The following is a 40,894-nucleotide window of genomic DNA, read 5'->3' as shown; positions in this document are numbered from 1 at the left end:
CTCAATCAGGCCAATTGGTCGGCAAACTCTGAAGGAGTTCAAGCTCCATAGCCCGGGGTAAGAAACCGTGAGGTTTAGCCACCCCGGGTTGGCAAGTACGCGTAACCGGCGGTCGCGGGATGTCATTGTTTGAAATAACAACCTTTTTTCGACCGCAAAGGAGGGAGGTGTTGATAAAAGCGCAACAACAGCAACAACAGTAACAATAATAACCAACAACCGTCAAAGCTCGCAACTAGCGCAACCTGAAATTTTGAAACCCTTAAATCAATTAACAATGAATAATGTGTAATGAATAATTAAGAGGTGAAAGGTTCAGGTCCGCAGTCTTTCGTCTTTCTTAAAACTTAATACTTCTTCCAACAACCATAACAACAGTAACTACAGAAACTATCAAAATATACAAGGGCTTTCACCTGGCCGGGAGAAGCCGGAAGAAGAAATGCATGCCTGTTGGTTCAGTAGTTTTTTAGGGGTTAAATGCAGGCATGCGCTATAAAGGTAAAGGTTCTAGTGAGTCTTTTTCCGGGAATGATGCTTTCGACACGCATCCATTCATCTCTTCCGGTTGGGTGAGACCCTCTTTTGATGTTTCTGTGAAAGGCAGATGACAATTGGTGTACTGTGTTGTAATATAGGCATTTATTTCACTTGTGCGGGGGATTTGCAGGAGGTATTAAGATTCTCTGAAAAATATTTCTATTTTTAAAGCTTCACTCATTTCAATCTTGAAATTCGGGGCTTTAGCAATGGTGCAGAAACTAAGGAATAAAGACTACTTTCTATGGAAACGATTCAAGGATGGAGATGATGAAGCTTTTTACTGGCTTTATGATCAGAATATCGACGCGCTATATTCCTTTGGTATCAGTGTTTCGAAAGACAAAGAATTTGTCAAAGATTGCATTCACGATTTGTTCCTCGATATCTACAAGTACAGACATCAACTTTCCGATACCGATTCCATCCGGTTTTATCTTTTCCGTTCGTTGAAGCGAAAAATTCACAAAAAAGGAAAGAAGAAGCTCCTTTCTGTCATGTACAATGAGGATGTTATTTTGACGCGGGAGCAATTTGTTATTGGGGCCGAGAAAAAAATCGTCGAGCAGGAGACAAAGGATGAGAATCATTTGATACTGGAGAAGGCTATGGAGAAACTGACCCAACATCAGAAAGAGGCTCTTTTCCTTAAATTCGATCAAAATTTTTCGTACCCTGAAATTGCCGAGCTGTTGGGTATATCGGTCGAATCGGTACGGACAAATGTTTACCGTGCCTTAAAAACCCTTCGGGAATGTATTCAGAAGGAGAATCCTTCCTTTTATCTCATCCTTTTTGGAAGAATATTCTCTTCTTAAGGCATTGTAGTATAGTTGTTTGTGCTTTTTGTGTGTAAAAAAGTTACATTTTTGTGTCTATGTTTTTGAGATTTCCTCCTTTGTTTAAGTAAAGGACGAATATAAATGAAGGAAAAATCAAAAATAAAGGCCGAAGACATCCTGATGCAGGATGGCGAGCCTTCCGATGTGCTTTACGGTAAAAACGCAGATGAAAGCGAGGACGAAGTGCGTGAGCGGCAGCTGGCCCGGCGAATATATTATTACCTGATCAATCATTCAAAAACATCGTTGCCCAATGATGAAAAGAGTGTTTTAAAAAGTCAGATAGTTGATTCAGTCAACCAGTATCGAAGGTCCAGGCGGGTGCGGGTTTGGTCGGCTGTAGCGGCTATACTGATTATCGGCTTTGTCGGTGTGCTGTGGTACAGTCAGGTACATGAAACACCTGCCGTTGTCAAATTTGCTGAAAATACTTCGGTTGCCCTGCCGGTAGGAGATACCCGTCTGATTTTGCAGAACGGCCAGGAGATTCGCATCGATAAAAAACAGTCGAAAATCCAGTATGGCCAAAATGGTAAGGATATCAGTATCGATGCCAGTCAGAAGGTCAAGCAATCGTTGGAGTCGAAGAAAATTGTGTACAACACCGTTGTTGTCCCGTACGGAAAAAGAACGGAAATCACCTTGTCGGATGGCACCAATGTTTGGTTGAACTCCGGCACTCGCTTAGTGTATCCGGCTGTTTTTGCCAAAAACAAAAGAGAGGTTTACATCGACGGAGAAGCTGTTTTTGAAGTGAAACACTCCGATGTCAAGCCATTTTTGGTGAATTCCCGTGATTTCACTGTCAGGGTGATGGGGACAGTATTTAATGTCAGTGCTTATTCCGATGACCAGTATTCGAGTGCTGTTCTGGAGCGCGGAAAGATTGAACTCAGCTACAAGGGGAATTCCCTTCTGCACAAGGAAAAGACTCAACTTTCTCCAGGCGATATGGCGATATACAATCCAGGTAAAAAAGAAATATCCGAAAAGCGTGTGAACCCTGCCGATTACTTGTCATGGCGGATGGGATATTATGTATTTAGAAGTGAAAGGCTTGATAATATACTGAAGAAGCTGGCCCGTTATTACGATGTGGAAATTAAGCTACAAAATACGGAGCTGGGAGAGCAAACATTCTCAGGTAGTTTGGATTTGAAAAAGACACCTGAAGACGTGTTGAAGGTAATCCAAAAAACGACTTCGCTAACCTTTTCATGTACAAAAGATGAGATAATTATTAACTAAAAACTATATCGTATGACTTGACGAAATCAGAAAGCAAAAAGTTTGCGGATGCGCCAACACCCGCAAACTAGCAACTAACATCGCGTAAGTAGATTAGCAATATTAATTTAATTCAAGGAGGTTAAATCTATGAAAAAAACACAAAACTGTGCGCATTTTCCTCATTTATGTGTGCACACATTTCGAGTTATGAAACTAACGATATTCATTCTTCTGCTTGGAGTAGGAAATATTTATGCATCGAGTTCGTATGCACAAAATACGAGACTATCGCTCCATCTGGAAAACAGTACAGTGGGTCAGGTGTTTGACCAGATTCAACAACAAAGTGAGTTTATTATTTTCTATAAGGATAATCAAATTAATATCAACCGAAAGGTTAATGTTAACACGGAAAATAGCTCAGTCGATAAAATACTGAACCAGGTTCTTGCCGGAACCGATTTAACCTATCATATCTTCGACCGGCAGATTGTCATTGGTCCGCGGGATGAGGTGAAGCCGAAGAACGGAAATGAAGAGATGCAATCGCCGCAGCCCGAAACCAAAACAAAAACAATCACCGGGAAAGTAAACGATGTAAAAGGCAGGCCAATTCCGGGAGTTACCATTATCGTAAAAGGAACGACGCACGGAACCATTACGGATGCGGACGGAAACTTTAGTTTGACAAATGTGTCGGTCGGTTCTATGTTGACTTTTTCTTTCGTTGGAATGAAGTCGGTCGACGTAGCCCTGAACGGAAAAACGTCGCTGGATGTAGTGATGAAGGAAGAAGCTGTAGGGCTGAATGAGGTAGTTGCCGTTGGATATGGAGTACAGAAAAAAGTGGATGTAACAGGATCTCTTTCCACTGTAGATGGTGATAATATTGTGAAAAAGCCGGTTGCGCAGGTGTCGAATGCGCTGCAGGGAGTTGCACCGGGTATTACCGTCACACAAAGTAGCGGACAGCCGGGTGCTGATGCCGGTACGATCCATATTCGCGGAATTGGAACTGTGAATACCGATAATAACACACCTGACAAGAATGCCCCCTTGGTATTGGTCGATGGAATGGAATACAATATCAATGATGTCGATCCCAACGATATTGCTTCCATATCGGTATTGAAGGATGCTGCTGCTTCATCTATTTACGGTGTACGCGCTGCAAATGGTGTGATTTTAATTACAACCAAAAGGGGAAAAGACAATCAGATTAAAGTTTCCTATAACGGATATGTTGGGGTACAGAAGCCAACCAAGTTGCCGAATTTCGTCGGGGCACAGGACTACATGAAATTGGTCAACCAATTAAGTTTGAATTCTGGTGGAAGTGCCAAGTTTACTGATGCAGATATTGCCGCTTACAACGATCCGAATCGAAATAAGGATCAATATCCGGATGTGTACTGGATGGATGAAATTTTACAAGGCTCCGGTATTCAACAACAGCACAGTATCGCCATTAGTGGCGGTAGTGATAAGGCGAAATTCCGTTTTTCGACCAACTATTTAGATCAAAAAGGGCTAGTAAAAAAGGCGAATTTCAAACGAGTAACGGTTCGCTTGAATTCGGATGTGACCATCAGCGATAAATTGAAATTTAATGCGGATGTGTCGGGGAATTTTTCTGACCGCAGCGAGCCGCAGGGAAATACTGGAAATACAGGTGACGGTATTTGGTTCCAGTTTAGCCAGGCTATCATGTCCAATCCAACACTTCCGGTTAAATATTCTGACGGAACCTGGGGGGTGGCCAGAGGTGATGGCAACCCCGTTCGCCTTCAATCCGACGGAGGTTCTTATAAATACAACGATGATGTATTTAGTGGCAATTTCCGGCTGAGTTACGAGATATTGAAAGGTCTGGAGCTTTCCGGTAATGCGATGGTAAATTATAATGTTACCAACAATACCTATAATGACAAAGCGCTGACGTACGTTAATTTCTTCACCAAAAATGAAATCGTAAAAGGTTCAGACCAGATTAGCAAAAAGAACTATGGAGACTTTTACTATAATTTGCAGTCGCTACTACGGTACAATGTTTCAGTTGGAAAAAGCAATGTAGGATTGCTAGGTGGTATCTCCAAAATAGACGATAACACCAATTATCTGTACGGATACCGTAATAACGGCTCATTAAATGTACTCTCCGAACTGGCTGGTGGCGACCCGGCTTCGCAAAAAAATAACGGTTATTCATATGGCTATGGCCTGCTTTCCTATTTTGGGCGGGTGAATTATTCATATAATGATAAATATTTGTTTGAGGCCAATATACGTCGTGATGGTTCGTCCCGGTTTTCGAAGTCAAACCGGTGGGGAACATTTCCGTCTTTTTCAGCTGGTTGGCAATTGTTGAAGGAGCCTTTCATGGATGGTATTAATTTCATGAGTGAGCTTAAACTTCGCGCATCGTGGGGACAATTAGGAAACCAGGAATTAGGTAATTATCCGTACCAATCAGTGATGGTTCTGGGATATGATTACCCGTTTGGCGGTAGCTTGAATCCCGGGGCTAGGATAGAGACAGCTGCCAATAGCAACATTAGCTGGGAAACAACAGAGATGAGCGATATTGGTTTGGATGCCATGTTCATGAAGGGTAAAATGAACTTCTCCTTTGACTACTATGTGAAGAATACCAACGATATTCTGCTGCAACTTCCTATTCCCGAAACGGTCGGTCAGTATGCTCCATATCAGAATGCAGGAAGTGTGCAAAACAAGGGTTGGGAATTCTCTCTCGGATACAAAGGCGCCATACAGCAGAAGTTCAAATACAATGTGCAGTTCAATATTTCTGATGTAAAGAATAAGATTACCGACCTGAAAAATGCCGATTGGGAAAGTTCGAACAATGACAATGTGATCCAGGCGTATCATGTTGGTGAGCCTATCGGAGCATTCTACGGATATGTTTGTGATGGTATTTTCCAAAGCCAGGATCAAATTGATAACCATGCTACCCAGCCCGGTAATGTTGCTCCCGGAGATTTGATTTATCGGGACCTGAGCCACGATGGAAAGATTGATGCTTCTGATCGTACCGTTATTGGAAGTAATATTCCGCGGTACACTTATGGATTGAACATCAATGCTGTGTACAAGAATTTCGATCTTTCTGCCTTTTTCCAGGGAGTCGGAAAAGTTGATGTGACAACGGTTCAATCCAACAGAGCACCCATCAGTCAGGACGGTAATTTCAAAAAGTTGCATCTCGACAGCTGGACACCGGACAACACGAGCGCTTCATTTCCAAGGTTAACGTCCTATTCTCACAACTATGTTTCTTCCTCATTCTGGATTAAAAATGGAGCATACTTAAGACTAAAGAATCTGCAGGTTGGCTACTCTCTTCCGAAATCATTCGACCGAACCGTAGGTATTGACAGATGCCGTTTTTATGTGTCAGGCCAGAATTTGGTTACCTGGTCGAAGCTGAATAAGTATGGCATCGACCCGGAGAATCCTGATGACAGTCGCTACTACCCTCAGGTAAAGGTATTTTCTTTAGGCGTTAATGTGGACTTTTAAAATTGACAATCATGAAATTGAATATATATAAATACAGCTTCATTCTACTGAGCCTCTTTTTATTGGTTGCCTGTGATGAAAGTTTTCTGAACAAACAACCAACCGATTCACTGACCACCGACACCTACTGGGTCAACTCCGATAATGCCGTGCAGGCTGTTACGGGCTGTTACCGCTTCCTGGGAGGTGACGATTGGTGGAGGACTTTTCTGACCTGTGCAACCGATGATAGCTATGCCTGGTCTAACTGGCCATGTGATATCATGTATGCCGGAAACGGAAGTGCAACAACTACATTGGGGACTTTCAATCACTTTTGGTCTTTCATGTATAAAAGTATTGCCAATACTAATAACGTTCTGGCCAACATCGGTAAAGTCCCGGATATGAATGCCGACTTGAGAAATCAACTGATTGGCGAAGCCACTTTTATTCGTGCCTGGTCATATCAGCAATTGGTAGGTCTCTATGGTGACGTTCCGTGGATTACATCACCGCAAACCAACCCCGATCAATATGACGTCAGCCGAACCAGTGCCAGCGTTGTGATGGATTCAATCTCTGCACAACTCGCGAAGATTGCGGACTATTTGCCGGTTTCCTATTCCAGCGATCAGTTCGGACGGGCTACAAAAGGTGCAGCACTGGCATTGAAAGCGAGAATCGATTTGTATAATGGTAATTATTCTGCTGCTGCTACTACTGCTAAGGAGGTGATGGACATGAATGTGTATACGGTTGACCCGGATTACATGAGTCTGTTTAACGGAACCAACGAACATAGTTCGGAAATCATCCTTTCGGCCCAGTATACCGACAATTACAAGAGTGCTTTGGCCACATGGATTGGAGGCCCGACAATCGGAGGTTGGTCGGAAATCGTTCCCTTACAGTCATTAGTAGATGCCTACGAATGTACCGACGGAAAAACGATCGATCAATCATCACTGTATGATCCTCAGCATCCGTTTGAAAATCGTGATCCCCGGTTAAAGATGACCATCGTGGTACCGGGCGGTGTCCTGAACGGCGATACCATTGATATTACGGATCCGAATTCAGCTGATGGACTGGGTAAGAACAATGCATCGTACACGGGCTATTATTATAAAAAATATATTCCGGCGACGGTTGACGGAGGTTGGAGCGGAAACTCAACCAACGATATAATCATTCTTCGTTATCCGGAAGTACTGCTTACTTATGCCGAAGCGAAGATTGAGATGAATGACATCGATCAATCGGTTTATGATGCTATCGACCAGGTTCGGGGACGCGCAGATGTTAATTTGCCGCCGATTCCGACCGGCCAGTCACAGACGGCCATGCGACAAATCGTTCGGCAGGAGCGCAGAGTTGAATTTGCGGAAGAAGAACAGCGTTTGTTTGATATTCGCCGTTGGAAAATTGCCGAAAATGTGATGCCTGGTGATGTGTATGGAATTTTGAACTACTGGAACAGTGCTCGTAGTGACTACCAGAAACACGTATTGGTAGAGAACCGGCAGTTCAATCCGCAACGCGATTATCTCTGGCCGATTCCGCAAAGCGAAGTCGATTTGAATAAAAATCTGACGCAGAATCCCAACTGGTAATTTTTCTTTTAGCATAACAACTGGTTCATCTCTGTCGCAAAACGGAGATGAGCCAATTGTTTTCACCGAAATGATTTAACGTGAATAAGATGAGAAGACAATCTTCAAAAGAAAAGAACAAGCCCCTTTTCATATTTAGCCAACTAGCCGTTTCATTATTACTGTTGGCATTGTTTTCCTGTCAACAGGAAAAAGTAGCGCCACCCAAGCCGGTGCTTCCGGTACCAACTGAAAGACAACTTAAATGGCAGGAAATGGAGGTGAATGCTTTCATCCATTTTTCAATCAACACCTTTACCGATAAGGAGTGGGGATATGGAAACGAATCACCGAAGTTATTCAATCCGGTTAGCTTCAATCCCGATCAGTGGATGAAGGTGTTGAAAGAGGCAGGCTTTAAAGGAGTTATTTTGACGTGTAAACATCATGACGGTTTCTGTTTGTGGCCTTCGAAGTATACCGACAGAAGTGTTAAGAATAGTCCGTTTATGGGGGGACATGGCGATGTCGTTAAAGCCGTTTCGGATGCCTGTAAAAAATACGGATTGAAATTCGGTGTTTACTTGTCGCCTTGGGACAGGAGCAGAGCCGATTACGGGAAACCCTCATATATTCAATACTACAGAAATCAGATCACGGAACTGTTTACCAATTATGGTCCGATATACGAGATGTGGTTCGACGGGGCTAACGGCGGTACGGGATATTATGGCGGAGCCAATGAGAAACGGGAAATTGACCGGGCGACCTATTATCACTGGCCCACTACGTTGAAGATGATTCGGGCCATCCAACCAAATGTCCTTTTCTTTAGTGATGCCGGCCCGGATATTCGGTGGTGCGGAAATGAACAGGGATTCATGGATACGACGAACTGGAATACCATCACGACAGATACCTTGTATGCCGGGAAAGCGGGTATAAGTAAATTGTTGGAAACCGGTTCTCCGGATGGAACCAGTTGGGTTCCGGGGGAAGTGGATACATCGATTCGTCCCGGTTGGTTCTATCATTCGAAAGAAGATTCGCTGGTAAAAACACCTGAGCAACTGTTTCATATTTACCTGACATCGGTGGGGAGGGGTTCTAACCTGTTGTTGAACGTGCCGCCCGACAGAGACGGTTTGCTCAATAAAAATGATGTTCAATCGCTTTTGGGCTGGAAGAAATTGATTGATCAAACGTTTGCCACCGACCTGGCTTTAAACTGCAACGTGAAAGCATCAGAGATGCGGGGCAACTCATCGGAATATGCCGGCAAAAATGTGGTCGACGGAAATAAGGATTCTTACTGGGCTACCGATGACGGAATAAAAACGGGAATGCTGACACTTGATTTAGGAGAACCCAAAACAATCGGTTATGTCGCATTGCAGGAATACATTAAATTAGGCCAACGGGTTAAATCGTTTACCGTTTCAGCCTGGATTGACGGACAATGGAAGCAAATAGCTGAGGGAACAACCATCGGGTACAAGCGGATATTGAAATTCAAACCGGTAACGACAGACAAGGTGAAAGTTACTATCCTCGACTCGAAAGCTTGTCCGGTCATCTCCAGGGTAAGTCTTTACTAATATTACTCAGGTACCGGAACAGATAATTCTTATGAAAATGAAAAATATAAGTCTTACAGGTCTCATTGTACTTCTCTTGATATTCAGCAATTTGGGTCGCGCCAGTGCTCAGGATGCCACAGTGACTATTCGTGGAGGGGAATTTATGCAGAACGGCCAGGTACTGAAGATTCATTCCGGAGAGATGCATTATTCCAGAATTCCGAAGCCCTACTGGCAACACCGGTTACAGATGCTGAAAGCGATGGGAATGAACACCGTTGCGACCTATGTTTTCTGGAATTACCATGAAACATCGCCGGGCGTGTGGGATTTTAAGACCGGGAATCACGATCTGGCAGGATTTATCAAACTGGCAGGTGAAGAAGGCTTGAATGTCATTCTTCGTCCCGGCCCGTATATCTGTGGCGAATGGGAGAACGGAGGTTTTCCCTGGTGGTTGCAGAATAATCCCGAATTGCATCTGCGTACCAATAATAAAGCGTTCCTCGATTCGTGTAAAACCTATTTTACGCATTTGCATGCGGAATTAAATGGCTTATTTGCCGACCAGGGAGGGCCCATTATTTTAGTGCAAACCGAGAATGAGTTTGGTTCCTATGTGGCACAGCAAAAAGAGGTATCCGCAGCCGAGCATGAAGCCTATAAGATGGCCATCTTTCATTTGTTGAAAGAGAGTGGTTTTCCTGCACCGTATTTTACGGCTGATGGTGACTGGTTGTTCGAAGGCGGTGCCATTCCGGGTGTTTTACCGGCCGCCAACGGGGAAAATGATGTCGCTAATCTCAAAAAGACAGTTAACAAATTTCACGACGGTAAAGGTCCGTACATGGTCGCAGAGTTTTATCCCGGTTGGTTGGACCACTGGGGCGAACCGTTTGTCCGTGTTCCCACAAAAAAGATTGTCGAGCAGACAAAGAAATACCTGGATGCCGGCGTGAGCTTTAACTTTTACATGGTTCACGGGGGAACAAACTTTGGATTTACCTCCGGGGCCAACTACAATGATAAGCATGACATTCAGCCGGATCTGACCAGTTATGACTATGATGCCCCGATTAGTGAAACGGGTTGGGCGACTCCCAAATACATGGCTATCAGGCAAACCATGCAGCAATATTTGCATCACGCTTTGCCTCCGGTACCAGAAAGAATACCGGTAATGAAGTATGCTTCCCAGCCATTAAAGGCACACATGGATGCTCTGAACTGGTTGACACAACAACAACCGGTTGTTGCCAATCAGCCCAAAACCTTCGAGGAATTGGGACAAGGTTACGGCTATGTTCTTTACCGAAAGAAATTCTCAGATGCTGTATCAGGGACATTAAAGGTGGATGGATTGCGTGATTTTGCGGTGGTTTATGTGAACGGGAAGAAAGTAGGAGAGTTGAATCGCGTATTCAATAAATATGCGCTGCCTGTTCAGATTCCAGCTAATGGAACACTGGATTTATTGGTCGAAAACCTTGGTCGAATTAACTACGGGGCCGAATTGATTCATAATAAGAAAGGAATTATTTCACCGGTCAGTTTAAACGGCTCGGAGGTAGCCGGACATTGGGAAATGTTTAAAATGCCACTGAACACTGCTCCGAGTGTAGGAAACGAGCAGGTTGAAACAGGAAGGCCGGTTTTTTACCAAACGACATTCAAAGTGGATAAACCGGCAGATACGTTCCTTGATATGTCCGACTGGGGGAAAGGTGTGGTATTTGTAAACGGTCATAATTTGGGACGCTATTGGCATATTGGTCCACAGCATACTCTTTATGTTCCCGGATGTTGGTTGAAAAAGGGAGCCAATCAAATTGTCATATTTGAACAATTGGGCAAGAAGCCTCATTCAACTATTTCATTCACCGATAAGCCCATTTTAGGCGAGAAGCAGTGATGGGAATTCTGCCCCAATAGGGGTGTGTAGTTAAAAAAATAAAATATAAACAGATGAAGTTGATGATAAGGATGGTCTGGCTATTCGTAGTGGTAGCGGCGTTGAACGGATGTAGCACGAAAGAAGCTCCACAGCCGGAAATAAACATTGTTCCCAAACCTGCCAAGATGGTTCAGGAGAAAGGTGTTTTTGAGCTAAATGCAGAGACGCCGATCGTGGTGAATGAAGACAGTGCAGAAATAAAGCAAATAGCGGGATTTCTTCAGGCACACCTCAGTGATTTCTACGGGTTAAAGAATAAAGTGGAGGTAGGAGATCTTCCGGTTGACAAAACTGTTTTTATTAGCCTGGATAAAAATCTGAATTTGGGCAAAGAGGCCTATACACTTTCCATCAATCCAAAGAGAATTGTTCTGAAAGCGTCGGCACCGAACGGCCTGTTTTATGGTGTTCAGACGCTCATTCAGCTTTTGCCACACTCAAAAAAGCAGCTAGCTCAGGTAACGTTCCCGGCGTTACAGATTGAAGACTCGCCCCGTTTTTCATGGCGGGGGATGCACCTGGACGTTTCCCGTCATTTTATGCCGGTTTCATTTATCAAAAAGTACATCGATTATATAGCGATGAATAAGATGAATGTGTTTCACTGGCATCTTACCGACGATCAGGGGTGGCGAATTGAAATCAAGAAGTATCCGAAACTGACACAGGTAGGAGCGTGGCGGAAAGAAACGTTGATTGGACATCCAGGGAAAGATAGTAAGTATGACGGAAAGCGTTACGGAGGCTTCTATACGCAGGACCAGATTAAAGAGATTGTAGCTTACGCGAAGGCACGCTATGTAACGGTAGTTCCGGAAATAGAAATGCCCGGTCATGCCATGGCTGCACTTGCCGCCTATCCTGAATTGGGATGTACCGGAGGTCCTTACCAGGTGGGTACCCGATGGGGTGTATACGATGATGTTTACTGTGCCGGCAAGGAAAAGACATTCAAATTTCTGGAAGATGTGCTAACCGAAGTAATGGCGTTGTTTCCCAGTCAATACATTCATATCGGTGGCGATGAATGTCCGAAAACACGTTGGAAGGCATGTCCTTATGACCAGGCTCGTATGAAAAAACTGGGATTGAAGAATGAGGAAGAGCTGCAAAGCTATTTCGTGCAACGTATTGAGAAATTCCTGAATGCCCACGGACGGAAGATGATTGGCTGGGATGAAATTTTAGAAGGAGGTCTGGCACCCAATGCGGTGATTATGTCGTGGAGAGGCGAAAAGGGCGGAATTGCCGCAGCTCAGGCACACCACAGTGTGATTATGACCCCCGGCGGGTATTGTTACTTCGACCACTATCAGGGAAAGCCTGAATCAGAACCGATTGCTTTTGGAGGTTTTACACCGCTGAAGAAGGTATACAGCTATGAGCCGGTACCTAAAGAATTGGCTCCGGATGAGTACAAATACATCCTGGGTTCGCAGGGAAATGTGTGGACCGAGTACATGAAGACGCCTGCTAAAGTTGAGTACATGATATTTCCTCGTATGGCAGCATTGGCTGAAGTCCTTTGGTCGCCGAAAGCGAGCCGTAACTACGATGATTTCCTGAAGCGAATGCGCTCTGAGGTTAAGCTTTATGATGCCTATGGAATCAATTATTGTAAAGATGCGTTCAAATAACGCAGGTTATTCATTCAGAATTGAAAAATTATTCTTTCGCATAGAGTGATTACGATGGTATCGTAAACCAAACAGTCCCGTCAGGTTATTAATCTGGCGGGTTTTTTGTTGAAATGGCGAAGTGTTTGTCAATTTCATACAAAAAATCCGAAAAACAGACCGCTCTGTCCCTCGGATTTCTCTATCAATAGAATCACTGATTGTATCATTTACTCACAACCCGAAGCACCATGGGCTTCCACCAGCAGCTTTTCGGTGACAGCCGCGAGTTGTGTTTCCGGTTTGGCTAAATAAGCGTTGTTTTCAATGGTGACACTCTTGGTTGAAGAGACGCAGGCGCTGGTAATAATTTGGTACAATACATCGCTGCAATCGGTACCGTTGATTGGATATCGAACAAGTAAAATGCAAGGGTTTGACCTGACAGGAAGAGGCTTGAAGAAGAAATGCATGCCTGTTGGTTCAATATTTTTTTAGGGGTTAAATGCAGGCATGCGCTATAAAGGTTCGAGTGAGTCTTTTTCCGGGAATGATGCTTTCGACACGCATCCATTCATTGCTTTCGGTTGGGGGGAGCCCTTTAAATGGTTGAAAAGCTTTAGGGAAAAGTCGTATTTCAGAAAAAATTGCCAAAGAAAGAGGGCCGGAAGGTTAGGAATACGTTCACTATTGAGGAGAAAGGGTTTCAATAACAAAAGATTCGAACAATATGTGGCCCTCTTTCAGATAAAAGGCAATAGTAATCTGCCAGCTTATGGAGCATCGAAATAAAGGCTGGCAGTACCAGGAATACATAGCGCACACTGGGGAAAATTATTGTCGGATGAGAGGTGATTATCTATTCGGTTCGACAAAGAATTGTTTTAGGAAATGCCCCTTATTTTATCGAATCACAAAATTTCTCTTGAAATGGTACGCCCAAAAAAGAGGGGAGATTAGGCCAATTATAGAGTATTGTAGGTTTTTCTCTTTTAGCTATAAAAGGCAGAAAACACAGACAAATAATTGGGATAGATTGATCAGTTGTCTTTTTGCTTTCGAAACTGCCGCACAATCGTCGTCTCTTTTTATTTTCGATATGGGTTATGGATTTATTTTGCTCTATTATGTTTATTTCAATTTCCTGAGATCACATATCTTACAAAAATTGGTATTATGACTTTAAGATAGTAACATTGTATGCAATTTCATGTGTGAAACCAAATTAACGTGATAAGCAAAGGAAAATATTGTTTTCAACGGTTCGTGAATGACAGGTCGCAGACGTCGTTTACGAATTTTTTTGATTGCTATTTTACCCGGTTGACTTCCTTTGCTATAACCATTCTCAAATCAGAAATATTAGCCGAAGAAGTAGTTTTGGATGTCTTTCTCAGGCTGTGGGAAAAGAGAAATAGTCTGGAGCACATCAACAACATAGAGACGTATTTATACATCTCGGTAAGGAATAAATCCATCAGCATTCTAAAATCGGAGCGTGGTTTTTCTTTCAATATGCTGGACGATCTTTCGGTACAGCTGATGACTTATGAGCCCTCAGCTGAGAATGAACTTATCGAGAGCGAGATGTTTGCGAGGTTGAATGAAGCAGTGAACCAGCTTCCTTCTAAATGCAAGATGATCTTTAAATTGCTCAGGGAAGACGGGCTTAACCGGAATGAAGCGGCCCACATCCTGAATATCTCCGTCAAGACGGTGGACAATCAGATTGCTATTGCCGTTCAAAAAATTGCACAGAAGCTAAATATTGATCTCTCCAATCCAAAGAATTCCAGGGGACTTACTTCTTTTTTGTTTTCGTTATAGGCTGATAAATAGCTTGTTCGGTTGCTTTCTTTCTTTCGTGCCTGAAATATTTTAAAATTTCTTTGGGGAAAATTAGCGAAAGTGGTGTCCTTATATCAAACACTAACCATTTGGGATGAAGGATATTTCAGAAATTATTGCCCGTTACCTGCTGAACATTGCTGACAAAGATGAGTTGGATGATCTGTCCCGATGGGAAAGAAAGTCTGAGGATAACTCAAGATTTCTGGGTAGCCTCAGAACTTTTTGGAGTCATCCGTTAGAAGAGAAGTCATCGGGTCTTTTGACGCATGCAAGAGAAAGGTTGCTGACCCGGATCACTCCGGCCGTGGTAACAAAAGGAAAGCGTTCACTATTTTTCAGTTTCTCAAAGATTGCTGCTGTAATCATTTTGCTCATATCAATTGCCGGCGTTTCATCGTATTTCATTTCGAAATCCAATCTCTTCTATAAGAGCAACTGGGTAGAAGTATCCACGCAAGCCGGTCAGCAAAGCAAAGTTACCTTGCCTGACAGCAGTATCGTATGGCTGAATGCCGAGACCGAAGTGAGGTACCATCCTGATCGTAGGGAACGGAAGGTCTACCTGAATGGGGAGGCTTATTTCGAAGTAAAGCACTCCAGCGATTATCCCTTTGTTGTCGAAACGGGTGATGCCAAAGTTCGGGTCCTGGGTACCAAATTTAATGTATCCCATTATCCGGGGGCCGAGTTTGACAAGGTATCCTTATTGTCGGGCAGAATCGAAATGTTGTTGACCGGAAGAAAATCACCGATTGAATTGAAACCTGGAGAAAAAGTGGTCTACCGGCCCACCACTCATGTGATGACGAAAATGAAAGCCAATGTGCAGAATGAGATTTTATGGCGACAAGGAATCCTGGTTTTCGACAATGACTCTTTTAATGAGTTGATCCAAAAATTGGAACGATATTATGCGGTGACCTTTGTTTATGACAAGGAAGCCTTTAACAGTATTCACTATACCGGTACCATTAATAACCTAACGATCGGGAAAGTGCTTGAATTTATTAATCTAACAATTCCTATTGCTTATGACATAAATAACAAAACAATCCGACTTGCGCTGAAAACACAGCGCTAAACAGAAAAAGATAAAGGTGATGCCCGCGCCAACGAACTATCACCTTTACGCAATTGATTTAAATGAATAAATCCATCCAAAACTATGAAAAAAAAACGAGTTCCTGACTGCCTGGCCAAATTCAGGTGGACACAATTATTGCGAGTTATGAAACTAACGACCTTCTTAATCTTTGTCCTGGTCCTCAATGTCTTTTCTGCATCGTCATACTCCCAGAATTCGAAAATTTCAGTGAACGTGGTGAACGGGACGTTGGGGGAGATTTTCAATCAAATTGAAGAGCAATCAGACTATCGCTTTTTCTATCAGAATGAACAGATACGCGAGGTTGGCAGAAATTCGGTGAATCTCTCCGGCGATAGTGTTCCGGATGTTGTGAGTGAAGTGCTGGGGGGTACCAGTTTGACTTATAAACTAGCCGGAAAGAATATTATCATATATCCGAAGACCGAAACGTCCGATAATGACATTGCACAACAGCAGCATACTATATCGGGGAAAGTAACGGATACTTCCGGAGAACCGCTACCGGGTGTTACCATCGTGGTAAAAGGTACGACCAATGGTACGGTGACTGGTCCGGACGGATATTATACGATAGGCAATGTTCCGGAGAATGCTGTTCTGATTTTCTCCTTCATTGGAATGAAAACCCAGGAAATCCAGGTAAAAGATCAGACGACGATTAACCTGGTGATGGAAGGCGAAACGGTCGGTTTACAGGAAGTGGTAGCCATTGGGTATGGTGTACAAAAGAAAAAGCTGGTAACCGGTGCTACCTCGCAGATCAGCAGTAAAAATATTGAACAGAGCAAGACGGTTTCCGTCGTCGATGCCATGAAATCTTTTACTTCAGGGGTCCAGATAGTAAAAAAGTCAGGACAGCCCGGTGAAAGTTACAATATCAATATTCGCGGTATGGGAACCATTGGTAACGCAACGCCTTTATTCATCGTTGATGGAACTCCGGTATCGAATATCGATTTTATCAATCCATCCGACATCCAGTCTATCGATGTTCTGAAGGATGCGGCTTCTTCTGCCATTTACGGTTCCCGTGCGGCAAACGGTGTTATCCTTATAACGACGAAGAAAGGCAGATTTGAGACAAAACCAACCATTACATATGACGGATATTACGGGCTTCAGAACCTGTATAAAACGGTGCCTTTGTTGAATGCCCCGGAATATGCAGCCATGATGAATGAGGCGCGGATCAATGATAAGCTGATGCCTTATGATTATGCCAGTATTATTCCCAACTGGAGTGATATTGAGAGTGGAAAAAGTAAAGGAACCAACTGGCTGGACGCCATCACGGTTAAAGATGCCCCGATACAGAACCACTCACTGGGATTTAACGGAGGCACGAAGAGTTCATCTTATTCCATCGGTTTCTCCTACACTTCGCAGGATGGAATCTTGGGTAAGCCGGTAGCATCTTCTTACGACAGATACAACGTCAGGGTAAATACGGAGCATATCATCTATCAGCATAACAACCGGGATATTCTGAAGATCGGTGAAAACATTGTCTATAGTTATTATGAAAAGTCCGGTATTGCCATCGGCGGTATGTACAACAATGCCATCCGGAATATGCTATCTACTACTCCCCTGATGCCTTTGTACGATGACAAAGGAAATTACCACTACGCCATCGACGCATGGGATGTCAGAGTTGCTAACCCAGTAGGAGTGATGGATTATAACAGTCGGAATATCTCCAAAAATCACCGGTTGCTGGCGAGTGCTTTCGCAGAACTGCAACCTATAAAGGATTTAACCATCAAAAGTAGTTTTGGTTATTCTCTTTCGGGCTCAAGCTATAGAAGCTACGTCCCGGCTTATCGATTGAGTGAGCGTGCTTTTAACAATGAAAGCGATATTTATCACAGCATGTCTCTGGGCTCCGGTTACACGTTTGAAAATACCGCGAATTATGTTTTCACTATAAAAGGGGAGCATAAGTTTAACATATTGGCAGGAAACACTATACAAAAGGATGGTATCGGTGAATCTATCACCGGTCAGAATGTGAACAGTATATTCGATGATCTGGAGCATGCTTACCTAATCAATGCGGAGAAGATAGATGCCAAAAATACACAGCTATCCAGTTATCCCTGGGGAGAGAACATGTTGCTCTCCTATTTCGGAAGGTTGAACTATAATTTTCGCGAGAAGTATCTGTTGACCCTGGTTGCCCGGGCTGACGGTTCTTCAAAATTTGCCCGGGGCAAACGCTGGGGATATTTCCCATCTGTAGCAGCCGGCTGGATTGCATCCAGTGAACCTTTTATGAAAGGAACAGAAAAGTGGCTGGATTTTCTAAAAGTCAGGGCCAGTTGGGGACAAAACGGAAATCAGAACATTGATTCTTTCCAGTATTTGTCATCCATCGCTTTCGATGCAAGCTATTACACACTGGATAAAACAAACCGCCTGGTTGGCGCTTACCCGAGTATCATGCCGAACCCGGATATCACCTGGGAGACCTCTGAGCAGACAGATGTCGGGTTAGATTCCCGGTTCTTTGGAAGTAAGCTGTCATTCAGTTTCGACTGGTACAAGAAAACCACGAAAGATTGGCTGGTCAGGGCTCCTGCGCTGGCAAGCTATGGAACTACAGCTCCCTATATCAATGGCGGTGACGTGGAAAATACCGGGGTCGAATTTTCACTACAGTGGAACGATCAGATAGGTGAGCTCCATTATCGTGTCGGCGCGAATTTATCCCACAACAGGAACCGAATTACCCGAATTGCTAACTCGGAAAAAATTATTCACGGTCCCACCAATATTTTGGCCGATCTAACTAGTGAGATTTTCCGGGCTGAAGAGGGAATGCCAATCGGCTATTTCTGGGGATACAAAACGGATGGGATTTTTCAAAACGAACAGGAAGTGCTGGATTACAAAAATTCTAAAGGAGAGTTGATTCAGCCGGATGCAACACCGGGGGACGTCCGTTTTGTCAATATGAATGATGATAATATCATCGATGACAAAGATAAAGTTGAGATTGGCGATCCTAACCCCGATTTTATATTTGGCATGAGTATCGGTGCCGATTACAAGGGATTTGATATTTCGGTAAATGCCAATGGGGTAGCTGGTAATCAAATTATTCGTTCCTACCGGGATTTCGGGATTTATCCCCGTCATAATTATACCACCGAGATTTTTGGACGATGGCATGGAGAAGGAACATCGAGCCGGCTGCCGAAACTTTCAACACTGTCGTCGATTAATGCTACCAACATTTCAGATTTATATATTGAAAATGGCGATTACCTGAGAATTTCAGATGTCTCTTTTGGGTATGATTTCAAGACCCTGTATCGTCAGTTACCTTTCCAAAAACTACGTGCCTACATCGCTGTGCAGAACCTGTATACGTTTACCAACTATTCAGGTATGGATCCGGAAGTGGGGTACAACGGTGGAGTGAGTTTTGGCTCCGGTATCGATTTAGGCTACTACCCAAGCCCGAGAACGGTCATGTTTGGTTTCAACATTGTACTTTAAAAAATTCAGACTATGAAAAAGATATTCTATTTGTTGGGTGTCATCCTGATTTTCAGCCAGTGCTCCAATAATTTTCTGGATACGGAGCCACTCACTATGAAAGTGAATACCAGTTTTTATAAAACCCCTGATGATGTTCAGGAAGCACTATACGGAATTTACAGCCTGATGAATCCGGGAACGAACCTGTTCAAACATAGCTTCTTCGTTTCTGAATTGATGTCAGATGACCGTTTTGGTGGCGGTGGTACAGTGGATCCGGAACTTCAGGCGATAGCGGATTTTAAAAACTATTCGTATGATATGTATTTGTTTCCCTGGCAACAGGATTATAAGGGAGTCTACCGGTCCAATATGCTACTGGAGAGTATCTCGCAGGTAGCAGATTGGGACTCGGAAACACAACAAGCCCGGTTAGAAGGAGAAGCTTTGTTTATGAGAGCATTTTTCTACTTTGATTTGGCCCGGATGTTCGGTACCGTTCCTCTCGTACTGAAAACAGAACCAGAGAACCTGCCCAAAGCCGTACCGGAAGAGTTATATGCCCAGATTGCACTGGATTTGAAACAGGCAATCGAAAAACTTCCGGATACTCCTTACTCGGTTGATGATATTGGACGGGCAACCAAATGGGCTGCCGAAGGGTATATGGCACGTGTGTTCCTGTTTTATACCGGCGTTTATGGTAAGACTGAATTGCCGTTACCCGAGGGTGGTAAGGTTACCAAAGCTGAAGTAATTGGTTATATCGACGATTGCGTAGCCAACAGTGGTCGTAAGTTGACTAGTGATTTTCGTAACCAATGGCCTTATGCCTATGCCGGCGATGTGTATCCCTATGCGAAAGATAATGACCTTTCCTGGGTAGGTGAGGAAGGAGGAAACACCGAAGCGATGTTCTCCATTCGGTTCTCTATTCAGTCAGCTACTTGTAACCGTTTTAACCTGTTTTTCGGATTGAGAATGCAAAATACCTATCCGTTTGGATATGGATGGGGATGTGGTCCGGTTAATCCTCAGTTATGGGATTCATGGAGTGACGATGATGTCCGGAAAATTGGTTCAATATGTAATGTGAATGATGAAAATATCGGGTATGTCTCATCACCGGATCAGGTAGAGGAAACATTTCTCTGGCAGAAGAAATACATGCCGGTGAATATTGAGGTTGACGGAGCCAGTAAAAGTATGTTCACGCAGATTTATGCACCTGATCAAAAACAGGATAACATGACCTGTAATACTCAGGAAGTAGTCCTTCTGCGGTTGGCGGATGTCATGCTGATGGGGGCTGAAGTGGGATCAACCAAAGCCCAGGAGTATCTCGATGATGTTAGGGACCGCGTTCATTTGCCAAGTGTTCCCGTAACGTTGGACAATATCAAGATGGAAAGACGTCATGAACTGGCATTTGAAGGAGTAAGGTACTACGATTTGCTTAGGTGGCATGATGCTGAAAAAGCATTTAGTGCCGTTTCAAATATCCCGGTTATTACCGGAGGTAAACAAACCACGTATTCGGTAGCATTTAATCCTGAGACGAAAGGGTTTCTACCGATACCTGAATCCCAGATTTTGTTGTCGGAAGGCGTTCTCGAACAAAACCCTGGCTGGTAGTAAAGCAATACAAACCTAAGAATTCAAAAAGAGATGAAAAAAATATTCATATTTCTGTTTGTCACAATGCTGATTGCATCATGTGATCCCATTGAGGACAGGGATTCTCTTCCTGTCCTGAAAAGCGCGGATGAGGTAGCTCAGGAAATTGATCTGAAAGTGGAGAGTGTAACTCCGGGAAGCAACGAGATTGCTGTTTCTGTCAAAGATGGTAGTATCGTTCTTTGGAAGGCAGATGGTCTGAGTTCTTTCGAAACAACAGACACGCTCAAATTAACGTCCCTTGGCAAAAAAGATATCATTTGCGATGTAGTAACAGACGGTGGTACTGTCAGTATCCAAAGAGAAGTAGAGGTGACCGTTTTGGAGGGGTTAGTCCCGGAACCATTGTCTTACCTGGTGGGCTCTTTTGGAGACGGGGTGACCTGGGTATACGCCACCGATTATGGAGACGGAACCCAACATTGGTATTTGTCCAGTCCTACCAATTGGGAAGAACTCTGGTGGTCTCCAGTTGCTGATGGAACCAACCCGGCAGATGGCGGATTTGAAGATGAGTTGTTCTTCAGCCGTGCCGACGATGTCAATACCCTGAAGATAACAACGTCTCCCGGGGCAGAACCGAAAAGCAGCGAATTTGAGTTTGATGCCGACAACATGACCATCACCCTGAAGGATATGGATCTGTGTGACTACGATTATGTATTTGTACCTGATGTCCGGACTTACGAGATAAAATTGCTGAATGAGAATGAACTCGTGCTGTTCCAGGATTGTGCCGGAAGTGCTAAGAATCTGGGTTGGGTGTGGCGATTTAAGAAAAAAGGATACCGGTACTAAAACCGAAAACCATGTCTGTAATTGGAATTGACCTCGGGGGAACGAAACTGATCAGTGCTATTTTTTCTGAAGATGGAGAGATACTGGATGTAAGAAAGGTATTGCTTCATGGGAAAAAAGGCAATGAGGTCAGTGAATTGATGCAATCACAGTTAAAGTCGTTGCTGACAATTGGCGATTCGTCCGCGGATCAGGTGAGAGCCGTTGGCATCTCGGTTCCCGGAATCTACAATGCCGGTTCCGGAACGGTCTGGGTGCCCAATATCGATGGATGGGATAACTACCCTCTATTGAGTGAGTTGTCCGAAACGATAGGAGGAAGGAAAATCGATATAGAAGTTGCCGGAGATCGGGCTTGTTATATCCTCGGGGAAACCTGGAAAGGGAAAGCCCGGGGATGTCAAAATGCCATTTTTCTAGCCGTTGGAACAGGAATCGGCGCCGGCATAATGATCGATGGTGAAGTTGTCAAGGGTCCCGGCGGTATCGCCGGGGCCGTTGGTTGGCTTGCACTCAACAAACCATACGAGGATAAATACATTCCCTGCGGGTGTTTTGAATATTATGCATCAGGAGATGGACTGACCCGGTATGCGAATGAGTTGTTGTCTTTGCAGCCTGACTATTCGGGAATGTTCCGGACCCGGGAGGTAAATGCTTATAACCTGTTCTGTGCATATGATGACAGCGATGAAATTGCGGTTCAGGTAATCGACAATGCCATCGAATACTGGGGGATGGCTGTAGCGAATCTGGTGAGTATCCTAAATCCTGAGGTGGTTATCTTCGGTGGAGGGGTATTTGGCGAGGCAGTACGATTTCTTGACAAAATTTATCAGGAGGCCGTAAAATGGGGACAGCCCATTGCTATGAAACAGGTTCGGTTGGAAGCTTCCTGGAACGCTGAAATGGCTGGTCTTTATGGCGCGGCTAAACTGGCAATAGGTTACGATGACAATTTAAGCGAATAACCATGGATACACGAAAACTTCAATTCTTTGTCACCGGCTTGGTAATGATGTTGTTTGGCATTACAATGGTGGTGGTCGGAACCATCAACGACTTTCTGACTTCTACTTATCAGGTTGACAGAATTTTTATTGGGTTCTGTGCTTCCATGTTGACCACGGGTATCCTGTTTGGTTCCTTTACTTTTGGAGCGATTGTCGATTTTTATGGTTATAAGCCCATCATGATTCTGGGAATCCTCTTCGTTATTATCGGAATAGAGGGAATTATTTATGCTCCGTATGTATCGGTTATTCCTTACCTTTTTTTGTTAATAGGAGTCGGCGGGGGAGTTATCAATGGAGTCACTAATCTAATCGTGGCCATTCTTTATCCCGAAAATGCCGGTGCCTGGATCAGTTTATTGGGAGTCTTTTACGGGGTTGGAGCGTTTGGATTTCCATTGTTGACATCCATTCTGTTGGATTCGGGTTTAGATTACCAGGCCATCTTGTTCATTACCGGTCTGGTGCTGGTAATTCCCTTAGTGTTCGTACTATTCGTGAAGTTTCCGGCTCCTAAACGGGAAAAGCCGGTGAAAATGCGGGAATACCTCGGCTTCTTTACTAAACCGGCGATTATTATTATTGGTTTGGTTCTCTTTTTTCAGAGTGCCGTTGAAGCGATCCTTCCGACCTGGGCTCCTACGTTCCTGAAAGATACATTTCATGTGGATTATTCAAGGGCACTTTATGCAATAACCGTTAGCTGTGTCAGTATTGCACTGACCCGACTCTTTTTAAGTCAACTCTTAAAAAAAGTGTCATCCTTTAAGGTGTTGTTATTCAGTTTGATTGTTGCCATGGTTGGAATTCTGATTATGGGATTGGGACCCAAATTCTGGGTGTCCCTGTCTGGGATTGCGCTCATCGGTGTGGGGCTGGCAGCATCTTTTCCGGTTATGCTGGACTATGCAGCTGATGTATTTCCCGGTTATACCGGAATCGTTTTCAGTATTGTAATCGGAATAGCCCTGGTTGGGAACATATTACTGAATTTGCTGACTGGTTATATCTTGCAGTTGTTGGGGATGAGCATGTTAAGTGTGTTGCTCATACTGTTTGTTTCAATCATCATAGCATTACTGTATGCTGTGAAATATAAAATAATTAAACAATAGATTTATGATAGCTAAAGAATGGTTGAATAACGCGCACGGCGTTATGAACAAAATTGAGGAAACTCAAATGGAAAATATCAGGAAAGCGGCGATGATCATGGCTGACTCCATTGAGAAAGAACGGTGGGTTCATACTTTCGGTTGTGGTCATGCTACCTTGCCAATACAGGATATTTATCCGCGAATTGGTGGGTTTGTAGGCTTTCATCCGATGCTGGAATTGCCGCTGACATTTTTTACGAACATTACCAACGGAATGAGTGTGCAGAATTTCGTATTTCTGGAGAAAGTAGAGGGATACGGAACCGAGATCATGAAAGGTTATAGGTTTCATAAGGACGACTGTTTTTGGATTTTTTCCCACACAGGCATTAACCCGGTAAATATCGACATTGCATTGAAGGTTAAAGAGATGGGAAACAAACTTATTGTTTTCGGGTCGGCTGCTGAGGCCGAGGGTAAGAAATCAAGACACTCCAGTGGCAAGACGTTATTTGATCTGGCTGATGTTCTTGTCGATTCCTGTGTACCTGCACAAGATGCTTCTGTACCGTTGAAGAATCACTTTGATAAAGTGGGACCGGTCTCTACGATGGCTTTTGTCACCGCGACCTGGATGACGGTACTGACAGCGGCAGAGATTCTGGCAGACAGGGGAGTGAAGCTGTATATCCATCCATCACATAATGTGCCTGGAGACACAACTGCTCAAGAGCGCCTTCAGTCTTGCCTGACTGAATATAAGAAAAGAATTAATGGAGTTTAGACTAGTAGTTTGGTTCGTTAGATTCAGTGGAATGAGGAGGCATGACTAATTTCGCAGGTTGTGCTGTTCCTCATTCCCTTAATGATAACCGGTTAAAAATATTGGTGATGAAATATTGTTTATTCGCAGTGTTTGTTGTCCTGATGACATCCTGCCACTCCCGGGAGGAAAGTGTATGGATCAGGATTAATCAGGTAGGATATATGCCCGATGCAGTTAAGAATGCCGTCTATGTAAGTAATTCAGATGGAGGTATAACAGAATTCTCAATTTTCTCGGCTGACGGAGATGAGAAAGTTTACGAATCGGAGCAGGTCACTGAATTTCCGGAGTGGGGACCTTTTCAAAAAAGCTACAGACTCAATTTTTCCGATTGGAAAGAACCTGGTCAGTACTATATTCAGGTCGGAGAGGTGAAATCTCCTGTTTTTCAAATAGGGAATGACGTATACGCCCATATGGCGGATTACATTCTTCAGTATATGAGACAACAGCAGTGCGGGTATAATCCGTTTTACAAGGATTCCTGTCACGTGAAAGACGGATTCATCATTTATAACCCGGACAAAAAAATCGATTCGACGCACATCGATGTGATCGGCGGATGGCATGATGCTACCGACTATCTGCAATATGTGACTACTTCGGCAAATGCCACCTATCAAATGCTTTTTGCCTATCAACAAAATCCTTCAGTTTACGGAGATCACTACCAGGCAAACGGGGATCCGGGGAGCAATGGTATTCCTGATATATTGGATCAGGCCAAGTGGGGACTTGATTGGCTGGATAAGATGAACCCCTCCGAAGGGCAGATGTACAATCAGATTGCTGATGACCGTGATCACATAGGCTTTAAGTTGCCGGATAAAGACACGGCTGACTATGGCAGAGGAAAAGGTGGAGAGAGACCTGTTTATTTTTGCACAGGTAAACCCCAGGGATCGACTGCTCACCAAAACAATGCAACGGGTATTGCTTCCACGGCCGGGAAATATGCTTCGGCTTTTGCTCTTGGAAGTAAGCTCCTAAAAAAATATTATCCTGAATTTTCGGAGAGAATCTTCAAAAAAGCGTCGGAAGCTTATGATTTTGGTAAGAAAAATCCTGGAGTATGCCAGACGGCGTGTTATGTGTCTCCCTACTTTTACGAGGAGGGTAACTGGGTCGATGATATGGAGCTGGCGGCTGCACAACTTTATCTTCTGACCAAAAATGAAATCTATCTGAAGGACGCCATAGGCTATGGGAAACAGGAGCCGGTTACTCCTTGGATGGGCGCCGATACCGCCAGGCATTATCAATGGTATCCGTTCATCAACTTGGGACACTATTATTTGGCTTACGGGACAGGGGACAAGGAAGCCTCCTCCTTGTTTGACCATTACTATCAACAGGGAATACAACGTGTTTTTAACAAAGGAAAAAATAATCCCTTTTTTATTGGAATACCTTTTATCTGGTGTTCCAATAATTTGGTCGTAGCCATGGCCACACAGTCTAATTTGTACCGCAAAGCGACCGGGGATGAGCAATATCAGGAAATGGAACAGTCATTAATTGATTGGCTGTTTGGCTGTAATCCCTGGGGTACCAGTATGATCATCGGAATTCCCGGAAACGGCGATTTCCCGACTCAGACTCATTCCGGAGCAGTCGTTCTGTTAAACCGGCAACCGCTTGGAGGATTGGTGGATGGCCCGATATACCGCTCCATTTTTGAACAGCATATTGGTTCAGGTTTATCAGGAGAAGATCCCTATCGGGCATTCCAGTCTTCTGTAGCGGTGTATCATGATGACACAGGAGATTATTCTACCAATGAACCGACAATGGATGGCACAGCCAGTCTGAGCTATCTGCTTTCGGCTCTCGAATCGGAAGGAAAGAAAGAGAACCGGGACTGATTTTTTGTTGGGGAATATGCCGGGAGTTGTCTATTCCTCTTTACATTCGTTTTAGTAAACAAAAAAAACTGAAAGGAAAAGTTCGGAATGACACAACTCCTTTTAGACTTTGAGATTGAAGTGTCAGTTCAAGAAAAGGCTATTTATGATGAAGAACTATATCATTAAAAACGGAAGAATCATACTGAAAGACAGTATTCTGAACGGTTTCGATATTGTTGTCGAGAACAACACCATTACCGATATCTCGCAAGACGTGGCAGTTGCTGGAAATTTCACGATCATTGATGCTAAGCAGGCATACGTTTCTCCAGGTTTTGTTGAAGTACACATCCATGGGTGTGGAACTTATGGTTTCGATATCCTGGATGCGGGTGACTTGGAAAGGGCTGCCGGGTTTCTGAAACAAAACGGAATCAATACGTTTGTGCCGACCTTCCAATACAACCGGGAGGTTGTGAATGACGTGGTGCGGAAAATTCAGCAGTCAGACTTGCTGGCCGATATACCTGGTATTTACATTGAGGGGCCCTTTATCAGCAAGGAGAAAAAAGGGGGCATTTCAGCAGATTATATCTTCGATTTCAACCGTGAGGGGTTGGAACAAATCGTCGGTGAGGCAGGAGGATTATTGAAACTGATGACCATCGCACCGGAGAAGGAAGGGAGCCGGGAGATGACTGCCTACTTGAATGAACATGGTATCGTTCCCTGTTATGGCCATTCGGATTGTGAATTAAAGGATGTAGATATACCGGGAAAGTATAAAACGAATATTACTCATCTTTTCAATGCCATGTCCGGAGTGTCTCATAAACGGAGCGGTCTGGCCATGCTGCCATTCATCAACCACGACACTTTCTTTGAATTGAACGGCGACGGAATTCACTTAAATGATGAGACCATCCGGATGTGTTATTCCAGCCTGAACAAGGAGAAGCTTGTCATGATTTCTGATGCGGTGGTATCCGCAGGGTTGGAATATGGCGAATATACTTCCTATAACAGGGAAATCGTATCAAATGAATACGGTGTCAGGTATAAAGATGACAATGTTTTAATGGGCTCCAATCTTTTGGTCAACCAAATCTTAAAACGGTTTGTGGAACAGACAGGAGCTCCGGTGTGCGAGGCTGTTAGGTTTGTATCTTATAATCCCTGCCAGCTTTTGGGAATTGACCACCGAAGAGGAAGTATTGAAATAGGTAAGGACGATGATTTGATTCTTCTAGATCAGGAACTGAATGTAATTGAAAATTTAAAGAAGTAATATGGCGGATGAATCCAAAACAATAACCGGTAATAAGACATCCCGCATTTTATCGGTTGATATCATGAGAGGACTGACGCTCTTTCTCATGTTGTTTGTGAATGACCTGTATGAGCCGGGAGTTCCTTCCTGGTTGGTGCATACCCCTGCCGATTATGATGGTATGGGATTGGCTGACTGGGTTTTTCCTGGATTCCTGTTTATGGTGGGCATTTCTATTCCGTTTGCTATTACTTCCCGTCTGTCTAAAGGAAAAAACAGGCAGGAAATATTTACCCATATTTTGGTACGTACCTTTAGCCTGTTGTTAATTGGTGTGCTGATGTTGAATATGGGGTCGGTAAATTCCACTCTGACAGGGATGAATCATTACTGGTGGTCGATACTGGTTTTTGTTTTCATTTTCCTGATATGGAACAGGTATCCTGATTTACCCCAACATAAAAAGTTATATGCCGGTTTGAAGCTGTTGGGAGTTGTCGGGCTGGTTGTCATGGTGATCATTTTCCGATCCGGAGAACCCGGACACATTGGTTGGCTCAGGACCGGCTGGTGGGGGATTCTTGGATTGATTGGATGGGGTTATTTTGCAGCAGGCACTTCTTTCCTTCTGGTCGGCGAACGACTTTGGGCAAACACCCTGATATTCCTCTTCTTCTTCGTTCTGAACGTATTGTCTCAGGTAGGAGTCCTGGAATTTCTTAATCCGGTCAAACCGCTGCTGGGCATTCTCATTCAGGGAAATGTACCGTTTATTGTTATGGCAGGATTATTAACCGGTATGTTGATGAAGAAATACGGAACTCACTACAGAAAACTGCTGCCTGTGATTATTTCAGCCGGCCTGTTGTTTCTTGTTACAGGCTTCGTGTTAAGAAACAGGTTCATTATTTCTAAAATATATGCTACTCCCAGTTGGGGTATGCTTTGCAATGGGATTAGTTTACTCGTTTTCTCGGCTTTGTACTACCTGGTGGATGTACAGAAAAAAAGTCGTTGGGGTAGTATATTTCTTCCGGCCGGTCAAAATTCCCTGACTACGTATCTGGCACCGGATATCCTTTATTTTCTGGTCGGTGGTCTGGGATTTCATATTTTCTTCTATAAACAGGATTACAGTGCGTTGCTGGCTGTTGGTGGATCATTATTATGGGCTTTGTCCATGGTCGGATTTACTGCGTTGCTTTCGAAAATTAACATCCGGTTGAAATTGTAGGCTGGTTTATTCACCTAGGTTATGTGAATCTTAATAGAATCCTTATTAATTGTCAGAATTAGATGTTGATTGGGTTTAAAAGGAAAAGTTGATTTTGACCCCAATAGCGATATGCTGATTGGACGTCGAACAAATAAAATACAAGGGCTTTCACCTGGCCGGGTGAGGCCCTCTTTTGATGAACGCTAACCGAGCTTCCAACCCTGACGTTTACTTAATGATGGCATATTGAGTCAACACGTATCTTCATTGGAAAATCTGTTTTACTGGTAAAAGAGGAAGCAACGCAGAAGGACCAGTAAGACAGATAATGCTTAGCTTTACAAAAAAAATGTTGCTCAAGGCTGCCCTCCTGTTGTCGATGATGATTCAAATTGGTGCTGCTGTGATTGCCATCGGTTTAATTCGCCGCACCCGTTATAACGTATCCTGGATATTAATTTCAGCGGGATTCGTATTAATGGCACTTCGGCGATTGTTTGATTTCTCGACCCTTTTCTGGGAAAATCACCTGTTTTCCGGAGCCGATGTGAACAGTTGGATGGGAATTCTGATATCGTTGCTAATGTTTATCGGAGTCATATTCATTAGGCAAATATTCAATCTTCAGCAGCGGATTGATGAACTACGAAAAGTGAGCGAAATGCGGGTGTTGTCGGCGGTTATCGAGGGAGAGGAAAGGGCCCGGCAGAACTTTGCCCGTGACCTGCACGACGGTCTGGGGCCGCTGTTGTCGTCGATTAAAATGACAGCCAGTGCCATTGATACAACGAAGCTGGATGAAGCCAACCGGCGGATTGTGGAACGTACCTGTCAGACTTCGGATGATGCCATTGTTTCGCTGAAGGAAATATCCAATCATTTGAGTCCGCACTTGCTGAAGAATTATGGTTTGACAAAGGCCCTGGAGACTTTTGCAGCCAGCCTTTTGGAAGGAACTTCCATTGAGTTTGTTATGGATTCGGCAATTCGGGAAAAACGATATGCCTATAAAATTGAAATTACCCTTTACCGGATTGTATCGGAGTTGCTGAATAATAGTATGAAACATGCTGCTCCCGGAAAGATTACACTCAAAATTCAGGAAGAGAGGGGTAAGCTGTTGTTGTCTTATCAGGACGATGGAATCGGGTATGATCCTAAAGAGTTGGCGACTGAGCCGGATTCCGATAAAATGGGACTCGACAATATCGGTTCACGCATAAAATCGCTCAACGGTGAAATGGATATTCATTCTCGTTCCGGAGAGGGATTTAACCTGACTTTACAAATACCGGTAATATGAAAAAGCTGAAGATATACCTGGTTGATGATCATGCCCTGTTTCGCGAGGGACTGCGCTTTCTGTTATCGGATATGGCGGCGGTCGGAACGATATATGAAGCAGAGAACGGCGAACAGTTTATTCGCATGTTGCCGGAGCATCCGGCTGATTTGGTGTTGCTGGATATTGAAATGCCGGAGATGGGAGGAATTGAGGCGGCGCAAAAGGCATTGGCCATTCAACCGGATTTGAAGATCATTGCATTATCGATGTATTCGGATGAGAATTACTATTTAAGCATGATTGATGCCGGGGCCCAGGGGTTCCTGCTGAAGAATTCGAGCTTCGATGAAGTAAAGCGAGCCATCACTGAGGTGGCCGCTGGAAAGACGTATTTCACAGCAGAGATATTACAGTCCATCTTGCAAAGCATGAAAAGCAGGAAGGATGAATCGAAAGACAATGAACTGACCGAGCGGGAATCTGAGATTCTGCGTCAGATTTGCAATGGATTGTCGAATAATGAAATTGCTGAATTGCTGTCCATCAGCAAACGAACAGTGGATAAACACCGGGAAAATTTACTGCAGAAAACACAGTCGCGGAATACAGCCAGTCTGGTCATTTACGCAATCAAACATGGTTATTATAATGTTTGAATACGTATAAAGACGTAGTTCCGGAAATACGTATTTGTACTGTTCCAGGAGCTCAGCGGGCGTGGTAATTTTGACATCGATTACCAAACCCGCAAAGCATGTACAGGAATAGTAACACCGGCTGTTTGAAAAATATCTGCCGGTTATCTGTCAAAAGTTCCCTTTTCCTTCTCTTTATTGTATTGCCCCGAACTTTAGTGTGGGGCCAGTTGCGCATCGACGCACAGTACCGGAACCGTTTCGAAGTGAGAGATGGTTACCGGCAGCTGACGTCTGACGGAGTGACCCCGGCGGTTTTTATTTCACAACGAACCCGGCTGTCTGTCCACTATGTAAACGACGGTTTAAAAGTGACGTTCACCCCTCAGGATGTCCGTGTGTGGGGCGACGAACAACTTGCCAGTTCCACCGGGGTGTACGGTGATGTGGCATCGCTTGAGCTGTTTGAAGCTTTCGTTGAAGTTCGAACCGGAAGTGCAGCGTGGCTTTCCATCGGTCGCCAGCCGTTGGTTTACGATAACCAACGCATTTTGGCTGCCCGCAACTGGAACCAAAACGGACTGGCCTACGACGCCATGGTCTTGAAATGGCAATCCAATAGCTGGAAGGTTCATGTGGGAACGAGCTGGAATTCAACCGGCGAAAATATCTCCGATAATTATTATCCTTCCGACCGGATAAAATCATTGAGTTTTCTCTGGCTACAACATGCTGTGTCAGAAGGTTGGCAGATGTCGTTTTCTCATGTAGCCTCCGGTGTTTCCCGGTCGGATACGGATAATCACCTTTATTTTCGACAGATAACCGGGCTTTATTCAACCTGGGGAAAAGAGAATTGGCAAGCGAAGGGCAATCTCTATTACCAGTTCGGAAAAAACCGGACCGGGACGAATGTAAGCGCCTTGTTGCTGGATGCAGAGGTTACTTACCGAATCGCTCAATTGGTCCCGGGAGTCGGTTTGAGCTATTTATCAGGGAACAGCCAAACCGGGAACGAACAAAAAACGGATCACCTGTTTGATGTTTTGTACGGAGCCCGCCACCGTTTTTTCGGAGGAATGGACTATTACCGGAATTTCATCACACAAACGCAGCAGGGCGGCCTCGTCGATTATCATTTTGTCATCAATGGAAAACTTACAGCCAAAACCCGGTTGACTAATACGTTCCACTATTTTCGGCTGGCCCGGACCAATCCGGGTACTCCAACGCACAAGAACCTGGGGTGCGAAAACGATCTGGTAATAAAACATCAACTGACTGAGTGGGGTGTTTTGGAAGGGGGGTATCTGTTCTACTGTCCGTCTCAATCTATCAAGACCTTGCAGGGAATTTCCAATGGCCGGTTTTCGCAGTTTTTTTACCTGCAGCTAACCATTACTCCGACACTTTTTCAAAACCAACAATCCAATATATAAGCATAATGAAAGCAGAAAAACTGAGTGTACTACTGGTTGTAATTGTTTTGCTGTCGGCTTGTTCTTCCGGTAGGAAAAAGGAGCAAACGATTAGCTTGTCAGGTGCTTTTGCTTTATACCCACTGGTGGTTAAATGGAGCGAAGAATACCAGAAGGAGCATCCCGGTATCCGGTTCAATATCTCGGCCGGAGGTGCCGGGAAGGGGATGGCCGATGCTCTTTCAGGAACGGTTGATCTGGGCATGTTCTCGCGGGCGATTTCGCCGGAAGAGAAAGCAAAAGGGGTTTGGTGGGTAGCGGTAACCAAGGATGCCGTTATACCTACCGTGAATGTTGCGAACCCCGCTTTGCCGGTTCTTCAAAAGCGGGGACTTACCCATGATGAACTTCGTCAGATTTATGTGACCGGCGAAATTACCCGCTGGAATCAGCTACCCGGTATTTCTGTCGATGAAGCCATTAATGTGTATACCCGTTCGGATGCCTGTGGGGCGGCCGGTACCTGGGCGGCTTACCTGGGCGGCCGGCAGGAAAACCTGAAAGGAATTGGGGTGTTTGGCGATCCGGGCCTGGCAGACGCGGTGGTAAAAGACGAAAAAGGGGTGGGGTACAACAATACCATTTACCTGTACGACGTAAAAACGGGTCGTAAGAATCCCGGTATTGAGGTTATTCCGATTGACGTGAACGGGAATGGGACAATCGATGCCAATGAAAATTTCTACGATATGTTCGGTCAGATTTTAAATGCTATCGGCGATGGAGCGTATCCTTCGCCGCCGGCAAGAGACCTTTACCTGGTAGCGAAGGGTAAGCCTCAAAAGCAGGCGACGCTGGACTTTATGAAATGGGTAGTGACCAAAGGACAGGTTTTCGTGTCGGAAGCCGGGTATGTGCCATTGCCGAAAGAAGTGCTGGATGAGCAGGTGACAAAACTTCAGCCGTAAACTACGGATTTGAGCAGGGGGAAAGAAAAGCACAGGTGAATGAAAAAGGAAGAATGCCATGAACAGAATCAGGCGGATAACTGACATATTGGTTAATGTATGGATGCGTGCCGGGCTCTATTTGCTGCTGGCCATCCCCGTATTGATTGGTGTGGGGCTTTATTGGAAGGCAGCGCCGATAATTGGCGGGCATTCTTTGAGCGATCTGTTATTCTCGCGGCAATGGTTCCCCATGAAAGGGGAATTCGGATTCATGCCATTTATCTACAGTTCAGCTTATGTCACGGTTTTGGCGTTTATTCTCTCAGCTCCGTTATGCCTGTTTGCTGCTATTTATCTGACCCAGTTCGGGAAACATCGTTTGTTGCAGGTGATGCTGCCGGTGATTGATATTTTGGCAGGCATTCCTTCGGTCGTATACGGAGTATGGGGGGTATTGGTGATTGTTCCCGCTGTTGCGAAATATGTAGTTCCGTTGTTTGGCGTGGTCAGTTCGGGGTATTCTCTTCTTGCGGGGGGAGTTGTACTGGCGGTGATGTGCATTCCGTATATGTTGAATATGCTCATCGAAGTTTTTCAGACCATCCCGGTAGGAATGAAAGAAGCATCGTTGTCGCTGGGAGCAACGCACTGGGAGATGGTGAAGCATGTGATCATCAGGAAAGGTTTCCCGGGAATTCTCTCTGCATTTGGTCTTGGGATAGCCAAAGCTTTTGGCGAAACCATTGCCGTGTTGATGGTGGTCGGCAACACCCTCGATATTTCAGTTTCACCGTTTAGTCCGGGGTATCCGTTACCTGCATTAATTGCCAATAATTATGGAGAAATGATGTCGATCCCGGATTATGATTCAGCCTTGATGTTTGCCGCGCTGCTGCTGTTTGTGATTATTCTGGTCATCAACCTGTTCTTCAGATATTTTATTCACAAAACGGAAAAGATATGAGAACGTGGAAAGTGTGGGAGCAACGGCTTGTCAAGGGAATTTCTTTTCTGGCGGCTTACTCCGTTATCTTCATTCTGTTGTTTCTTCTCTTTGTGGTATTTAGCAAAGGGCTCAAAGCACTTTCGTGGGGAACCGTTTTCAGTTTGCCGAAGGGAGGATACTATTTCGGTGGCGAAGGAGGGATTCTGAATGCGATTGTTGGCTCGTTTTATCTTTCGGTAGGGGCCACTGTACTGGCTGTCATTATCGGCGTGCCCGCGGCGCTGTTCATTAATGTGCAACTTATCCGGCTGAAAAGGACGCAAAATACCATTCGATACCTGCTCGATGCCTTGTGGGGGATTCCTTCCATCGTGTACGGCGCTTTTGGCTTTGCATTGATGTTGCTGTTGGGGTTACATGCTTCGCTGCTTGCCGGAATTATCACCGTTGCCCTGCTAATCACGCCTATCCTGGTTCGGGCTTTCGACGAAGTACTGAAAACCATTCCGGTAGAACTGCAGGAAGCATCCTTTTCACTGGGCTCTACCAAAACGGAAACAGCGCTGCGGGTCATCTTCAAGCAAGGACTGGCCGGATTTATCACGGCTTTGCTGCTGGCTTTCGGCCGGGGAATCGGCGACGCTGCTTCGGTGCTTTTCACAGCCGGTTATACCGACAATATTCCGGTTACACTCGATGAGCCGGTTGCGACGTTGCCGCTTTCCATCTTCTTCCAGCTTAGTTCCCCGATTGAGGAGGTCAGGGAAAGAGCCTATGCTGCAGCAGTGGTGCTGACTTTTTTTATCCTGCTGATTAGCGTTTCTGCCCGATTTTTATCGAAACGGTATGCTAAAAACATCATCAAATAGAAAGGCCATGATTACCTATCCTGTATTCAGTTATCAAAAAGCAAAGAAGCCACAAAGAATGGTCAACCACCAGGAGAAACAAACGCCTATCATCGAGGTGAAGGGACTAAATGTCCGAACCCGGGAAGGGGAAATACTGAAGAATATCAACTTACAAATTCCCCGGAACAAAATCGTGGTACTGCTGGGGCCTTCGGGATGCGGAAAGACGACTTTACTGAAAAGCCTGAACCGGTTAACCGATTTGCACAAGGAGTTGCAGGTAAGCGGTGAGGTGCTGATTGACGGAGTCGATATTCTGAAAGTTTCCCGTGACTTGCCGATTATGCGACAAAAGATGGGCCTACTGTCGCAACGACCGTTTCCCTTGCCGGTTTCCATCTATCGGAATGTGGCTTACGGATTAAAACTGAAGGGGATTCGTAGTAAGGATTTGATTGCACACAGCGTAGAAAGCAACCTGAAACGTGTCGGGTTGTGGGATGAGGTGAAGAACCGGCTTAATAGTCCGGCCAACAGTTTATCAATCGGGCAGCAGCAGCGTCTGTGCCTGGCCCGTGGACTGGCGGTTAAACCTGCCATCATTTTGGCTGACGAACCGACCTCGGCACTGGACCCAATTTCGACCAAAATTATCGAGAATCTGTTCAAAGAACTGAAAGAGCATTACACCATTATTTTGGTAACGCATGTGCTTCGTCAGGCGGTTCGTTTGGCCGATCATGTCGTGTTCATGTACTACGGCGATATCATTGAGCAAGGGCATCCCGATGATATCTTGAAGCGTCCTCAAACCGAAGTATTAAAGAAGTATCTGGTTGATGGGAACTAGCTGATGACTAAATTCCTCAAAAAAACTAATTATCAACTTCGAAAAAAAATCCGAAAAACAGCTTGCTCTGTCATTCGGATTTTCCATCGAAAGATTCGATAATGACCTATTAATCACACCCCGAAGCACCACGGGCTTCCACCAGCAGTTTTTCGGTAACAGCGGTTAGTTGCGCTTTCAGCTTGGCCAGGTCAGCATCGTTTTGAATGTTCACGCTTTTGGTTGAAGAGACGCAGGCGCTGGTAATGATTTGATCCAATACATCACCGCAGTCGGTGCCGTTACACTGGTATTTGGAATTGTCATAGGTCCAGTAGCAACTCTGGTCGGTACAGCACGCCGTAGCGTCAATGGCTGTGTCGTCAGGACAGGTGGCTCCGGGATTGCTGCAATACTCGTTTGAGTCTGAGGTGCTGCAGGCAGTGAAAGCCAGTGTTCCGAATAAAGCAATTGCGAATAGTTTAGTTTTCATATGATTGTTGATTTGGTATTACAATTGAAATTCTTTTTCCAGTATCTTCTTAAAATTTTCGTACGAATAGTACCCTTTATAGGCCCGGTTGTTCATCACAAACGTTGGTGTCCCGGTTAGTTTGTTGGCCCGGAACTCGCTCACGTTGCCCCGCAAATAGGCGTAATTGTCGTTATCCAAAATGCATTCGGCAATGACCGGGTTATGCTCCATGATGGTATCCAGCAGGTCGTCGAACTGTGTGGTAAATACCACTCCCGGATTGACGACCATCAGCTCATGAAACTTATCGTAAATGCCGTAGCGACTGATGCAACTGGCAGCTTGCAGCGCGTTTAACATCTGCGGACGCTCGCCAAAATCGAGCCATTTCACCACCAGTTTCAATTTACCAGTGTCCAGGTAGTTCTTCTTTAATTCCGGGTAGGTCCGGGCGAAAAAATACCGGCAATAGGTACATTCGTAACTGGCATACAAAAAAACGGTTGCCGGAGCAGCTTTATTGCCAAAAACCACATCTTCCGGTTTTTCACTAACAGTATTTTTCAATGTAACTGGTTTTGGCTCTCTGTTGTTGTGGCAAGCCACTAACATCAATAAGCTTAAACCCAAAATCAGGTATTTACGAAATATATTGTTCATCAGTCTATTCTTCCGTATTGTATGTTACTAAAGCCGGGTGAAACCGCATGTTCACCATTTGCTCCTGCAGGTTCACTTTGGCTACCATATTGGTTCGGTTCTTCCTGTTATCGAACCCGGCTTTCTCTTTGCCATTCTCGTATTTCGAAACCAGGTAGATCGAGGTCCGGCCTTTCGCTATGTCGTCCGGGTCGTCCTCGAAACCGCTATCCTGGGTTTGCTTTCGCAGACGGGCTTTCGATTTACTGGAAAGCACTTCCCCCAGGAACATCCGAATATGATAAGCGTAATCTTCGCCAAAACTATACATTCCTAAAAACATGGCATCGAATGAACTGCTGCGAATTTCCGTTTTTGGAATATATAAATCGTTTTTAAACAGGAATATGCTACTGTTTAACGTACTAAAGTACAGCTTGTCCATATTTTTTAAGCCCACTCCCGGTATTTTCTCTACTTCCATCACCGGCTTCACGTTCAGTAAAGCACCTTTCTCAATAGTCAAATCGCCTTTCAGCATGAGCGAATGGTAGACCGGTTCGAATTTTTTATCCAGCACAATCTCCCCATCCATTTGGGTCGAAATGATTCCTTTCACATGGTCCGAGGTAAAATCTTCAATCTGGATATAATCGCGAAGTCCGTCGGCCATTTGGGAAACATTCATCCGGTCGACATTGGTCTTGAAGTACATATCCGTTTGGCCCTCCGGGTTTAATTCAATTTTTAAAGAAGTCAACGCTTTGCCGCTATAGGCATCCATGGCCATGCTGTCGAGAACATAGTAGTTTTCCTTTACCAGGAATTTGGTATCGACGTTGGTGAGCAGGTTTGTTCCGTATTTCAGTTGGTTGGCATGAAAGGTACCATTTACCTTGTAAGTAAACTTCATGGTATCGGCGCTCTGTTCCGGTTGCGCTGAAGGCGCATTGACGGAATCGCTCTTCAGGAAGTTGTCGACTAAAGCGTAATCGAGCGAATCGACGCTAAAATCTCCGTGAACATTTAGTTCTTTTGGGGTATTCAGAATGGCCGCCGTGTATATATTCGAAACCGTTGTGGCTTGTGCACCAAAATGCAATCCCAGGTATTTCCCGTCTATTTGACCAATTTTCAGGGTATCGTTTTTATAGTTCACATTTCCCGCCAGGTTTTGAATACACATTAACGAATCGGGCATGTCAACGGCGACATTTCCAAAGGCAAGCGAAAAGTTGCTACGGTTAAAGAGCACATCATTGAGCTGGCTCGTGATGGAATCCAGGTTGATTTTGGCTGTCGAATGGATGTCAGCCGCAACGGTTCCGGACAATCCGTTTGCCATCGAGTCGGGCAGCATTGAATACACTTCCGCCAGGTTAAGCTTCAGCTTTCCGTCAAGCGAATAATCCGGTGCCATCAGGTTTTGCAGGGTTCCTTTTAGCTGGATGTCGCTGCTATCCGTTTGCAAATGCAGTTGGTGAATCGTCAAACGAAGGCTATCGGGCTCAGTGAATTCTCCGGCAACATCTGAATTGAGGTCCAGGTTTTTCAGTTTCAATTTGTAGGCCGGAACCTGTACCGATAAACTATCGAGTTGGAAATGTCCCGGTTGATATTGAAGCTTGCCGGTCAGGTTTTGCACTAACAACAGGCTGTCGAGATTAACATTTACATCAGAAGCCCGCAAACGGAGTGTCGTGTTGGCTGCTACTGAATTGATAAATGGATTGGTTATGGAATCAGGCATTACGCCTTTGGTGAAAAGCTCGGCTTGAATCCTCCCATTGATATTTTTTACAATCGAGTCAGGTATAAAAGGCTTCCAATCACTCAGATTGAGGTCCAGTTGCGAACGGAAGGAATAAGCCAGTTGGTCCATATTTTCGACATTTCCTGTGAAACTGGCAGTACTGTTGGCTGCCCGGAAATTTAGAGAATTGATGTCCAGCCGGGTTGTCTGATTATTGTTTTCTGAACCGTTGGTCACTTTCGCGTTTAAAGCAATTCTGCTCATTTCGGGATATTTCCCATATTGAATTTTTCCGTTGTAAAGTTGGAGGGTGGCGTCAACATGCGGCAACCGGAGGGAGTCGGTTAAGTTGCCGGTGATATGGGCATCCAGATCGAGTTTTCCACCTGGATTTTGGATGTCGTATTTTTTTAAATAGTTGGAAGGCAAATATTGAGTCAATCCGGGGATATTCACATTTTGAGCCTGCACAAACAAATCGGCCATCAGGTTTTTATTCAAATCGATATTGCCTTTCAAGCCGATGCGGGCATTCCCATCTACATCCAAATCGGCCTGCTGAATGGCAAGACTGTCATTCTTATAGTTTATGTCGAACTGAATGGATGCCGATTGCATCTGGTCTAACCGGCTTTCCGGAGCAAAACATTTGGTCAGATGAGCTTGTCCGGTAACTTGTCCAAAATATTGGTTGTTGTCAATTAGTCCGGATAAATTCATGTTGTCCAATAACAGATTAGCTCCGGCTTTTAAGTGTTGATCCTTGTAATAACATTTCACATTTTCGAGCTGAAATGTTTCTATATTCAGGTAAATGGAATTTGACGACGTATCAATCGCTTCGGTTTGCGTGGTATCCATCAGGAAATCATAATTGCTTTTCCCCAGACTATCCACCTGGTAAAAAACATCGGCATTCTTGATTTCCACCTTTTTAACATCAAAAATGCCTTTCAATAAGGGCTTCGCCTCGAAAGAAAGGTACAGATGTCCAACATTTAGCAAGGTATCTCCGGCATTTTTAACTGTATTGGGAGAGCTGACCAAAAGATTTTTGCACTCAAGCGTTGCCAGAGGGAATCGTTGAATGAGGGAAAACTGAACCTCCCCGACGTGAATGGGAACATTGGTCGTTTTACCTACCTGCTCTAAAGCTAGTTTGATGATTCGGTTCTGAGCCAGCCCGGCCACAACGACAAGGAGGATGACAAACAGAAAAAGAGAGAGCAACGTATATAGAAAAATCTTACCAGCCTTTTTCATATCGGGACGAGGTTAGGTAGATGACGACAGGTAAATTAGTCAATTCGGTTAACAATAATGTGCTTTTTGAACGACTTAATACAAATGTAAGGAATTACCGAAAGAATATGTTAATTGAGAAGCGGAGTTTTTATTGAATGGCATTCCAAGTTGTCTGATGGTTTCACCTGTCCTCCATAGGCGTTTATTTTATTCGTGGTATCCTTTGATGATTCCTCTGTCCGATTGCCGAATGAAATCCAGAATCTTATCCCTTTCTATGGTCTGTTTGAAGTTGTTTTCAATAAAGCTAATCGCATAGGAAGTATTCCGTTTTTGCTGAAAAATGATTCGGTAAATTTCTTTTAGCTCATCCAGTTTAGCCAAGGTAAATCCTCTTCGTTTTAAACCGACCAGATTGATGCCTGCGTAGGAGAGTGGTTCCCGGGCCGCTATGATGTAAGGGGGAATATCCTTATTTACTTTGCTCAGGCCACTTACTATGCAGTGTTCTCCGATTTTCGAAAACTGGTGAATCCCGGTTAGCCCGCTGATGTTGGCAAAGTCGTCTACAATCACTTCTCCTGCCATCCCCACGCCAAATCCGATGATGCAATGGTTTCCGATTTCACAGTCGTGACCGATATGAGCATTGGCCATTATCATGTTGTTGTGCCCGATTCGTGTTACCTTCTTGGTATTCGTGCCTTTGTTGATGGTTACCGACTCCCGGATAATATTCCGATCGCCTATCTCTACGGTGGTGTACTCTCCCTGGTATTTCATGTCCTGCGGCAGGCCCG

Annotated in this window: 30 protein-coding genes (1 of these 30 cut by a window edge); 25 read left to right on the top strand and 5 right to left on the bottom strand. The window is 44.5% G+C overall.

What is annotated here, in order from left to right; all coding sequences use genetic code 11:
• The first annotated feature begins 749 nt into the window (after positions 1 to 749).
• The 7 genes from T426_RS24175 to T426_RS24170 all read left to right on the top strand — a co-directional run bounded on the left by T426_RS24175 (position 750) and on the right by T426_RS24170 (position 12,900).
• Positions 750 to 1,358 (top strand): RNA polymerase sigma factor, encoded by a 609-nt coding sequence (locus tag T426_RS24175; RefSeq protein WP_051538992.1) that lies wholly within the window; start codon positions 750 to 752, stop codon positions 1,356 to 1,358.
• Positions 1,359 to 1,463: 105 nt separating this feature from the next.
• A complete protein-coding gene (locus T426_RS0117550) occupies positions 1,464 to 2,630 on the top strand; it encodes a FecR family protein (protein WP_025864995.1) in 1,167 nt (388 codons plus the stop codon).
• 189 nt (positions 2,631 to 2,819) lie between these two features.
• Complete coding sequence (locus tag T426_RS0117545) at positions 2,820 to 6,155, top strand: TonB-dependent receptor (protein ID WP_025864994.1); 3,336 nt, start codon at positions 2,820 to 2,822, stop codon at positions 6,153 to 6,155.
• Between the two features lie 11 nt (positions 6,156 to 6,166).
• The gene (locus tag T426_RS0117540; RefSeq protein WP_199898630.1) at positions 6,167 to 7,750 is read left to right on the top strand and encodes a RagB/SusD family nutrient uptake outer membrane protein; all 1,584 of its coding nucleotides are present in this window, start codon (positions 6,167 to 6,169) and stop codon (positions 7,748 to 7,750) included.
• An 89-nt stretch (positions 7,751 to 7,839) separates the two neighbouring features.
• The gene (locus tag T426_RS0117535) at positions 7,840 to 9,327 is read left to right on the top strand and encodes an alpha-L-fucosidase (RefSeq protein ID WP_025864992.1); all 1,488 of its coding nucleotides are present in this window, start codon (positions 7,840 to 7,842) and stop codon (positions 9,325 to 9,327) included.
• A gap of 37 nt (positions 9,328 to 9,364) precedes the next feature.
• Complete coding sequence (locus tag T426_RS0117530; RefSeq protein WP_036985495.1) at positions 9,365 to 11,221, top strand: beta-galactosidase; 1,857 nt, start codon at positions 9,365 to 9,367, stop codon at positions 11,219 to 11,221.
• 53 nt (positions 11,222 to 11,274) lie between these two features.
• The gene (locus T426_RS24170) at positions 11,275 to 12,900 is read left to right on the top strand and encodes a beta-N-acetylhexosaminidase (protein ID WP_036985489.1); all 1,626 of its coding nucleotides are present in this window, start codon (positions 11,275 to 11,277) and stop codon (positions 12,898 to 12,900) included.
• A 209-nt stretch (positions 12,901 to 13,109) separates the two neighbouring features.
• Here the strand turns inward: T426_RS24170 and T426_RS0117520 are convergent, their stop codons facing one another.
• Positions 13,110 to 13,352, bottom strand: coding sequence for a hypothetical protein (locus tag T426_RS0117520; RefSeq protein ID WP_025864990.1), 243 nt, complete (start codon positions 13,350 to 13,352; stop codon positions 13,110 to 13,112).
• Positions 13,353 to 14,109: 757 nt separating this feature from the next.
• Between T426_RS0117520 and T426_RS24165 the strand changes: the two genes are divergently transcribed.
• The 18 genes from T426_RS24165 to T426_RS0117420 all read left to right on the top strand — a co-directional run bounded on the left by T426_RS24165 (position 14,110) and on the right by T426_RS0117420 (position 36,003).
• Positions 14,110 to 14,706, top strand: a complete 597-nt coding sequence (locus T426_RS24165; protein ID WP_234406755.1) for an RNA polymerase sigma-70 factor — start codon at positions 14,110 to 14,112, stop codon at positions 14,704 to 14,706.
• A gap of 115 nt (positions 14,707 to 14,821) precedes the next feature.
• A complete protein-coding gene (locus T426_RS0117500) occupies positions 14,822 to 15,811 on the top strand; it encodes a FecR family protein (protein ID WP_025864986.1) in 990 nt (329 codons plus the stop codon).
• Positions 15,812 to 15,895: 84 nt separating this feature from the next.
• A complete protein-coding gene (locus tag T426_RS0117495) occupies positions 15,896 to 19,342 on the top strand; it encodes a TonB-dependent receptor (RefSeq protein ID WP_025864985.1) in 3,447 nt (1,148 codons plus the stop codon).
• 12 nt (positions 19,343 to 19,354) lie between these two features.
• Positions 19,355 to 20,959: a RagB/SusD family nutrient uptake outer membrane protein gene (locus T426_RS0117490; protein ID WP_025864984.1), complete on the top strand. Its 1,605-nt coding sequence runs from the start codon at positions 19,355 to 19,357 to the stop codon at positions 20,957 to 20,959.
• A 33-nt stretch (positions 20,960 to 20,992) separates the two neighbouring features.
• A complete protein-coding gene (locus tag T426_RS0117485; protein WP_027586046.1) occupies positions 20,993 to 21,799 on the top strand; it encodes a hypothetical protein in 807 nt (268 codons plus the stop codon).
• Positions 21,800 to 21,810: 11 nt separating this feature from the next.
• A complete protein-coding gene (locus T426_RS0117480; protein WP_025864982.1) occupies positions 21,811 to 22,770 on the top strand; it encodes an ROK family protein in 960 nt (319 codons plus the stop codon).
• 2 nt (positions 22,771 to 22,772) lie between these two features.
• Positions 22,773 to 23,927, top strand: a complete 1,155-nt coding sequence (locus tag T426_RS0117475; protein WP_027586045.1) for an MFS transporter — start codon at positions 22,773 to 22,775, stop codon at positions 23,925 to 23,927.
• 4 nt (positions 23,928 to 23,931) lie between these two features.
• A complete protein-coding gene (locus T426_RS0117470; RefSeq protein WP_025864981.1) occupies positions 23,932 to 24,693 on the top strand; it encodes a sugar isomerase domain-containing protein in 762 nt (253 codons plus the stop codon).
• Between the two features lie 107 nt (positions 24,694 to 24,800).
• Positions 24,801 to 26,600, top strand: coding sequence for a glycoside hydrolase family 9 protein (locus T426_RS0117465; protein WP_025864980.1), 1,800 nt, complete (start codon positions 24,801 to 24,803; stop codon positions 26,598 to 26,600).
• A gap of 145 nt (positions 26,601 to 26,745) precedes the next feature.
• Positions 26,746 to 27,870: an N-acetylglucosamine-6-phosphate deacetylase gene (gene nagA, locus T426_RS0117460; protein WP_027586044.1), complete on the top strand. Its 1,125-nt coding sequence runs from the start codon at positions 26,746 to 26,748 to the stop codon at positions 27,868 to 27,870.
• A 1-nt stretch (position 27,871) separates the two neighbouring features.
• Positions 27,872 to 29,086 (top strand): DUF5009 domain-containing protein, encoded by a 1,215-nt coding sequence (locus T426_RS0117455; protein WP_051538987.1) that lies wholly within the window; start codon positions 27,872 to 27,874, stop codon positions 29,084 to 29,086.
• Positions 29,087 to 29,417: 331 nt separating this feature from the next.
• Complete coding sequence (locus T426_RS0117450; RefSeq protein WP_027586043.1) at positions 29,418 to 30,371, top strand: sensor histidine kinase; 954 nt, start codon at positions 29,418 to 29,420, stop codon at positions 30,369 to 30,371.
• Positions 30,368 to 31,009: a response regulator gene (locus T426_RS0117445; protein ID WP_025864976.1), complete on the top strand. Its 642-nt coding sequence runs from the start codon at positions 30,368 to 30,370 to the stop codon at positions 31,007 to 31,009. The genes T426_RS0117450 and T426_RS0117445 overlap by 4 nt, the downstream gene beginning before the upstream one ends.
• Before the next feature lie 98 nt (positions 31,010 to 31,107).
• On the top strand, positions 31,108 to 32,427 hold the full coding sequence (locus T426_RS0117440) for an alginate export family protein (protein ID WP_025864975.1): 1,320 nt from the start codon (positions 31,108 to 31,110) through the stop codon (positions 32,425 to 32,427).
• A gap of 5 nt (positions 32,428 to 32,432) precedes the next feature.
• Positions 32,433 to 33,374 carry a PstS family phosphate ABC transporter substrate-binding protein gene (locus tag T426_RS0117435; RefSeq protein ID WP_025864974.1) on the top strand — a complete coding sequence of 314 codons (942 nt, stop codon included), beginning with the start codon at positions 32,433 to 32,435 and terminating at the stop codon, positions 33,372 to 33,374.
• A gap of 58 nt (positions 33,375 to 33,432) precedes the next feature.
• Positions 33,433 to 34,320 carry a phosphate ABC transporter permease subunit PstC gene (gene pstC / locus T426_RS0117430; protein ID WP_027586040.1) on the top strand — a complete coding sequence of 296 codons (888 nt, stop codon included), beginning with the start codon at positions 33,433 to 33,435 and terminating at the stop codon, positions 34,318 to 34,320.
• Positions 34,317 to 35,171, top strand: coding sequence for a phosphate ABC transporter permease PstA (gene pstA / locus T426_RS0117425; RefSeq protein ID WP_027586039.1), 855 nt, complete (start codon positions 34,317 to 34,319; stop codon positions 35,169 to 35,171). Before pstC ends, pstA begins: the two co-directional genes overlap by 4 nt.
• Before the next feature lie 7 nt (positions 35,172 to 35,178).
• Positions 35,179 to 36,003, top strand: coding sequence for a phosphate ABC transporter ATP-binding protein (locus T426_RS0117420; protein WP_234406747.1), 825 nt, complete (start codon positions 35,179 to 35,181; stop codon positions 36,001 to 36,003).
• Between the two features lie 109 nt (positions 36,004 to 36,112).
• On the opposite strand, the gene T426_RS0117415 is transcribed toward T426_RS0117420, so the two are convergent.
• The 4 genes from T426_RS0117415 to lpxA form a co-directional block, all read right to left on the bottom strand.
• Positions 36,113 to 36,475 (bottom strand): hypothetical protein, encoded by a 363-nt coding sequence (locus T426_RS0117415; protein ID WP_025864972.1) that lies wholly within the window; start codon positions 36,473 to 36,475, stop codon positions 36,113 to 36,115.
• Between the two features lie 18 nt (positions 36,476 to 36,493).
• The gene (locus tag T426_RS0117410; RefSeq protein ID WP_169737696.1) at positions 36,494 to 37,024 is read right to left on the bottom strand and encodes a thioredoxin domain-containing protein; all 531 of its coding nucleotides are present in this window, start codon (positions 37,022 to 37,024) and stop codon (positions 36,494 to 36,496) included.
• Positions 37,025 to 37,121: 97 nt separating this feature from the next.
• Positions 37,122 to 40,112, bottom strand: coding sequence for an AsmA-like C-terminal region-containing protein (locus T426_RS0117405; protein ID WP_027586036.1), 2,991 nt, complete (start codon positions 40,110 to 40,112; stop codon positions 37,122 to 37,124).
• 189 nt (positions 40,113 to 40,301) lie between these two features.
• Positions 40,302 to 40,894 carry the 3' portion of an acyl-ACP--UDP-N-acetylglucosamine O-acyltransferase gene (gene lpxA / locus T426_RS0117400; RefSeq protein WP_025864968.1) on the bottom strand. 187 nt of this gene lie beyond the right edge of the window, so 593 of the gene's 780 nt are visible here — the last part of the coding sequence; the start codon falls outside the window, past its right edge — the gene reads right to left on this strand; its stop codon occupies positions 40,302 to 40,304.

This window comes from Prolixibacter bellariivorans ATCC BAA-1284, from assembly GCF_000621705.1.
GTDB lineage: Bacteria > Bacteroidota > Bacteroidia > Bacteroidales > Prolixibacteraceae > Prolixibacter > Prolixibacter bellariivorans.
Note: the sequence above shows the minus strand (reverse complement) of the source record. Positions and strands in the feature narration are given on the sequence as shown.

Bases quoted from the DNA above. Each gene is read 5' to 3' on its own strand.
- T426_RS24170 (WP_036985489.1), top strand. From the start codon at position 11,275: ATGAAGTTGATGATAAGGATGGTCTGGCTATTCGTAGTGGTAGCGGCG.
- T426_RS0117415 (WP_025864972.1), bottom strand. From the start codon at position 36,475: ATGAAAACTAAACTATTCGCAATTGCTTTATTCGGAACACTGGCTTTC.
- T426_RS0117480 (WP_025864982.1), top strand. From the start codon at position 21,811: ATGTCTGTAATTGGAATTGACCTCGGGGGAACGAAACTGATCAGTGCT.
- T426_RS0117470 (WP_025864981.1), top strand. From the start codon at position 23,932: ATGATAGCTAAAGAATGGTTGAATAACGCGCACGGCGTTATGAACAAA.
- T426_RS0117550 (WP_025864995.1), top strand. From the start codon at position 1,464: ATGAAGGAAAAATCAAAAATAAAGGCCGAAGACATCCTGATGCAGGAT.
- T426_RS0117450 (WP_027586043.1), top strand. From the start codon at position 29,418: ATGTTGCTCAAGGCTGCCCTCCTGTTGTCGATGATGATTCAAATTGGT.
- T426_RS0117495 (WP_025864985.1), top strand. From the start codon at position 15,896: ATGAAAAAAAAACGAGTTCCTGACTGCCTGGCCAAATTCAGGTGGACA.
- T426_RS0117540 (WP_199898630.1), top strand. From the start codon at position 6,167: ATGAAATTGAATATATATAAATACAGCTTCATTCTACTGAGCCTCTTT.
- pstA (WP_027586039.1), top strand. From the start codon at position 34,317: ATGAGAACGTGGAAAGTGTGGGAGCAACGGCTTGTCAAGGGAATTTCT.
- T426_RS0117530 (WP_036985495.1), top strand. From the start codon at position 9,365: ATGAAAAATATAAGTCTTACAGGTCTCATTGTACTTCTCTTGATATTC.
- T426_RS0117545 (WP_025864994.1), top strand. From the start codon at position 2,820: ATGAAACTAACGATATTCATTCTTCTGCTTGGAGTAGGAAATATTTAT.
- T426_RS0117535 (WP_025864992.1), top strand. From the start codon at position 7,840: ATGAGAAGACAATCTTCAAAAGAAAAGAACAAGCCCCTTTTCATATTT.
- T426_RS0117440 (WP_025864975.1), top strand. From the start codon at position 31,108: ATGTACAGGAATAGTAACACCGGCTGTTTGAAAAATATCTGCCGGTTA.
- T426_RS0117490 (WP_025864984.1), top strand. From the start codon at position 19,355: ATGAAAAAGATATTCTATTTGTTGGGTGTCATCCTGATTTTCAGCCAG.
- T426_RS0117455 (WP_051538987.1), top strand. From the start codon at position 27,872: ATGGCGGATGAATCCAAAACAATAACCGGTAATAAGACATCCCGCATT.
- T426_RS0117465 (WP_025864980.1), top strand. From the start codon at position 24,801: ATGAAATATTGTTTATTCGCAGTGTTTGTTGTCCTGATGACATCCTGC.
- pstC (WP_027586040.1), top strand. From the start codon at position 33,433: ATGAACAGAATCAGGCGGATAACTGACATATTGGTTAATGTATGGATG.
- T426_RS24175 (WP_051538992.1), top strand. From the start codon at position 750: ATGGTGCAGAAACTAAGGAATAAAGACTACTTTCTATGGAAACGATTC.
- nagA (WP_027586044.1), top strand. From the start codon at position 26,746: ATGATGAAGAACTATATCATTAAAAACGGAAGAATCATACTGAAAGAC.
- T426_RS0117520 (WP_025864990.1), bottom strand. From the start codon at position 13,352: ATGCATTTCTTCTTCAAGCCTCTTCCTGTCAGGTCAAACCCTTGCATT.
- T426_RS0117405 (WP_027586036.1), bottom strand. From the start codon at position 40,112: ATGAAAAAGGCTGGTAAGATTTTTCTATATACGTTGCTCTCTCTTTTT.
- T426_RS0117435 (WP_025864974.1), top strand. From the start codon at position 32,433: ATGAAAGCAGAAAAACTGAGTGTACTACTGGTTGTAATTGTTTTGCTG.
- T426_RS0117475 (WP_027586045.1), top strand. From the start codon at position 22,773: ATGGATACACGAAAACTTCAATTCTTTGTCACCGGCTTGGTAATGATG.
- T426_RS0117420 (WP_234406747.1), top strand. From the start codon at position 35,179: ATGATTACCTATCCTGTATTCAGTTATCAAAAAGCAAAGAAGCCACAA.
- T426_RS0117500 (WP_025864986.1), top strand. From the start codon at position 14,822: ATGAAGGATATTTCAGAAATTATTGCCCGTTACCTGCTGAACATTGCT.
- T426_RS0117485 (WP_027586046.1), top strand. From the start codon at position 20,993: ATGAAAAAAATATTCATATTTCTGTTTGTCACAATGCTGATTGCATCA.
- T426_RS0117445 (WP_025864976.1), top strand. From the start codon at position 30,368: ATGAAAAAGCTGAAGATATACCTGGTTGATGATCATGCCCTGTTTCGC.